This is a genomic window from Acinetobacter sp. YH16032 (assembly GCF_013417345.1).
GTDB lineage: Bacteria > Pseudomonadota > Gammaproteobacteria > Pseudomonadales > Moraxellaceae > Acinetobacter.
This window is the reverse complement of record NZ_VPEE01000024.1, coordinates 1-45,085: the sequence shown is the minus strand read 5'-3', so window position 1 is coordinate 45,085 and position 45,085 is coordinate 1. Positions and strand designations below refer to the sequence as shown.

Annotated in this window: 39 protein-coding genes, 1 other RNA gene and 1 pseudogene; 21 read left to right on the top strand and 20 right to left on the bottom strand. The window is 39.7% G+C overall.

The features are described 5' to 3' along the window. The 3 genes from FTV32_RS11995 to rimI all read left to right on the top strand — a co-directional run. Positions 1 to 872 (top strand): elongation factor Tu (locus FTV32_RS11995; RefSeq protein WP_180028762.1); only part of this gene is annotated, 872 nt, incomplete at its 5' end. Positions 873 to 1,080: 208 nt separating this feature from the next. Next, positions 1,081 to 1,962, top strand: a complete 882-nt coding sequence (locus FTV32_RS11990) for a metal-dependent hydrolase (RefSeq protein WP_035267371.1) — start codon at positions 1,081 to 1,083, stop codon at positions 1,960 to 1,962. A 104-nt stretch (positions 1,963 to 2,066) separates the two neighbouring features. Next, entirely contained in the window at positions 2,067 to 2,525 is a 459-nt protein-coding gene (gene rimI, locus FTV32_RS11985; RefSeq protein WP_180028765.1) for a ribosomal protein S18-alanine N-acetyltransferase, read from the top strand. A gap of 14 nt (positions 2,526 to 2,539) precedes the next feature. Here rimI and FTV32_RS11980 read toward each other — a convergent pair whose 3' ends face one another. The 3 genes from FTV32_RS11980 to trxB form a co-directional block, all read right to left on the bottom strand. Beyond that, on the bottom strand, positions 2,540 to 3,355 hold the full coding sequence (locus FTV32_RS11980) for an arginyltransferase (RefSeq protein WP_180028761.1): 816 nt from the start codon (positions 3,353 to 3,355) through the stop codon (positions 2,540 to 2,542). 17 nt (positions 3,356 to 3,372) lie between these two features. Beyond that, entirely contained in the window at positions 3,373 to 4,104 is a 732-nt protein-coding gene (gene aat, locus FTV32_RS11975; protein ID WP_180028764.1) for a leucyl/phenylalanyl-tRNA--protein transferase, read from the bottom strand. 106 nt (positions 4,105 to 4,210) lie between these two features. After that, entirely contained in the window at positions 4,211 to 5,158 is a 948-nt protein-coding gene (gene trxB, locus FTV32_RS11970; protein WP_035267378.1) for a thioredoxin-disulfide reductase, read from the bottom strand. 261 nt (positions 5,159 to 5,419) lie between these two features. On the opposite strand from trxB, the gene FTV32_RS11965 reads away from it, so the two are divergent. Then, positions 5,420 to 8,572 (top strand): DNA translocase FtsK, encoded by a 3,153-nt coding sequence (locus FTV32_RS11965; RefSeq protein ID WP_180028760.1) that lies wholly within the window; start codon positions 5,420 to 5,422, stop codon positions 8,570 to 8,572. 45 nt (positions 8,573 to 8,617) lie between these two features. Here the strand turns inward: FTV32_RS11965 and FTV32_RS11960 are convergent, their stop codons facing one another. Then, on the bottom strand, positions 8,618 to 9,595 hold the full coding sequence (locus FTV32_RS11960) for a LuxR C-terminal-related transcriptional regulator (RefSeq protein ID WP_180028759.1): 978 nt from the start codon (positions 9,593 to 9,595) through the stop codon (positions 8,618 to 8,620). Between the two features lie 359 nt (positions 9,596 to 9,954). Here FTV32_RS11960 and FTV32_RS11955 point away from each other — a divergent pair, with 359 nt between their 5' ends. Continuing rightward, positions 9,955 to 12,330 (top strand): YadA-like family protein, encoded by a 2,376-nt coding sequence (locus FTV32_RS11955; protein ID WP_180028758.1) that lies wholly within the window; start codon positions 9,955 to 9,957, stop codon positions 12,328 to 12,330. 112 nt (positions 12,331 to 12,442) lie between these two features. Here FTV32_RS11955 and FTV32_RS11950 read toward each other — a convergent pair whose 3' ends face one another. The 6 genes from FTV32_RS11950 to FTV32_RS11925 form a co-directional block, all read right to left on the bottom strand. After that, entirely contained in the window at positions 12,443 to 12,730 is a 288-nt protein-coding gene (locus FTV32_RS11950; RefSeq protein WP_180028757.1) for a PA4642 family protein, read from the bottom strand. Between the two features lie 188 nt (positions 12,731 to 12,918). Beyond that, complete coding sequence (gene minE, locus FTV32_RS11945) at positions 12,919 to 13,191, bottom strand: cell division topological specificity factor MinE (protein WP_035267388.1); 273 nt, start codon at positions 13,189 to 13,191, stop codon at positions 12,919 to 12,921. Positions 13,192 to 13,193: 2 nt separating this feature from the next. Further along, positions 13,194 to 14,006, bottom strand: coding sequence for a septum site-determining protein MinD (minD, locus tag FTV32_RS11940; protein WP_035267390.1), 813 nt, complete (start codon positions 14,004 to 14,006; stop codon positions 13,194 to 13,196). A gap of 61 nt (positions 14,007 to 14,067) precedes the next feature. Next, entirely contained in the window at positions 14,068 to 14,781 is a 714-nt protein-coding gene (gene minC, locus FTV32_RS11935; protein ID WP_092768178.1) for a septum site-determining protein MinC, read from the bottom strand. A gap of 116 nt (positions 14,782 to 14,897) precedes the next feature. Next, a complete protein-coding gene (locus tag FTV32_RS11930; protein ID WP_180028756.1) occupies positions 14,898 to 15,947 on the bottom strand; it encodes a preprotein translocase subunit SecA in 1,050 nt (349 codons plus the stop codon). Positions 15,948 to 15,970: 23 nt separating this feature from the next. Beyond that, positions 15,971 to 16,900: an acyltransferase gene (locus tag FTV32_RS11925; protein WP_180028755.1), complete on the bottom strand. Its 930-nt coding sequence runs from the start codon at positions 16,898 to 16,900 to the stop codon at positions 15,971 to 15,973. 244 nt (positions 16,901 to 17,144) lie between these two features. Between FTV32_RS11925 and FTV32_RS11920 the strand changes: the two genes are divergently transcribed. The 8 genes from FTV32_RS11920 (at position 17,145) to FTV32_RS11885 (ending at position 25,535) form a co-directional block, all read left to right on the top strand. Beyond that, complete coding sequence (locus FTV32_RS11920; RefSeq protein ID WP_092768184.1) at positions 17,145 to 17,798, top strand: OmpA family protein; 654 nt, start codon at positions 17,145 to 17,147, stop codon at positions 17,796 to 17,798. 139 nt (positions 17,799 to 17,937) lie between these two features. Further along, positions 17,938 to 19,977, top strand: a complete 2,040-nt coding sequence (locus FTV32_RS11915; protein WP_035267404.1) for a UvrD-helicase domain-containing protein — start codon at positions 17,938 to 17,940, stop codon at positions 19,975 to 19,977. Between the two features lie 24 nt (positions 19,978 to 20,001). Next, positions 20,002 to 20,454 carry a dUTP diphosphatase gene (gene dut, locus FTV32_RS11910; RefSeq protein ID WP_035267418.1) on the top strand — a complete coding sequence of 151 codons (453 nt, stop codon included), beginning with the start codon at positions 20,002 to 20,004 and terminating at the stop codon, positions 20,452 to 20,454. Positions 20,455 to 20,649: 195 nt separating this feature from the next. Continuing rightward, positions 20,650 to 22,074, top strand: coding sequence for a phosphomannomutase/phosphoglucomutase (locus FTV32_RS11905; RefSeq protein ID WP_180028754.1), 1,425 nt, complete (start codon positions 20,650 to 20,652; stop codon positions 22,072 to 22,074). A gap of 22 nt (positions 22,075 to 22,096) precedes the next feature. Beyond that, positions 22,097 to 23,002, top strand: coding sequence for an acetylglutamate kinase (gene argB, locus FTV32_RS11900; protein WP_035267425.1), 906 nt, complete (start codon positions 22,097 to 22,099; stop codon positions 23,000 to 23,002). Between the two features lie 172 nt (positions 23,003 to 23,174). After that, positions 23,175 to 24,023: a class II glutamine amidotransferase gene (locus FTV32_RS11895; RefSeq protein ID WP_180028753.1), complete on the top strand. Its 849-nt coding sequence runs from the start codon at positions 23,175 to 23,177 to the stop codon at positions 24,021 to 24,023. Between the two features lie 109 nt (positions 24,024 to 24,132). Beyond that, the gene (locus FTV32_RS11890; protein WP_180028752.1) at positions 24,133 to 25,215 is read left to right on the top strand and encodes a hypothetical protein; all 1,083 of its coding nucleotides are present in this window, start codon (positions 24,133 to 24,135) and stop codon (positions 25,213 to 25,215) included. Continuing rightward, positions 25,212 to 25,535, top strand: coding sequence for an RnfH family protein (locus FTV32_RS11885; RefSeq protein WP_035267448.1), 324 nt, complete (start codon positions 25,212 to 25,214; stop codon positions 25,533 to 25,535). The genes FTV32_RS11890 and FTV32_RS11885 overlap by 4 nt, the downstream gene beginning before the upstream one ends. A gap of 45 nt (positions 25,536 to 25,580) precedes the next feature. On the opposite strand, the gene FTV32_RS11880 is transcribed toward FTV32_RS11885, so the two are convergent. After that, positions 25,581 to 25,979 (bottom strand): outer membrane protein assembly factor BamE, encoded by a 399-nt coding sequence (locus tag FTV32_RS11880; RefSeq protein WP_092768200.1) that lies wholly within the window; start codon positions 25,977 to 25,979, stop codon positions 25,581 to 25,583. A gap of 112 nt (positions 25,980 to 26,091) precedes the next feature. Here FTV32_RS11880 and fur point away from each other — a divergent pair, with 112 nt between their 5' ends. Continuing rightward, positions 26,092 to 26,529 carry a ferric iron uptake transcriptional regulator gene (gene fur, locus FTV32_RS11875; RefSeq protein WP_035267453.1) on the top strand — a complete coding sequence of 146 codons (438 nt, stop codon included), beginning with the start codon at positions 26,092 to 26,094 and terminating at the stop codon, positions 26,527 to 26,529. 55 nt (positions 26,530 to 26,584) lie between these two features. Here the strand turns inward: fur and FTV32_RS11870 are convergent, their stop codons facing one another. Continuing rightward, positions 26,585 to 27,709 (bottom strand): PilT/PilU family type 4a pilus ATPase, encoded by a 1,125-nt coding sequence (locus tag FTV32_RS11870; RefSeq protein ID WP_180000250.1) that lies wholly within the window; start codon positions 27,707 to 27,709, stop codon positions 26,585 to 26,587. 32 nt (positions 27,710 to 27,741) lie between these two features. Continuing rightward, positions 27,742 to 28,779 (bottom strand): type IV pilus twitching motility protein PilT, encoded by a 1,038-nt coding sequence (locus FTV32_RS11865; protein ID WP_092768204.1) that lies wholly within the window; start codon positions 28,777 to 28,779, stop codon positions 27,742 to 27,744. Between the two features lie 122 nt (positions 28,780 to 28,901). Here FTV32_RS11865 and FTV32_RS11860 point away from each other — a divergent pair, with 122 nt between their 5' ends. Continuing rightward, positions 28,902 to 29,588 (top strand): YggS family pyridoxal phosphate-dependent enzyme, encoded by a 687-nt coding sequence (locus tag FTV32_RS11860; protein ID WP_180028751.1) that lies wholly within the window; start codon positions 28,902 to 28,904, stop codon positions 29,586 to 29,588. 116 nt (positions 29,589 to 29,704) lie between these two features. Beyond that, on the top strand, positions 29,705 to 30,502 hold the full coding sequence (locus tag FTV32_RS11855; RefSeq protein ID WP_180028750.1) for a thioesterase family protein: 798 nt from the start codon (positions 29,705 to 29,707) through the stop codon (positions 30,500 to 30,502). Between the two features lie 44 nt (positions 30,503 to 30,546). Here the strand turns inward: FTV32_RS11855 and FTV32_RS11850 are convergent, their stop codons facing one another. Continuing rightward, a complete protein-coding gene (locus tag FTV32_RS11850; protein ID WP_180028749.1) occupies positions 30,547 to 34,146 on the bottom strand; it encodes an AAA family ATPase in 3,600 nt (1,199 codons plus the stop codon). Between the two features lie 9 nt (positions 34,147 to 34,155). Next, positions 34,156 to 35,403 carry an exonuclease SbcCD subunit D C-terminal domain-containing protein gene (locus tag FTV32_RS11845; protein ID WP_180028748.1) on the bottom strand — a complete coding sequence of 416 codons (1,248 nt, stop codon included), beginning with the start codon at positions 35,401 to 35,403 and terminating at the stop codon, positions 34,156 to 34,158. Between the two features lie 1,595 nt (positions 35,404 to 36,998). Between FTV32_RS11845 and FTV32_RS11840 the strand changes: the two genes are divergently transcribed. Next, on the top strand, positions 36,999 to 37,451 hold the full coding sequence (locus FTV32_RS11840) for an ABZJ_00895 family protein (protein ID WP_180028763.1): 453 nt from the start codon (positions 36,999 to 37,001) through the stop codon (positions 37,449 to 37,451). Between the two features lie 64 nt (positions 37,452 to 37,515). Continuing rightward, positions 37,516 to 38,427, top strand: coding sequence for a TIGR01777 family oxidoreductase (locus tag FTV32_RS11835; protein ID WP_180028747.1), 912 nt, complete (start codon positions 37,516 to 37,518; stop codon positions 38,425 to 38,427). On the opposite strand, the gene thiO is transcribed toward FTV32_RS11835, so the two are convergent. Both thiO and hemB read right to left on the bottom strand, forming a co-directional pair. Further along, positions 38,424 to 39,530 (bottom strand): glycine oxidase ThiO, encoded by a 1,107-nt coding sequence (thiO, locus tag FTV32_RS11830; RefSeq protein WP_180028746.1) that lies wholly within the window; start codon positions 39,528 to 39,530, stop codon positions 38,424 to 38,426. The genes FTV32_RS11835 and thiO overlap by 4 nt on opposite strands. A 200-nt stretch (positions 39,531 to 39,730) precedes the next feature. Beyond that, positions 39,731 to 40,741: a porphobilinogen synthase gene (gene hemB / locus FTV32_RS11825; protein ID WP_092768220.1), complete on the bottom strand. Its 1,011-nt coding sequence runs from the start codon at positions 40,739 to 40,741 to the stop codon at positions 39,731 to 39,733. Between the two features lie 108 nt (positions 40,742 to 40,849). Here hemB and FTV32_RS11820 point away from each other — a divergent pair, with 108 nt between their 5' ends. Then, entirely contained in the window at positions 40,850 to 41,347 is a 498-nt protein-coding gene (locus FTV32_RS11820; protein ID WP_180028745.1) for a thioesterase family protein, read from the top strand. A gap of 52 nt (positions 41,348 to 41,399) precedes the next feature. Here FTV32_RS11820 and glpK read toward each other — a convergent pair whose 3' ends face one another. After that, positions 41,400 to 42,884: a glycerol kinase GlpK gene (glpK, locus tag FTV32_RS11815; RefSeq protein ID WP_180028744.1), complete on the bottom strand. Its 1,485-nt coding sequence runs from the start codon at positions 42,882 to 42,884 to the stop codon at positions 41,400 to 41,402. 132 nt (positions 42,885 to 43,016) lie between these two features. Between glpK and ssrA the strand changes: the two genes are divergently transcribed. Continuing rightward, positions 43,017 to 43,377: a transfer-messenger RNA gene (ssrA, locus tag FTV32_RS11810) on the top strand. Between the two features lie 183 nt (positions 43,378 to 43,560). Continuing rightward, the gene (locus FTV32_RS11805; RefSeq protein ID WP_180028743.1) at positions 43,561 to 44,703 is read left to right on the top strand and encodes a tyrosine-type recombinase/integrase; all 1,143 of its coding nucleotides are present in this window, start codon (positions 43,561 to 43,563) and stop codon (positions 44,701 to 44,703) included. Here FTV32_RS11805 and FTV32_RS11800 read toward each other — a convergent pair. Both FTV32_RS11800 and FTV32_RS11795 read right to left on the bottom strand, forming a co-directional pair. Next, positions 44,694 to 44,993 carry a hypothetical protein gene (locus tag FTV32_RS11800; RefSeq protein WP_257227627.1) on the bottom strand — a complete coding sequence of 100 codons (300 nt, stop codon included), beginning with the start codon at positions 44,991 to 44,993 and terminating at the stop codon, positions 44,694 to 44,696. The two genes, FTV32_RS11805 and FTV32_RS11800, sit on opposite strands and share 10 nt — an antisense overlap. Further along, positions 44,986 to 45,085 (bottom strand): annotated as a pseudogene (locus FTV32_RS11795) (IS1 family transposase); the annotation flags it as partial. The gene FTV32_RS11800 and the pseudogene FTV32_RS11795, both read right to left, overlap by 8 nt.

Sequence of the window (45,085 nt, the reverse complement as noted above, 5' to 3'; positions counted from 1 at the left end):
CTGCGACTGATGGTCCAATGCCACAAACTCGTGAACACATCCTTCTTTCTCGCCAAGTAGGTGTTCCATACATCGTTGTATTCTTAAACAAATGTGACCTTGTAGACGACGAAGAGCTTCTTGAGCTGGTTGAAATGGAAGTTCGTGAACTTCTTTCTACTTATGACTTCCCAGGTGATGACACTCCAGTTATCCGTGGTTCTGCTCTTGCTGCACTTAACGGTGAAGCTGGTCAGTTCGGTGAAGATGCAGTTGTTGCTCTTGTTGAAGCGCTTGACACTTACATCCCAGAGCCAGAGCGTGCTATTGATAAAGCATTCTTAATGCCAATCGAAGACGTATTCTCGATTTCTGGTCGTGGTACAGTAGTAACTGGCCGTGTAGAAGCTGGTATCGTGAAAGTAGGCGAAGAAGTTGAAATCGTAGGTATCAAAGACACAGTTAAAACTACAGTAACTGGCGTTGAAATGTTCCGTAAACTTCTAGACGAAGGTCGTGCGGGCGAGAACTGTGGTATCTTATTACGTGGTACTAAGCGTGAAGACGTACAACGTGGTCAAGTACTTTCTAAACCAGGTGCGATCAAGCCACACACTAAATTTGATGCAGAAGTATACGTACTTTCTAAAGAAGAAGGTGGTCGTCACACTCCATTCCTTAACGGTTACCGTCCACAGTTCTACTTCCGTACAACTGACGTAACTGGCGCGATTCAATTGCAAGAAGGCGTTGAAATGGTTATGCCTGGTGACAACGTAGAAATGTCAGTAGAATTAATCCACCCAATCGCAATGGACCCAGGTCTACGTTTTGCGATCCGTGAAGGTGGTCGTACAGTTGGTGCTGGTGTTGTTGCTAAAGTAACTGCATAAGTATTGATTGTGTGAAAGAAACGCCCCTTTGGGGCGTTTTTTTTATGGAATCTATAAAATTGTTAGACAATAAGAGTTGTAAGCTGTCCTTAACTGATAATGATGTGACCTATAAGGCATTTATCATAAAAATAATAAATCACTAAGATGAAGTAATGAAAAGAATCATAAAACTAGATTTGGATAGATCCCGAATAGGAGTCCAGCAATGAATGCTAAAGTAAATATTACAAATCGTGCCGGTGCATCATTTCCAGTACGTCGTATGCAATTTGATTTTGATCACGTACCAGAATATTGGATGAATGGTTCAGCAGGATTAACTCATTTCATGACAGCGTTATCTGCATTATTTCCTGCAGGTGAAAAATTCTTTATCGATTCAGTGCGTGCAGTTCGCCAACATCCAGCCATTAAAGATAATGAAGATCTCCAAAAAGAGATTTCAGCATTTATTGGTCAGGAAGCAATGCATACACATGAGCATGCTGGCTTTAATGCATCAGCACAAAAATTTGGTCATGATGTTGCTGCACTTGAAAAAGCCACAGATACGGTCATTCAAACTTTTCGTAAGTCAGCTAGCACCGTTATGAAACCATTTGGTATTTCACAAGAAATGATCGATCTGATGGGAACGACTGCGCTAGAACATTTTACAGCAACCATTGCCTCAGAATTATTGCGTAACGAACATATTCAAGCATTAATGACTGATGAAACAATGGCGACGATGTGGGCTTGGCATGCCATTGAAGAAAATGAGCATAAGGCTGTCGCATATGATGTATTTGAAGGTGTGTTCGGTAAAGGAATCAAATCTTATCTTGCTCGAACATCTTCTTTAGTGGCAGCAATGGTTGTGCTATTCATGGTGCAGACTTATTTTGTAGCGCGTTTATTGAAAGACGATAAACAGTTAAATATTGCATCTTTGAAAGATATCTATACCTATGGATATAGTCCATCTAAAGGCATTATTTCTGGTATGGGTAAGGAAATGTTGGCTTATTTTAAACCAGGCTTCCATCCGAATGATTTGGATACCGTGGGTTTATTGGCAACATGGAAAGCAAAACTCGGTTTTTAAGTATTTACTTTTGTGCATTCGGGCAGCGTAAGCTGCCTTTTTTTATTTCATTTATTTTCGAACTTTCTATAATGTACTAACTTAAAAAATGCAATGTAATGATTATGATTCGACCGATGCTGACATCAGATGTTGAGGTGGTATATGAAATTGAAAGTTTGGGGCAGACGCATCCTTGGACAAAAAAACAATTTTCAGAAGCGGTTGATTCATATCAATCCACAGTGATTGAATACCAGAATCGTGTTGTTGGTTTCTGTATTTTACAGCCTGTATTGGATGAAGCAAATTTGCTGTTGATGGCAGTTCATCCGGAAATGCGTGGAAAAGGGTTGGGATATCAATTGCTTGAAGCTTCAATGGCTCAACTCAATAATGATCCCGTACAAATCTTTTTAGAGGTCCGAGAAAGTAATAAGGCTGCGATTGCACTATATGAGAAATCCGGATTTCATCAAATTGATATGCGTAAAAACTATTATCCAACATTAGATGGTGGAAAAGAGCATGCCATCATTATGGTAAAGGCATGCAGTGATAATTTTGCAGATTTATTCAAGTGACAAAATTCAATACCCTACTTTACAATAAAGTTATTCCATTCAGAGGGAAGTGTCGTCATCAGCATATGACCTAATTGATCGATTTCTTCGTTGCTGAGCATTTTATTAACACGTCGCCATTGACCATCCAGTAATAATTCAAAAGGCGCATATTGGGACTTATAGTTCATTTTGAATGAATGGGGTACCCAATATCCTAAATATACAAACTCTTGATTGTGCTGCTTTACATATTCAATTTGCTTAAGGACTGCAAAAACACCTAAAGAACGTTTGGATTCATCTGGATCAAAAAATGTATAGACGGCGGATACTCCATCATCTAATACATCGCAGGTTGAGACACAAATGAGTCGATCATCTTTCCAAAGTTCTATAAAGAAACTATTGCTACAACTGTGAATCAAAAACTTCTCGAATTGATCATAGCTAGGGGGGAACATATCTCCATCTGAATGACGCTCATTGATGTAACGTTCATAGAGTTGATAGTGTAAATCAGTAGCATCTTGAGTTTGGGTTATTCTAACTTCTAAGTCTTGATTACGTTTCCAAGCTTTCTTTTGTTGACTGTTCATTTTAAAAGCATCAACAGGTACACGACATGAAAGGCATTGTCGACACAAATGACATTCAGGTCGATAGACAAAATCTCCGCTTCTTCGAAATCCTACACGAGACAATTCTGATAAAGTTACAACGTCGATTTTATGAGCAGGATCTAAAAAGACCATCCGTGCTGATTTCTCGGGAAGATAACTGCAGTCATGGGGTGGTGTAATGTAATACTGCAGTTCATTTAATAGGGACTGGGGTTGATAAGAATTCATGTTGTCCCTCCTATTTCTCAATCCATGAGTCGTTGATCAAATGCTATTGTTTTACTTGAAAATACACCGTCTTTATACTTTTGCCAATCAATCTGAGGCTGTTTTATCACATCTTGTAACGAATTAAGGTAGTCTTGGCGAGAAATTGTGCAAGCACCTAAGCTCATGAGATGATCATTCACCAATTGACAGTCAACCCAGGGTGCCTGGTTTTCAAGGCTAATCAACATGAGGGTATAAAAAGCCATTTTTGAAACATCAGTCTCTCGACTAAACATGGATTCACCAAAAATACCCTGACCTATAGAGACACCATAGAGCCCGCCGACAATCGAATTTTCTCTGCGTACTTCGACACTATATGCATAGCCTGACTCAAATAATGCACAGTAACCCTGAATGATATCTTCAGTAATCCATGTTTCATTGGCATAACTTCGTGGTAATGAGCAAGAACGTATCACATGTTCAAAATCACGGTTAATGGTAATCGTATAATCATGTTTTTTCATCTTACGAATGAGTGATTTACTTGGATGGTATGACGAAGGGTAGATAATGCAGCGAGGTACTGGACTCCACCAGCAGATCGGCTCACCTTCGGAAAACCAAGGAAATAAACCATGTGTATAAGCTTCAAATAATGTAGAAGGGGAGAGGTCAGCACCTATACAGATTAGTCCTTGACCTTCGGGATCGGATTCAATTGGATTAGGGAAAATAAACTCAGAAGGAGGGAGCATAGGGATTAAGTTCTAAAAATAATAATGAAAAACCGAAGATAAAAATGTTTAAAATGATTATGCCAAGTTGAAAGAATAAAAAAACCACCCGAAGGTGGTTTTTAAATAAATATTAGTTGTCTAAATATTTCTCAGCGTCTAAAGCAGCCATACAACCTGAACCTGCTGATGTAATTGCTTGGCGGTAGATATTGTCTGCAACATCACCTGCAGCAAATACGCCTTCAACAGAAGTCGCAGTTGCATTACCACGTGTACCACTTTGAACTTGGATATAACCATCACGTAGTTCAAGCTGACCTTCAAACATTGCAGTATTAGGTTTGTGACCTATAGCGACGAACAATCCAGTCACTTCAACGTTTTGTGTTGTAGTATCAGTTGTAGATTTCAAGCGAACACTAGTAACGCCATCTTGAGGGTTACCAAGTACTTCTTCAACTTCATGGTTCCAGATGATGCTGATTTTGCCTTCTTTCTCTTTTGCAAAAAGATGATCTTGAAGGATTTTTTCAGAACGTAATTTATCGCGACGATGTACAAGTGTTACATGTGAAGCAATGTTTGATAAATAAAGCGCTTCTTCAACCGCAGTGTTACCACCACCGACAACCATGACTTTTTGATTTTTATAGAAGAAACCATCACAAGTTGCACACGCACTCACACCTTGACCCATATAAGCAGCTTCGGATTCTAATCCTAAATATTGAGCCGTAGCGCCTGTTGCAATGATCAAAGCATCACACGTGTATTCTTCCATATCACCTTTTAAAACGAATGGACGTACATTTAAGTCAACTTCGTTAATGTGATCGTAAACCAATTCAGTACCAAAACGTTCTGCGTGAGCTTGCATACGCTCCATTAAAGCAGGACCTGTTAAGCCTTCAGGATCACCTGGCCAGTTATCAACTTCTGTAGTTGTGGTGAGCTGACCACCCAATTGCATACCAGCGATCAAAGTTGGTTTTAAATTTGCTCGTGCAGCATATACAGCTGCGCTATAACCTGCAGGACCAGAACCTAAAATAATCAATCTTGAGTGACGAGCGCTCATGTATAAGCATCCTTTTAATTTGATATATCGATTTACTGAAAATTATACGTGAAACTTCACCACAGTTGTGTGGAATGAATGTGGATTATATTGATCAACTAAATCGAATTGAGCTATATAGTTAAAAGTGTTAACAAGGAAACCTTAGAAAGCTGCACCTTTTTTTAATGAACAGGTGCATAATAGTAAGTTTTCTATAATGAAGAAATTGTTCCATTTCAACATTAGAACATTAATGAATAATCGTTTACAGGACAGTATATGACTGCGGTGTCGAGTGTATATGCACAGCGCTTAGTTTTAACATTCTTCTTAATATCATTTGGTATTTATCTGTTTTTAGCAACAGTGACTTATACGCCATTTGATCCGGGTTGGATGCATATTTCGAGTGATACTCAACAAGTTTCAAATGCAAGTGGTGTCGCAGGTGCTTGGATTGCAGATCTCTTATTTGGATTTCTGGGCTGGGCAAGTTTACTGATCCCAATTTATTTATTCATTGAAGCGATTCAAGTGTGGTGGCCAAGAAGTTTTTTGAGTCGTCCATTTCGTTTTGCTGCTCAATTTTTCATTCTACTTACCGTCGCGAGTTTGTTTTATTTACTTTGGTCAGTGCCTGCAGATACGCTTGCTAACGCTTCAGGTGGAATCATTGGTTACGAATTGGGTGAGAGTTTAAAACAGCTTTTGACGATTTATGGCGCCGTTTTTTTTCTGATCGTACTTAGCATCGTTCTAATCACACTGGCTTTTGGTATTCAGTGGAACAAGACATGGTCTACTTTGAAGGCGACACCCGCTTATTTGCAAGATTTATTCTATAAAAATGTACCTGAGACTGAATCAGCTTATGATTTGACGACTCAGCCAAAAGCGAAAAAAGAAATTGAAACTCCTGTAAAAGATTCAGCTCCAGTCCCTCATCAAGCTGAGCTCAATTATGTCGATCATTTAGAAAAGAAAGATCAATTACAAGTGCGTCATGAACGTACTGCTGAAAGACTATTTGAAGATATGCGTTTCCAAGAGTCTCAACAAAATCATCGTTTTGATGAAGATGATGAGGCAGAGCTCGAGCGTACCATCGCGAAAGCGCATGAGTTAGAGCGTGAGAGTCAACGTATTGTTCCAACGGGTGAAGTTTGGAAAGCCTTGCATAGCGATGAAGATCATAAAAGAGAAATTGATGAGCTTTTGCGCGCAGCAGAGGAGGATCAGCTTGATCAACGTACTTCAGAAATTAATGAATTAAGTAAAAACGTTCGAGTAGATCAGCGCTCAACTGTTCAAGATACTGCTTTGGACTGGAATGATGATCAAATCTTTGATGAATTGCTTGAAGTTGTTCCACAAGGACAGCACGCCAAAGATATTCATACTCCTTTTCATCATCAAACAAATCCTTCAGGTCAATCTGCTGATGATCAAAATACAGCATCCCTAATCCAAAATACCTCAGCTATTGGTGCAAGTGCTGTATACGCAAGTCAATCGAGCGCAGCTGCGGAAGCGATCACTAAAGCAGATTTGTTAGCTTCTGAGCTTGATGGTCTTGCATCACTTGCGGATGAAGCAGAAGCTTTGTCTAATTCAGAGGTCAAGCGTCCAAATTTGGTGACGCCAAATATTAAATTTATGACTTCACCTAAGTCAGATACAGTCGCGGAATATGAATCAGAGCAAGACACTATTGCCCCATCACCACAAAACATTGTTGAGCAAGAGGGATCATCAATTCCTGTTACTAAAGTGAGTGATGAGGAAAAACAACGTATATCTTCAGATAAAGATGCTTTTAGAGAAGCTTGGCAAGAAACGGTAGGTAAGCCTGAAGTTGAAGAAGATGAGTTTGATTTCGATGCGCCATTAACAGATGCTGCTGGTCGTCCAATGTCTCGTGCAATGCAAGTTGCGGAGCGCCGTAAAGATTTATCACCACTTCCTGGTTTGGATTTACTTGATGAAGTAGACCCAAACAAAAAAGTAAACTTCACTGCAGAACAATTATCAAGATTATCAGAACTGTTAGAAATTAAATTACAAGAATTTAATGTCAAAGCGAAAGTGATTGAAGCTCAACCGGGTCCAGTCGTGACCAGATTTGAACTGGATCTTGCGCCTGGTGTGAAAGCCTCGAAAGTAACTAATATTTCTCGTGACTTAGCACGATCAATGTCGATGGCATCAGTACGTGTTGTTGAGGTGATCCCTGGAAAACCTTACATTGGAATTGAAGTTCCGAATAGCATACGTGAGATGGTGCGCCTGATTGAATTGGTAAAAATTCCAAAATTTAAGGATCCAGATGGAATCTTATCCATGGCCATGGGTAAAGACATTTCTGGTAACCCAGTCATTACTGAGTTGGGCAAGGCACCACATATGTTGGTTGCGGGTACCACAGGTTCAGGTAAATCTGTTGCTGTAAACTCGATGATTCTATCGATGCTTTTAAAATATACGCCAGATCAATTGCGCCTTATTTTGATTGATCCTAAACAACTTGAATTGGCGAACTATAACGATATTCCGCATTTACTCACGCCTGTTGTGACTGACATGAAAGATGCAGTCAGTGCTTTAAATTGGTGTGTGAATGAGATGGAGCGTCGTTATAAGCTGATGTCGTTCTTAAAAATACGTAAATTGAGTGACTATAACCGTAAAGTTGAAGAAGCAATTGCCAATGGTGAAGATCTATTTGATCCAACTTGGAAAGCCAGTGAGTCAGTTGCTGGAGAACGTGCACCTAGACTTACACCATTGCCTTCGATTGTGATTGTTGCAGATGAATTCGCAGATATGATCATGCAGGTGGGTAAGAAAGCGGAAGAGATGATCACTCGTCTAGCTCAAAAATCACGTGCTGCAGGCATTCATTTATTACTTGCGACACAGCGTCCATCCGTCGATGTAATTACTGGCTTAATTAAGGCGAATATACCGACGCGTGTTGCACTACGTGTAAACTCTAAAATTGACTCGCGTACGATTTTGGATGCGGGTGGTGCAGAAGATTTGCTTGGACATGGTGATATGCTGTTCTTAGGACCAGGTAAAATTGAGCCTGAGCGTGTGCATGGTGCATTTATTGCCGATGACGAAGTGAACCGTATTTGTGATGCATGGCGTGAGCGTGGTGCACCAAACTATGTGGATGAAATTCTCACCCCATTTGATGAAGAGCCAGCATCACGTGGCTTTGAGGATGGTGATGGTGCTTCTGACCGTGACGCACTTTATGATCAATGTGTTGCTTTTGTTTTAGAAACCCGCAAAGCATCCACTTCATCTTTACAGCGTAAGTTTAGTCTTGGTTATAATCGTGCCGCACGTATTATTGACCAAATGGAAGAAAACGGTATCGTGAGTGCAATGGGTGCAAATGGTAAACGTGAAATTTTAGTTTAACGAAGACTGACTCAGAAAAAGTAACCATAGGTTGCTTTTTTTTATTTAACTCAAAAAAGTGTTGTTTTTGGGGGTAGTCCATTGGCTCGCAAATGTGATCAGTTCACTCACAGAGTGAACATTCAAGCTTTGATAAACTGACTTGACACAATCTTTAAATACCGCAGGGCTAATGGATAATTTTTGTAAAATTTCACTTTTATTCATGCCTGTAATTAACGAAAAAGCCACTTGGCATTCTCGGGGGGATAGATCAAGTGCTTCTAGTTTTTTTAAAATAATGAGGGAGCGTGGTAATGAGCGCTTTAAGTATAAGGCGATATTTGTATCGGTTGTATTTTGACTACTTAACCATTCAGCACGAAGGGTTAATATTCCATTAGGAATGGTCAAACTAAGCTTGGGGATTTGTTGCCCATATTTAAGCTCATTGATGACTTGATAGCATGATTTTGGCAACGCTTTATATGGTTCCCAAAATTCATAATGTATCGGGAAGAGATTCAGTAAATCCTTTGCAGCATCAGTCATCATGACTAAATCATTTTGAGAATTCACGATTAACAACGCTTGATCTGATTCAATTACATCGTCGCCATCCTCCATTTGATTGTTAAGCGCATATTCGATATAGACACCAGCTTGTTCTAATAAACGATGATCTTGTAATTGGAAGGGTTGTGACATACGCCTATAGAGGGTAATACCTCCTGCAGGAATATGATTGCGTTCTAATCTTAGATCTAGTGTATGGTGAAGACCGCTTTGGCGCACAATCATCTGGTAGGTTAAGCTATGAAAATACGGATCATCTGGGCGTAAAAGATTTCCGACTTTGGGTAACATAGGGCAGTTGAGCCAGCGGATATGGCTTTCGGTTTTTAAGTTTAAGAATAATTCAGTATTTTCTTGGACATACCTCATCGACTGAGGGTTAAGATTTTTGTAATACAGTATATAAGGTTCACCATTTGGATAGGTCAGTGCCATACCGTAGGCATCATGTGGAATCAAAAAATTCAAATAGTCAAAAATACTGGGCGCAATGGTAAGGAGCGGAAGTTGAGTACAGCAAAGATTTCTCAGGCGATGGAGGGTGCCGAGCCTTGTTCGATCACTTTTACGAAAACTTATTGAATTCATCTTCGATTGAACTGTTTTGATTATAACAAATTCAAATTATAGATTTTTTTAAAAAAATTGAGATAAAAAAGTAAATATTAATCATTTTTTCACAAAAATATTTTTTTCATCCCCCCTTAAAGGGGGGCTTCTAGATTATCAGCTTTATGGTTTGATTTTCCTCATTATAAAAGGTCTTTCTTGCAAACTATGGAAAACCTGCAAGTGACATGACCATGTCAAAAACTAAGGGGAATTACATGAACCATATATACCGAGTTATCCGTAATCGTAATGGAAAATTAGTCGTAACAGGGGAACTTGGACGTACACGTTTTACACAATCTTTAAAAAATATTGGAATGACGACAGGTTATCTGATTTTAATTGGGGCATTAACCGCAATGACGAGTCATGTGCAAGCTGATGAATGTGAGGGTTCAACAGGCACAGCGACGAATTCAGACACTACATCTTTCATCTGTGGTGAAAATAACTCAGTGGTTGCACCGAACAGTGTGGTTATGGGACAAAGCAATAACGTCAATATTGGGATGAATCATACTGTTTTTGGTTTGAATAATACGGTGACACCAAACGCTGTAACGACAACGCAAAATAATGTGGTCATTGGAAATCAAAACACAACGCATCATACAAGTAATATTGCCATTGGTAATAATCAAGTGGTTAAGGGGGAAGGGAGTATTGCGATCGGTAGTTCAAATACTGCTGAAGGGGGTATCTCTATAGGTATTTCAAATTTAAACTCGTCTGTAAAATCTGTTGTTGTTGGTATGAATAATATTCACGACGTCAACACTAATGGCTCGATGATTTTTGGTGGATTTAATGAGGTTGGTGCGACGAGTTCTCATATATTTGCCTCCAACAGTAATGTGCAAGGTCACACTAATGTGGCTGTCGGTGGTTCTATTATTATTCGACCAGGACCAAATTATACATCCGTAAGAGAGTCAGTCGCGATTGGTGAGCTGAGTCAGGTTTATGCGAGCAACTCTGTTGCTTTAGGTAGTGCATCGGTTGCAGATCGAGAGAATGTTATTTCAGTCGGTAGTGATCAATTAAAACGCCGAATCATGAACTTAGCATGGGGATTAGATACTCATGATGCTATTAATGTTGATCAATTGACAGCCAGTTTACAAAGAATTCTGGGTACTGGGGTGACTATGTTTCAGGGGAGTGTGATGCCCCTTTCATTTGAAATGCAAGGCTCTACATACCAAAACGTAAATCAAACAATTAGAGGGATTGATATTGAATTTACAGCGTTAAAAGACCGTGTCTCTGCACTCGAAAATAATGGTGTTGGTGGTGAAACAGGTACAGGTACCACTGGACCAGCTGGACCAAGTGCGTACGAGGTTGCTGTGAGTAATGGATTTGACGGCTCTGAAACAGATTGGCTTACATCATTAAAAGGTGAAAAAGGCGATAAGGGAGATAAAGGTGATCAAGGTCCACAAGGATTGAAAGGTGACAAAGGGGATCAAGGTATACCAGGTACAAGCGGTGGACCTGTTGGCGGTGTAGGACCACAAGGTGATAGTGCTTACCAAGTGGCGGTGAATAATGGATTTGTAGGAACAGAGCAAGATTGGCTGACGTCACTCAAAGGAGATAAAGGTGACCAAGGTCCTCAAGGATTGAAAGGTGATAAGGGAGATCAAGGACTTCAAGGCTTAAAAGGCGACAAGGGCGATAAAGGTGATCAAGGACTTCAAGGCTTAAAAGGTGATCAAGGATTTAGTGCTTTTGAGATTGCTGTACAAAATGGCTTTAATGGCACCGAACAACAGTGGCTAACGTCTTTGGCTAGTGGTGGAACTGTCGCAATATCTGTTGGAACAAATCCTAGTGAAAATGCAATATTACCAAATGCAACAGGTGAAGATGCTCTTGCAATCGGAAGTTCATCAGTAGCATCGGGTCGTGAGAGTATTGTAATTGGGGCTGAATCACAAGTCGCTGGTGAACATGCAACAGCTTTAGGAAATCACAATACGGTTACGGGTGAAAATACGCATTCAGTTGGTAATTTCAACAATATTTCAGGAAATAGTACTGTAGCTCTTGGGAATAATATAACGTCTGACGCAAATAATGCTGTTCTTTTAGGAAATGCTTCGTCTACCGATCGGGACAATACGGTTTCAGTGGGTTCCTCTACGCAACAGCGCCAAATTGTTAATGTGGCAGCAGGTACAGCGGATACCGACGCAGTCAATGTAAAACAAATGCGTCAAGCAGATCAGCAAGTTTTGAGCGATGCACAGGAATATACGAATATACGAACCAATGAAATATTGAATCAGGCCAATGAGTATACTAGTCGACGTGTAAATGCTTTAGAACAGAGTTTTGCCGATGAACGACGTGACACTCGAGCAGCTATTGCAGCATCTTTGGCTGTCGCTTCATTACCCCAGCCAACTTATGCTGGTGCAAGTATGTTCAGTGCAGCTGCTGGTACATGGGATGGTGAGCAAGGTATTGCCATTGGATTTAGTGGGGTTTCTGAAACGAATCGCTTTGTCTATAAAGCATCTGGAACCGCAAGTTCACAAGGTGATGTTGGTGGTGCTATTGCATTGGGTTGGCAATGGAAATAATCTAAGTTTCACCCAAACGTAAAAGTAACCTTAATACGAAACTATTTTTTAACAGGTATAAGATAGATTTAAATCAAAAAAGCCTGCTTGAGCAGGCTTTTTTATCTGTTTTTTAGGCAAATTTTGCTAAAACAGCAAGGAATTCTGCACTTTGGCGTGGGAATTCTGCGATCACATCATGAATACGTTTGCCTTCAGGATTTTGAGCGTTAAGATCACGACCATCTGCTATAAATTTAGTGAGTAAACGCTCATAGTCATTAGCACGCATATGTTTAAAAGCATGATAGAGAACATGAAAATCAGCGCTTACACCTTCAGGAGGTAACTGATTTAAATAGGCAAAAACACGCTCGTCTGACCATTCTTCATTGAACGTGGCTGGCTGTGATAATGCCATCACAATCTCCTTGGTATTTTTAATCAATAAAAAAGGGCAAAATATGAGACTAGATGAGCAAAGCGCTGCTTTGTCTAGTCGCAAGACTTGAAGCTCTGCTTCAAGTGGGCGGAATATAGCTAATAGCCTATTTCTGCCACTCTCATATTTTGCCCTGATTCAATTTGCTTGACTAATCAAAAATCAGATTAACGTTCTTCAGGCAAATTGATATTCATTTCTAGCATTTCGATATTTGCTTCTGAGCGAACCGACATTTGTATATGCTGTTCATCTACACCACGCACATAACGATTCACAACTTGCATGATTTCTTTTTTCATTAAATCAATTTTATCTTGGCTTAAACGCTTACCTAGACCATTTTCAGATGCCACGATAACTTTTAAGCGATCTTTAGCTGTTTGTGCACTTGATGGTTTGTCATCACTACTAAAAAGTTTACTCCAGAATCCTGCCATCTTTATGCTCCAAATAAACGTGCTAACCAGCCTTTCGGCTTCACAGAGATGTGACGATATGGACGTTCTTCACCAAGGAAGCGTGCAACAAGATCGTCATAAGCTTGTCCAGCTGCTTCTTCAGTATAAAGAATAACAGGCTTACCTTCATTCGAAGCTTGTAACACGCTTTTACATTCAGGAATTACACCGAGCGTTGGCACGCGAAGGATATCTTTAGAAATATCATCGACTGTTAACATTTCTTGCTTGTCAGCACGTTCAGGGTTGAAGCGTGTGATACAAAGATGCTTACGAATACGACCTTCGTTATTTTCTACTTTCTTCGTTTTACTGTCCAACATACCAATAATACGATCGGAATCTCGGACAGATGAAATTTCAGGGTTCGTTACAATGATTGCTTCATCAGCATGGTACATTGCTAAAATCGCACCACGTTCAATACCTGCAGGAGAGTCACAAATGATGTAGTCGAACTCTTGAGAAAGTTCGTCCATAACACGTGCAACACCTTCATCGGTCAACGCATCTTTATCACGGGTTTGTGATGCAGGTAAAATATATAGATTTTCGATTTCTTTATCGCGAATAAGTGCTTGTTGTAATCTCGCTTCGTTATTTAATACATTCACAAAATCATAAACAACACGACGCTCACAACCCATGATAAGGTCGAGGTTACGTAAACCTACGTCAAAATCGATTACAACAGTTTTGTGGCCACGAAGGGCTAAACCTGTTGCAAAAGATGCACTGGTAGTTGTTTTACCTACGCCACCTTTACCTGATGTTACGACAACAATTTTCGCCACCGAATCCACTCCTGTTATGTTTATCCCCAATACTATAGGGGTTCTCATGTTTAGTTATACATTAAAATTCGAGTGCTTCAAAGACAAGCTCTTGAGCATCATTTAAATAGATATGTACTGACTTTTTTAGCATATGTGGTGGAATATCATCTGCAACACAATATGTTCCTGCGATAGATACTAATTCAGCTTCTAAAACATGACAGAAAATTCGTGCTGCTGTATTGCCACCGGCGCCGGCGATGACTCTACCACGAGCAGAGCCATAAATATGTATATTTCCTGAAGCGATGATTTCAGAGCCACTATTAATTCCAGCAGTTAAAATAATATCGCCGTGATCTTGTACCAGACATTGTCCTGTTCTAAGCACTTCATCGTGATACGAAGTTTTATGTGTGGTTGCTGGAGCTATGTGTGTTGGAACCTTCTCAGCTTCAGGTGTATTTGCTGGGGCTTCTACCACTTGTTCTTTTGTTGCTTTGATCCGCTGCAAAGGACGATCAGCCGCAAGAACTGGGAATTGGATCGCACGTGCTTCATCACCCATTAAACCATCAACGACAGCCATTGGCTGTAACCCTAAACTGATGACCAATTGAATGAGTCCAATGAGTTCTTGTTCAACGGTTGTGTCTAGAATGACAAGCGCACCTTCATAAGAGGTTTCACTCATCATGGCACTTAATTGTTGGCGGATAACATTATGATCATTGGTGTCAAAGGTAATTCGGGTAAAATTCACCATTCTACCGGTAATCCGAATATCTGCCATATTCATTCCTTGCTTGCTTCGCGCTTTATAATCGAAGTAAAAATTGTTAATTGTGCAAATGCTAGTTCAATTCTCAAGAATTCTCTAGCGGATATATTAAATTAATAGAGAAATGATCATTCCTTGACTTGATTGTTTTTTGATAACTCTATTTGCCATTGTTTTACTGCCACCTGTTTTCTTAAAGACTCAAGACTTTCATAAACGACAGATTCAACGAGTTGTTCTAATGCATGATTATCGATATTGAGTTGGCTAATTTTTTCAGCAATGAGTTGATAATGCGCATTCGGTTTATCAATGGCTCCAGAAATAAAAGGTTCAACTAAACCGTCGGTAATATTTTCACCTAATCGTTGACCAATGTTGTGGATTTGCTGTTCTATACGACCACCCACCAATGGAATCAGCTTTAAGAGCTGTGTTAGCTCTGGTGTGTCTTCAATTGCTTTAATGACAATGTGACCAACGCCTTGCGAGATATTATCTTTTTGAAGTTTTAATTCGGTTGCTAAAGATTCTTGTAAGACTTGCGCTAATGTCGTGGCAAACATGTCTCGATGGTGATTCACCAGATCATGAATGATTTTTTTATGGGTTGAGCTAGTGTCTAACTCTTTTTTTACACTATCAATGACAGTAATCACCACACGATCAGAGAGCTCTTCCATGATCACGTTATAGTAAAAATTAAGACGTCTGAACCATTTATTAGGAATGACTTTATAGCCTAGCTCATGCAGTCTATAGGCAATCACTCCGACGCGAATTAAACGTAAAAAGCGAAGGTAAGGGATAATGGCTAATATTTCATACCAATGAATGAAGGGAAAGAAAAACCAACGCTGATGATGTTTATTGACGATTGCAATCAGCCATCTTACAGCGAGTTCAACAATTAAAAATGTGATAAACCAACTTTCGGTAATCATGACCCATGGGTGAAGCTCGGATTTATAAAACTCCAGAATTTGAGGTAATTGAACCGTGTCAAATACCCATGAGCCAAAATTACTCATTAAAAATGCATTGGCACATAGACAAAACAAATTGACTAAAATAATGAGCATCATAAAGATGTCATAAATCAGGAACATCTTCCAAAATAACGTGTCATGACGCTGTGGACGGAAAGTTTTTCGAGAATTAGTCATGCGTTCTGTCATATGCAATACATTCTGAGGACAGCTTAATTTACAGATTCAGCTTGAAGCTGTTGTTTTAACTGTGTAATTAACTGATCTTTTTCTGTCCAAAGCTCATCAACCCATTTTTGGAAACGTGCGCGATAGTCGGCATCATCCTCATAATTGCCGCCATGCACCCAAGCAGGAATTTCAATTTTTCTTAAATTCACGGCAATTTGAGAAACTTCTCCTAACCAAAAATCTCCATAACCTGGCACACCATCTGGATAGACAATGGTCATATCGACTAGTGCATCAATTTCACTTCCTAGAATATTTAGGGCAAGTGCTAGACCACCCGCTTTAGGCTTGAGTAAATTTTTATACGGAGATTTTTGTTGAGCATGTTTTTCGGGCGTATAGCGCGTACCTTCTAAATAATTTAATAAGGTAAAAGGTTGGCTGAGCAGTTGTTCACACGATTTACGCGCTTCTTCCATATCACGATATTTCAGCGCAGGATTTTTTTCGATTTGCGCTTTGGTATGACGCTTCATCATAGGAAAACCAAGGATCTTGAATGCTTGCCCAACAAAAGGAATAAAAATGAGTTCCCATTTCGTAAAAAAACGTGTGAGCGGCATACGTTTAAGACCAAAATATTGAGTAACAGTTGTATCCACCCAGCTTTGGTGATTACAGGTCATGATGTAACGACCTTGTAGATTGAGATCTAGATCTTCATCAATCGTGATGTGCCATTTAAGCTCAGGGAGAACTTTTTCAATGAGCCAGTTATTCGTACCAATCCAACCATTGGCGATATTGATATTGGTTTCATCGATTTTTGATGATTTTTTTACGAGTTTAGTCAAACCTAATGCAAGAATAGGTGGGCCACGAAAAAATGTATTTCCTGTGATCACAGAACCTACGGTTAAACCCTTAGAAATTTTTTTTAAAATAGGTTGTTTCTGCTTCTCTGCTGCCATTGCACAGTCCTAAAAAGTGATTGCATGTGATTGAAATTTTTAAAACACTATAAATCGAGTCGCTCAAATCACAAAGCCCGTTTTCTTAACTATGTATAAAATATGATGAAGCATTAACGAAAGATGCTACAAAAGATTACATATTGTTAATAAACTGTTTATTATTAACAAAATAGTAATGGTTAAATTGTTTCTAACAAATCATTATTCATCACATACAAAAACATATAAAAGGAGTCATCCCATGCGTGCATTAGCTATTTCAGCTGCAGTGGTTGGGGCAATGGTACTTTCTGGTTGTCAAACAACTGGTAACAATATTGGTGGCGTCGAGTATGACAAAACTGCATTGGGTGCTTTAATTGGTGCAGCAGCTGGTTACGGTGTTTCTAAAGGTAATGCGAACACTAGCCGTCAAAATAACCGTGCAGCAGCGATTGGTGCTGTATTAGGTGGTGCTGCAGGCGTATATCTCGACAATAAAGAGAAAAAATTACGCCAAGCAACTGCTGGTACAGGTATTGATGTAAACCGTAATCCAGATGGCTCTATTAACTTAGTAATGCCAGGTGCTATCACGTTTGATACAAATAAATCAAATATCAAGCCAAACTTCTATGACACTTTAAACCGTGTTGCACAAGTTTTAACTGAAGACAACAAGAGCGGTATCCTTGTAACTGGTTATACTGATAGTTCAGGTAATGATGCGATTAACATCCCATTGTCACAAGCACGTGCTCAATCTGTTGCTAGCTATTTAGCATCTAAGGGTGTTTCTACAGCACGTATTAATGCTCAAGGTTTAGGTTCTTCAAACCCAATTGCTGATAACACAACTGCAGCAGGTAAAGAACAAAACCGTCGTGTAGAGATTGCTGTTTACGCAGTTCAATAATACATGATCTTAAAAAAGCCACCTTCGGGTGGTTTTTTTATGTCTGAAATTTATTCAAATATACCTTCATTAAATTTAACGTTAGTCATATTCGAAGCAGATGACTATAATCGAGCGCTGAAGGAAAAGAGGAAAGAATATGTCATCAGCCAGTCATTTGAACGACAAGCAACTTGAAGCCATGAAATACACTCAAGGACCCTTGTTAGTACTTGCTGGGGCAGGCTCAGGTAAGACCTCTGTAATCACACAGAAAATTGCATATTTAGTCAAAAAATGCGGTATACCAGCACATCGTATTACTGCGATGACTTTTACCAACAAAGCTGCACGAGAGATGAAAGAGCGTGTCGGTAAATTGCTTGGTAAAGAGGATGGAAAGGGTTTATCTGTTTCTACCTTTCACACCTTTGGTTTGAATTTATTAAGACTAGAATTAAAACATACGCCACTTAAAGCAAACTTTTCCATTTTAGATGCTGATGACTGTAAGCGTATTTTAATGGATTTAATGCACCGAGATAATTTGTCTGGTGCAGAAAGTAAAGAGCTGATCGCAAAAGCGATGAAGATGATCTCAGATTGGAAAAACGATCTAATTTTGCCTGAGCAAGCACATACGACTTGTGAAACGGCTGAAGATGTTCAATTTGCGCATCTCTATCAACTTTATGAGCGTAATTTACGTGCCTATAATGCGGTCGATTTTGACGATTTAATCGTAATGCCGACACGCCTTCTTCAAGAAAATGCTGAAGTCCGTGATAAATGGCAAAACCGTGTACGTTATTTATTGGTTGATGAATATCAAGATACCAATACCGCCCAATATATCTTGGTCAAACTGCTTGTTGGTGTCATGGGGCAATTTACGGCTGTAGGGGATGATGACCAATCAATTTATGCTTGGCGGGGGGCAAAGCCAGAAAACATGGCCTTATTGAAGGAAGATTTCCCCAATTTAAAAGTCATTAAGCTTGAGCAAAACTATCGTTCAACCAGTCGTATTTTAAAAGCTGCAAACCATGTGATTGAGAATAACCCACATATTTTTGATAAAAAATTGTGGAGTGATAAAGGACATGGTGAGGTGATCCGTATTATTACTTGTCGTAATGATGATGATGAAGCGGAACGTGTTGTTAAAGATTTGCTGACTCATAAATTGATGAATGGCAAAAATTGGAAAGATTACGCCGTGTTATACCGTGGAAACTTCCAAGCACGTGTTTTAGAAACACAACTTCGTCAGATGCAGATTCCTTACAAACTTTCTGGTGGTCAGTCGTTCTTTGGTCGTGCTGAAATCAAGGATATTATGAGCTATCTACGTCTCATTATTAATCCTGAAGATGACAGTGCTTTCTTACGGATTATCAACACACCTAAACGCGCCATAGGACCTGTGACTTTAGAAAAACTAGGTTTATTTGCGCAAGAGAATAATCTTTCTCTACTAGGTGCCGCGAATGATCAGCGCCTAAGTATGGTATTACCGAAGAAGGCGACATCTCAATTGGCTGAGTTTGCTGATTTTATCGAAGGTTTTACGCGTGAACTGTTAGATGATGATGAACCTGTGCCTAAAGTCCGCCAAATGATGGTTGAGGCAGGATATATCGACTACATCAAAGAAACGGCAGCGACGCCAGCACAAGAAAAAACTAAAATTGACAATATTGAAGTGCTTTATAGCAGTATTCAAAGTTTGATCAATCGTGCTGAAGATGTCGATGAAAAAAATATCGAAAGTGTCATTCGTAAGATGGTGTTGCTGGATATGTTGGAGCAACAGCAAGAAGATGAAGATATCGATAAAGTAAACTTACTGACTTTGCATGCTTCTAAAGGCCTGGAATTCCCATTTGTTTATATTATGGGGCTTGAGGAAGAGTTGCTTCCGCACAAGAATTCAATTGTGGCTGATACCATCGAAGAAGAACGTCGACTGATGTACGTTGGTATTACCCGTGCCAAACAAGGTCTGACTTTGACGCTTGCAGAACAGCGTAAAAATGGCGGTCAGATGAAACAAATGACACCAAGTCGCTTCTTGGATGAATTGCCACAAGATGAAGTCGATTGGCTAGGTCGAAAAAAGAAATTGGCTGAAAATATCGATCCAAAATTACAGGCACAGCATTATCTGCAAAATCTGAAAGCTTTACTCAAACGTTAATTACATTTTAAAACAGGATTGAATATGAAAGTTCAAGTGAAAGTACTCGACCAACGACTTGGTCAAGAATGGCCATTACCTACTTATGCAACAACAGGATCGGCAGGTTTAGATTTACGTGCATGTGTAGATGAAGCGATCACTATTGAGCCTGGTCAGACTGTTTTAGTTAAAACAGGTATGGCAATTTATATCGAAGACCCAAGTTATGCGGGTTTGATTTTGCCTCGTTCTGGCTTAGGTCATAAACACGGGATTGTATTAGGAAATCTCGTCGGTCTAATTGATTCAGATTATCAAGGTGAATTAATGGTTTCAGTTTGGAACCGCAGTCAAAATGCATTTACATTAGAGCCGGGTGAGCGATTGGCTCAATACGTATTGGTTCCTGTTTTACAAGCTGAATTTGATTTAGTTGACGAATTCAAGGCAAGTGAGCGAGGAGCTGGTGGATTCGGACACACTGGAAAACAATAGTATTTTGGATAAAAGCCTGTAAAATCAGGCTTTTATTTATATGTTGCAAAATATTAACAAAGATTATATAAATTGAAATTGGTACACGTTATATAAAGAATAACGATATTTTTTATTACTCAATATATTCAAAATTTATTTGGATCAACTCTCATCACGCTGTTCTGACTCAGCAGTCAACGGTGTTAATTAAGAATGAATACCCAACCACTTATTTTTCCAAGACAAATTTTCCGCGCTTATGATATTCGCGGAAAAGTCAGTCAATTGGATACAAGAACAATTTATGCGATTGCGCATGGGCTTGCTGCTCAGTATCAATCACGTGGCCAGAAAAGTATTGTGCTAGGTTACGATGCTCGATTGACTGGGCCTACTTTTGCTTGGATTATTGAATCAGTCTTCAAAAACCAAGGGATGAATGTCGAGAACATTGGATGTTGTTCAACCCCACAAATGTATTTTGCTGCTCGACATAAAAATGGCAATGGCATCATGGTGACCGCGAGTCATAACCCTAAACATGATAATGGGATTAAATGGATTATTGAATACGAACCACCTTGTCCAGACATGATTCAAAATGTTGGGGAGTATGCAGAAGGTTTCTATTTTCAACATGATCACTTTCCAACGCCACCTCAACTGACACATCAGATTAAATCAGAGTATTGCTTGGCTTATCAGCATGCTTTGCTCAAGGATATTCAATTAAAGCGTCCACTCAAGGTTGTATTAGATGGTATGCATGGTGCCGCTGGGCGTTGTGCTGATTTAGTACTACAAAAAATGGGATGTGAAGTCATTTCAATACGTTGTCGTGAAAATGGAGAGTTTCCTGATCATCCTCCAGACCCTTCACAAGCGAAGCATTTGACGCAGCTAAAAGAAAAAATTTTGTTGCATCAGGCGGATTTGGGGATTGCTCTTGATGGTGATGGTGATCGTGCCGTCATTTTGGATGAGAATGCTCACATTGTGTCTGCTGATCGCTTGTTAGCATTATTCGCATCATTGTGTTTAACTCAGCATCCGCATCATGAAATTGTTTATGACGTAAAATGTTCAACGATGGTGTCAAAAACCATTGAACAATTACAAGGCATCGCAAAAATGATTCGTACTGGCAGCAGTTTCATGCGCCGTTATATTTCCCAATCCAAAGGTCGAGCTATTTTTGGGGGAGAATATGCGGGTCATTATGTCTTCAATGATGGTCGTGGTTTTGGTTACGATGATGGTATCTATGCAGCATTACGGGTCATGGAGGCATTGAGTCAACTTAATATCACGCTATCTGAATATCTCGCTCAATTCCCAGATCGCTTTGGTACTGAAGATACCTATATTGAAACGCAAGATGCAAATCCGCAAGACGTCCTAGCCTTGATAGAGCAGAATTGTAAAAGTACTGGGGCTAAAATGAGTAAAATCGATGGTATTCGCCTTGATTTTGACTACGGATTTGGCATTATGCGAGCATCAAATACTGGTGAATACTTCACGGTACGGTTTGATGCAGATAGCCCATCGAAACTTTATGAAATTCGCCAGCATTTTGTAAAAATTTTAAATGAAAAATATCCTGTGCTTGCTCAAAGTATTTTGAATGCACACTAATGTAGGAATGAAGGAGAGGCGAATGCCACACCAACAAACTGGCATCGACAAAGCTCAAATTTTGACAGAAGCTTTGCCATACATCCAAAGATTTACAGGTAAAACACTTGTAGTGAAATATGGCGGCAATGCAATGACTGATCCTGCATTAGAAAGTTCGTTTGCCCGTGATATCGTGCTATTGAAAACAGTTGGTCTTAATCCGATTGTGGTTCATGGTGGTGGTCCTCAAGTCGATTCATTTTTGAAACAACTTGGGCGTGAATCAGACCGTATTGATGGAATGCGTGTAACTGATCCTGCAACTATGGAAGTTGTAGAAATGGTGTTGGGCGGAAGTGTAAATAAGTCTATTGTGAATTTGATCAATCAACATGGTGGTCGTGCAATTGGATTAACGGGTAAAGACGGTAACTTAATTCGTGCTCAAAAGTTGTTGATGGAAAAAACCCAAGAGGATGGATCTGTTCAACAAATTGATCTTGGGCTAGTGGGTGAAGTGGTCGGTGTAAAAACTGACGTTCTGGAAATGTTCACTCAAAGTGATTTTATTCCAGTGATTGCTCCACTTGGTGTTGATGAGGAAGGTAATACTTACAATATCAATGCAGATTTAGTTGCTGGTAAAGTTGCTGAAGCTTTGGGTGCAGAAAAGTTAATTCTTCTTACGAATATCAGTGGTGTATTGGATGAGAATAAAAACCTACTCACTGGACTAACAACACAAGAAGTCGATCGCTTGATCGATACAGGTGTGATCTACGGCGGTATGATTCCGAAAGTGGGATGTGCGCTTGATGCGGTGAAAGGTGGTGTAGTGAGCGCGCATATTGTGGATGGTCGTGTTCCACATGCGACTTTGTTGGAAATTTTTACGGATCACGGTGTTGGAACATTGATTACCAATCGTTCTAAGTCGGCGCACTAATTCATAATCACATAATAAAAAGTCACTTCGGTGGCTTTTTTTGTTTGATAAGAATAATCGTTTTATGTCCCATATATCCAGCATAAAACATATTCAATTGCCATATTCATATTTGCAACATCTATAAGGCTGATGCACAATAAAACTGATAACTAAAGAAAAATGAAAGATTATGTGCCAACTACTTGGAATGAACTGTGCCACCCCTACGGATATAACGTTTTCTTTTCGTGGTTTTTCTCAGCGCGCTGGAATAACGTCAGATCACTCAGATGGTTTTGGCATCGCTTTTTTTGAGGATAAGGCATGTCGCTTATTTGTTGATAACCAATCTGCAGTCGAGTCTCCAATTGCAGAATTCGTTCGTAATTATCCGATTAAATCGCGTAATGTCATTGCCCATATTCGTAAAGCAACACAGGGAAAAATTACTTTAGAAAATTCTCATCCGTTTATTCGTGAATTGTGGGGGAGACAATGGATTTTCGCGCATAATGGTGATTTGCATGATTTTCATCCAAGGTTGTCGGGACAGTTCACACCAGTAGGTAATACAGATAGTGAGCTTGCATTTTGCTATTTATTAGAACATCTCGTACAAAAGTTTAGTTATGTAGAGCCAAGTGTCCAAGATGTATTTCATGCCTTAGAAGAAATTTCACCAACAATAGCAGAACATGGGACATTCAATTTTTGTTTATCAAATGGACAGGCTTTGTATAGTTATGCGACCACAAAATTACACTGGATTGTTCGCGAATATCCATTTCAACCTGCACGATTAATTGATATTGATGTTGAGGTCGATTTTAGTCAGGTCACGACACCTGAGGATCGTGTGGCTGTGATCACGACAGAACCATTAACAGATAATGAAGCTTGGTTTGCATATACGCCCGGCGAAATGATTTTATTTCAGGATGGTAAGCCAACACTACGTACCATAACTCACGTTGAGCGATTGGTCAGAGAAGCTCGTGACCCAAGCTTGAAGCGTGTTACTCGCGCGGATCAGTATTAAAAATTTAATTTGAAGTGGCTAAGATCTACACTTATTTTTTTTACGCTAGACTTTGATTTTAATGATTGAGCTAGGCAAAATAGCGTAAAACTTTTTAATGGAATACCTCATGCAGGACACCGCTATGTCACGATGGTTATCGCCGCTGATGGCATTTTGTTTGTCATTTATCATTATTGTGGGTCTAGCACCAAGCTTAGGCTTGCAAATTGATCGACAACTCGATTTTTGGTTACTTTGGTTTGCAACGATGTTGTTTTTAGCGTTGCCAATTATTTATTTAGAAATTGGATTGGCGAAACGAGCTCAAACTTCAGCGCTGAACGCATTATCAAAATTGACCCGTGAAGCCGATGCAAACCAACGTTGGAGAGTAGTGGGCTGGCTTGCTGTTATTTTTATTCCATTCTTAGCAGGCGGTATATTACTTAATACTTCTAATGCTGTAGCACAACAAAATGATTTTGGTATTGGTTCAAATATTTTGATGGGTATCGTAGCATTCATTGCATTTGGTTTATCATTTCTTCAACGTTCTGTATTGGTTGTACTTACTGCGATTGCAACGATTGCAAGTTTAATCGCGGCTCAAGTTTTTGGTGTCCAAGTCAATGATTGGCAGCTGACTCCTGTTGAGTTTAAAGAGTGGGGCAATGCAACTATTCTCGCTTTAGTGGCTTCTGGTCTCGGGCTTGGATTATATTGGCAGACAAATCTCAATCAAGAGAAACAAGATGCTGCAACGCCAAAAACTTTACCGATTTGGCTAGCGCAACTGGTGGCTGTGGCTGGATTTGGATATTTTGCAATTAGTGCTGCAATTCCAGCATATATCGTTTTAATCGCGACAATATTTGCAGTAGCTTTACTCCTGCAACTTGGCAAGGAACAACTCGTACATCGTGGATTAGCTCAAGCGGTGCAATATATTTTATTGCTTGCACCACTTTTAATTTGGGTATTCCCTGCAGCCGATCTATTTTTAACTCCGATTTTAATGCTTTGGGGATTAAGCATTTGTTTAATCTATGCAATTTTCGTGGGTTGGATCATGAAAATTAGTCATTTACGTAAAGCGCTGAATTTTAGTAATGAAGCTTTTTATAATATCTGGCGTGTGGCTGTGCGTATTGTGACACCTTTAGCAATTGTGGTTGCTATGATTTCTTACTTAGGTCAATTGTTACCATGATCCAAAATGCAAAAGTTTGGGTTGCTTATGCTGCTGTAGACCAGCAGTTTCACATTGAACTTGAATTTGTGGAAGGCATGTCTGTTGCGGATGCTATTACACAAAGTGGTATTGCGTCGTGTACGCAGTTGCCAGATGAGTATGCTGTTGGAATTTTTGGGATGAAAGTACAAGATCAATCGCATGTTCTGCAAGCAGGTGATCGGGTGGAAATCTATCGGGCATTAACGATTAATCCAAAAGATATTCGCCGTAAGCGAGCGGCAGCGAATCCAGTTGGGCGCTATTGTCGTGGCAATCGCTTTAAACAATTGAAATGATATGAAAAACCCCTCTTTGAGGGGTTTTCTTTTATGTCTAATTCTTTATAGTGGTGGCGCGTTCAAAATCGCATCTTTCGAACCTGGTAAACCAGGTTGAGTTTCTGGGATAGTTTCTAAACCTTCGATTTTATTCACGACGCCAGAACCATCGAAATATACTTTTAGATGCTGACCTTGAGTTGCAGGAATATTTGCTTTTTTAGCATATGTACCTGGGGTATAATTGTAGATGTAATCCCAACGTAAAGGATTCAAAGGATCTGAAATGGTTGGGCTACCAAGTAAAAAACGAACTTGTTGGTAAGTCATCCCGACTTGAATTTTTGAAGCTTGCGCTTGGGTTAATGGTGTTCCTTGAGGAATATCAACTTTGTATACACCAAAGACAGAACAACCACCCAGTAAAGAAGCGACGAATAACGTCAGCATGATTTTTTGCATTTTGCTACACTATCCCAAATTAATTATGATGCAATTGATCCAAGGATAGATCATACTGCATCTCAACTCTGTTGCATATTCCAACTTAAAATTTGTTGAGAGACCTTTTTATATGCCTATTTCAAATCAAGATTTACGCAAAGCTGGACTTAAAGTTACCCTTCCACGAATCAAGATTTTGGAATTATTAGAAAATTCAAGACAGCATCATTTGAGCGCGGAAGATATCTATAAGACCTTACTTGAGCAGGGCGAAGATGTCGGTCTAGCAACTGTATATCGTGTGTTAACTCAGTTTGAAGCTGCTGGTATTATCCAACGTCATCATTTCGAGAATAATCACTCTGTATTCGAAATCATGCAAGATGATCACCACGATCATATGGTCTGCCAGAACTGCAACAAAGTTGTTGAATTCCACAATGATTTGATTGAACAAGAACAACATAACGTTGCTGAACAACTTGGTTTTGTTTTAACAGGTCACTCTTTGAATTTATATGGTTATTGCGATGCGCCTGAATGCCAAGAAGCATACCGTAAAAAATAAATCTTGATTGCATTAAAGAAGGAGCAATGATTGCTCCTTTTTTATTCACTATTGATTAATCATCTTGACCATCAAAAGTGAGGCGGGGGCCAGAATTCAACAGATAGTTTGGATCTTCTTCAGAGAGTTTGATTTGTAAGCGTAAATCGTTGGCAGAGTCAGCATGACGTAATGCTTCGTCATAAGTGATTTTCTCAGCTTTATATAAGTCAAATAGCGCTTGATCAAACGTCTGCATTCCAATTTCACGGGAACGCTTCATGACTTCCTTAATTTCATGAACTTCGCCTTTACGCACTAAGTCTGAAATCAGTGGAGAATTGATTAAGATTTCGATTGCAGGATGACGTGATTTTTTATCAGGAGTCGCAATTAACTGTTGTGCAATGATCGCCTTCAAATTAAGTGAGAGGTCCATAAACAGTTGGCTGTGACGATCCGTCTCAAAGAAATGAATAATACGATCTAAGGCTTGGTTGGCATTATTTGCATGTAAAGTCGCAAATACTAAATGACCTGTTTCAGCAAAACTAATCGCATAGTTCATGGTTTCACGAGAGCGGATCTCACCAATAAGAATAACATCAGGTGCCTGACGGAGTGTGTTTTTCAGTGCAATTTCAAAGGAGTCTGTATCAATGCCAACTTCACGTTGAGTAATGATACAGCCTTGATGTTGATGAATAAATTCGATTGGGTCTTCAATGGTAATGATATGACCTTTAGAATTTTGATTACGATGACCGATCATTGCTGCAAGCGAAGTTGATTTACCTGTACCAGTAGCACCTACAAATAAGATGATCCCGCGCTTAGTCATTGCCAGATCTTTAAGTACGGGCGGTAGTTTCAGCTCTTCAATACTTGGAATGACAGTTTCAATCCGACGTAAGACCATGCCAGGTTGATCACGTTGCTGAAAAGCACTCACACGAAAACGTGCAGTTTTATCGCGATTGGCAATAGCAAAATTACATTCGTGTGTTGCAGCAAATTCGATTCGTTGTCTTTCACTCATAATCGAGTGAATCAATTGACCTATGATTTCACCAGTGAGCTTTGTTTTAACTACAGGCACAATTTCACCATTAATTTTCATTGATGGTTCAATATCTGCACTGATAAATAAATCTGAAGCCTTGCGCGCAATCATCATGTCGAGCAGGTCATTAAAATCCATTTTGATTCCCCTAAATCAAATGACGTCCATTTTTATAAAAATGATTCTGGTTGTTTAGCCGCAGTACGTGCAACTTGCGGGGTAATAATGCCTTTCGCGACAAGATTTTTGAGACTTTGATCGAGAGTGGTCATGCCATAATTTGCACCGGTTTGTATTGCAGAATACATTTGTGCAACTTTGTTCTCACGGATGAGATTTCGAATCGCTGGAATTCCAATCATAATTTCGTGAGCAGCTACCCGACCGCCACCTGTTTTCTTTAAAAGTGTTTGAGAGATGACGGCTTGAAGCGATTCAGAAAGCATGGCACGAACCATGTCTTTCTCATCGGCAGGAAACACGTCGATAATACGGTCAATTGTTTTTGCGGCAGATGTGGTATGCAGTGTTCCAAACACCAAGTGACCAGTTTCCGCAGCAGTAAGTGCAAGTCGAATGGTTTCGAGGTCACGCATTTCACCGACGAGAATAATATCTGGATCTTCACGCAGTGCAGAGCGTAGCGCCTCATTAAAACCGTGTGTGTCACGATGCACTTCACGCTGGTTAATCAAACACTTTTTGGATTGGTGCACGAATTCAATTGGATCTTCGACGGTTAAAATATGGTCGTAACGGTTGTCGTTAATGTAATCCATCATCGCCGCAAGCGTAGTCGATTTACCTGAACCCGTTGGTCCTGTGACCAAAACAATTCCTCGTGGATAGGCGCAAATGTCTTTGAAAATTTGCCCCATGCCCAAGTCTTCCATAGAAATCACTTGAGAAGGAATGGTACGGAATACCGCGCCAGCGCCACGATTTTGGTTGAATGCGTTGACACGGAAGCGTGCTACACCGGGTACTTCAAATGAGAAATCGGTTTCTAATTTTTCTTCATAATCGCGACGTTGTTTATCATTCATGATGTCGTAGATTAAGCGGTGTACTTCTTTGTGTTCTAAGGCTGGTAAGTTAATACGACGAACTTCACCATCAACACGAATCATCGGTGGCATTCCTGCAGAAAGGTGCAAGTCAGACGCCCCGTTTTTCACTGAAAATGCCAGTAATTCTGTAATATCCATAAATTCCCCGAACGCATTAAAATCGTAATTATTTTGATAGAATAATAAGGCTTTCCTACAGCTTAACCAACAGTTAGCGTGCAAGAAAGTAAAAAAAGATAAATTAACTGAGATAGCTATACATGATGAGTCTAGAGCAAGCGAGAAATAGTGTTATTCGACAAATTGAACAAGCCTGTGAAGTTGCTCAACGACAATCTAACGAGGTTAAACTCCTTGCTGTTTCCAAAACGCATCCAGCAGATATTTTGAGAGAAATGTATCAGACTGGTCAACGAGCATTTGGTGAGAATTACCTGCAAGAAGCATTAGATAAAATCAAAGCGCTGAATGATTTAGACATCGAATGGCATTTTATTGGTCATGTACAACGCAATAAAACCAAACAGTTGGCTGAACAATTTGCATGGGTGCATGGGGTTGATCGCTTTATTATCGCAGAGCGACTCTCTAATCAACGCACAATCGAACAGGAGCCTATCAATATTTGTCTTCAAGTGAATATTGATGCTCAAGAAAGCAAAGATGGTTGTGCAGTTTCAGAGGTCGAAGATCTGGTTGCTCAAATGAGCATATTACCTCGACTTCGATTACGAGGATTAATGGTCATTCCAGCGCCTGGCAATGTAGATGCACTCTATGATGCCAAGACACTTTTTGATCAGATGAAAGAGCATCATGCACATCCTTCTGATTGGGATACCTTGAGTATGGGAATGTCGGGTGATTTACAAGATGCGATTAGCGCTGGATCGACTATGGTTCGCATAGGGACGGCCTTATTTGGGGCGCGAGATTACTCAAAATGATTGGATTCAGTCTGCACTGAACTTTCGGGTTCAGTCACTGTTATTGTAAATACAACTTTTTATGTATAAAAATAAACCAATATATTTCACATAATCATAAAACAGGGAAGAATTGGATGAGTTCGTATTATCAGCTTTTAGAACGAAAAGTGTGTGATGATGGATCAGTACTGGCTAAGTATAAGTCGACTATACATGCTCAAGGTGCATGGAATGCGCACGAACAGCATATGGCGCCCGCAACAGGGATTATTTGTGCAGAGTTGGATCACTTTTCTGCTCGGTCTGACCTACGGATTGGACGTATAAGTTTAGATATTTTGGGCCTGATACCCGCTGGGGAGTTTCAAATTGAAACTCGAATTATTCGACCTGGAAAAACCATTGAATTGATCGAGTCGACCATGTCTGCACATGGTAAAAGCTGCATTCAGGCACGTACTTGGCGAATGATGATGAGTGATACTCAGGCAGTCGCAGGATTAGAAGATCAAAAAGTTGCTGATCCTGACGAGGGGATCTTATGGGAAGAAATTAGAAACTGGCCTGGAGGCTATATTCAATCACTTGAGGCACGTCGTTTAGATCGACGGGCAGGCAAGGGAATTGTATGGCTAACCAATCCTTATGACATGGTTGAAGGACAAATACATTCAGACTTTGTGAAGTTGATGGGAATGGTCGATACAGCGAATGGAATTGTCACACGACAAGGTTGGCCGTTTAACTATACTTTCCCGAATTTAGATTTACAGATACATCTCTATCGTATGCCAATAGGTAAGTGGCTAGGTCTGGAAACAGTGCAACAATATGGTGATGACGGTATCGGGTTAACTTCATCTATTCTTCATGATCTGAACGGACCTTTTGGACGAGCTGAGCAAATTTTAACTTTAAGAAAACTGGCTTAGATTAAAGCCATCATTTGACGGCTTCAACTTATTATCATTAACCATTAACCGACAATATTAATGGTACTCGCACCTGCACCTACAGGTTTGACTTGAATCTGTACAGGAATACGTTCATGCATTTCTTGTACATGAGAGATGAGCACGACCTTACGACCTTGGCTTTGTAAATGATCGAGGGCATTCATGACCATATGTAAGGATGCCGGGTCGAGCGTACCAAAGCCTTCATCAATAAACAGTGATTCAAGTTTCATTGAACCTGATGCCATGTTAGCAATCGCTAAAGCAAGGGCTAAAGACACTAAGAAAGTTTCACCACCTGATAACGACAACACAGGTCGAACTTCGCTGTTCATATCTAAGTCAATAATGGCCAAACTTAAACTGTCATGAATACGATGCAACTGATAACGTGGCGCAAGCGGCTGTAATTGCTGATTGGCATATTCCACCAAAATATCTAAATGATGCTCTTGAGCAATCTTTTTAAACTTGGTGCCTTCCTTATGCCCAATCAAATCGTAGATACGTCCCCAACGATATTCTTCTGCTTTAATTTGCTCAATTTGGCTTTGATACTTAGCATAGTTGGTTTGATTAGCAGCATTCATGCGTAACTGAGTTTCTGTATCGGTGAGCGCTTCTTGTTGAGCGAGCTTTTCCGTTTGCAAGTTCTCAAGTTGCTGCTCGAGCATGCTGAGATCATGTTCAGGCTGATGTTTTAAATGTGCCTGATAACGTTCTTCTAAAACTTGCCAAGCGGTTTTGGCATTCTCTAAAAGTTGTCGCTGCGTATTTAACTCATGGCGTATTTGTTGATGTTGGGCTAAATCAATGCTTAACCATGTTGTGATTTGATCTGTGGTCACGGTCGGATGGCTCAGTTGCCATTGCTGAATAGCCTGTTGTACTTGCTGTAATGCCTGTTCAATATGATGTAAATCACTGAGCAACTGCTGCTGTTGTAAATTGGCTGCATTCAGCTGTTGTTCAGCATGTGCAGTTTTACTGCGTTGTGCATGAACCTCATTGGCATGGGCGACAGCAGTTTCCTCTAAATGTTTTTGCCAATCCGCAGCATAACGGTAGCTTTGACCGGCATAGTCTTGGGTCAGTTCCGCAAGTTTCGAGCGTAACATTTTGCCTTGCTCAATCAGTTGTTCAATCTGGTGAGTCAGGTGTTGTTCGTGCTTTTGCGCTGCTTCAAAGCGCAGCGTCATTTTTTCAAGTTCCTGCTGTGCTTGCAGCAGTGATGTCTCTACCTGTTTTTGCATGGTGAGCAATGCAACACGTTGCTGTAGCTGCTGTTGTAATTCAGCAACCCAATGTATTGGCATGTCTTGCTGATAGCGAGCAGGCAGTAACTGCACAATAGGTTGAATACCTTGTTCAAGCTGTACACGACGTTGAATATTCAATAGTAATTGCTGTTGTTGCTGCTGATCTTTACGCCATTGCTCAAGCAATTGACTAAGTTCTTGTTCTTGCACCTGTTGTTGTTCAATGTGCGATTGCAGTGTTTCGATCTGCTGCATTATGCGCTGCTGCAACTGAATCGGGTCTGCCGTGTCGAGATTTGAACCCAGTTGTTGTAATGCTGCTTGAATGTGCTCGAGCTGTTGCTGAGTGAATTGCGTGAGCTGTTCCATACGCTGTTGTTGCTGTTCAAGTAAGGTCTGTACTTTGGATTGCTCAATCTGTGCTTGCTGTACCTCATGATTGACCTGTTCCAATTGTTGACGAGCCTCTTGCAATTGGTGCTCGTGTAGTTGCAATAAACCTTGTTCTAAGCGTTGATGATGGTCTAAAAACGGATGTTCATGGCTACCACAGACCATACAAGGTTGATTGGCTTTTAGCTGTTCACGTAAATGCTGCACGTTTTCGCTATGTAATAGACGCTGTGCCTCCAAGATGCGTTGTAGTTGAGTATAAGCAGCTTCTTGTGTGGCTTTTTCGCTCAGGCGTTTTTCAAGGGTCTGTTGAATAATCTGCAGTTGCTTTTGTTGTTCAGCGATTGAGCCTGTCAGGTCGTGTATTTCGCTGATATGGGTAATGACTTGATCAAGCTGCTGCTGTTGATGTTGCAGTCGTAATACCGTACTTTGCTGATGTTCACGCTGTTGTTGGATGTTTTTTAGCGATTGTGTCAAAGCGCCAAGACTTTCATGTTGAGCCACATAGCTTTGCAGACGTTGTACAATGGTTTGCTGTTGCTGTTCTAACGTTGCAAAGGATTGTTGTAATAGTTCTGGCTCTTGTTGATGAAGCAACTGATATTGCTCGACATAATGTTGTAGCGCCTGCAAAGTACTTTGTGGTTCTTGGTCAAAGCATTGTAAAAATTGGCTTTGGGTTAACTCAAAGTTGATTTGTTGCTGTTTGTTTTGCCAAGCCAATACGCTGGTCTGTTGTTGTTCAACAGCATGTTTTGACGGTTCTAATTCATTGCGTACAAGCTGATCTTTATCTACACTGAGTTTTTTATACTGTTCAGAAATACTGTGAATGTCATGATCCAACTTTAAGCCTTGTTCAAGATGAGGCTTAATATCCAAACGTTGCTGCTCAAATTGCGCTTGGGCATGTTCATAGGCTTTTAAGCGCTGTTGTTCAGTAGTAGCTTGTTGTTGTAAAGAGACAAACTCAGCTTGAAAGGCCAGTTGTTTTTGTTGCACCTCAAGTTTTTGTGGTTCTAAACGTGCACGCTGTACATATTGTTCACGAATGGCTTGAAATGCATCAAGCTGTTGTAGCAATTGTTGTTGTGCTGCGGATTTATTTACGGCATCAAGCTGAACTTCATAAATCTCTTTTTTGCCATGGACTTCAGCATACAATTGATCACGCTCAAGATACCATTTACGTTCATTTTCAAGCAGCTTTTCTGATTGTGCCAAATGCACGAGTTGTTGTTTTAGCTGCTGATGTTGTTGATTTAAAGCCGCAAGTTGTTCTTCACTGAGAATATCCATGCGTCCAATATCTTTTTCTAATTCATTACGTTGCTGTTTAATCTCACTATATTTATCTGCTGCTTTTTTACTGACTTCACTAAAAATTTGTGAGTTGGTTAAGTATTCCAGTAGATCAGCACGTTCATGGTCTTTGGCTTTTAAAAATGCCCCCACTTCAGACTGTGCTAACAGGACTGCACGGGTAAATTGCTCAAAACTGAGACCAATCAGCTTTTCAATCAGTGGTGTCACTTCCGAGATTTTTTGCGTTAAGGTCGCGCCATCATCTAAACATTGAACAAAGCGCTCGACTTTTAAATTGCCATCAACTTTTTTACGCGCACGGCTAATGTCCCACCGCGCCAAATAGCGTTTACCATCAAGGGCAAGAAATTCAAGTTCAGCAAAACCAGCGGTGGTACCACGACGCAAAATATTCTTCGAATCTTTAATTGAAATGTCTTTACCGCCTACATCTTTCATGCTGCCAGCTGCGCCACGTAAACGTGGGATTTCATCGTACAAAGCTAAACACATGGCATCGAGCAGCGTCGATTTTCCTGCACCTGTTTTACCAGTAATGGCAATCAGACCTGCCTGAGCCAATGGCGCTTGTTCAAAATGGATATGTTGTTCACCGGCTAAAGAGGCCAAGTTGTTTAAACTGAGTCGAATAATTTTCATGACCTGTCCTTAGTGCGCTTTTTGATCCAAATCGTGTTGTGCCGCTTCAAGCAAAGTTAAGAAATCACGCTTCACCGATTCATCCTGCTCATAGCCCATTTTTTCCCAAAGGCTTAAAAATAATTTTTCAGGGGTGGGGGGCGCTAAATCGACTTTGTGACTTTCATCGTTTTGCTCCGTTGCTTTTTGATAAATTCGAGCTATACGCAGTAAACGATAACGATTTGGTGGCAGTGCCAGTTCAATCTGCTGACGTAAGTCTACAGGCGGTGGGGCATCTGTCGTATATTCAATCTCTAGAAAATGTCGTGCATTGAGATTGTCAATTTCGCCTTTTGGCAGGGCATGTACCGTAGTGATTAATTCAGACAAGGGTTCACGAATTCGAATCAAATCCACGGTACGTGGAATAATGTGCGCTTGATATTGAAAATGATTTTGTTCATCAGCTTCGGGGTCAATGGTGACTTCAACCACTTGATGTTTATAGTTGCGTTCACTAAAAGACAGTGGAATAGGTGAGCCACTGTAGCGAATATGTTCCTGTCCAACTTTTTGCGGTTTATGCAAATGACCGAGTGCCACATAATCAATCACATCATCAAATAATGCAGTGGATAAAGCCTCTTCGTTACCAATCACAATTGGACGTTCGGAATCTGAGGTTTCACCGCCTTGCATATGGGCATGTGACATCAAAATTAAGGCTTGATTGGGTTGTTTACGCGCTTTAGCTTCCGCAATAATTTGTTGGTGTAAATAGGCAATCGCATTTTGGCTGTTGGTGGTGTTTTCATTTAAGCCTGTAATTTCGGCACTGCGTAAATAAGGCAGGGTTAAGCACCAAGCAACGATATTTTTATCAGCATCATAAATAGGTACCAACAAACGATCGAGATCAAATTCACCATCCTGTTTGCCAATAATACCGACCGCTTTGGCATTGAATTTCGCTAGAAAAGGTTCAACCTGTTCAATGCGGTAACCGGAATCATGATTACCTGCGATCATTAAGGTTTGCATATGCGGGGCAATGGCATGGGCATCGGTGAGAAACTGGTATAACTGTTTTTGTGCAGATGATGCAGGATTGACCACATCAAAAATATCACCGGCAATCAGCAGGGCATTCGGTTGTTTTTGTTGAATTTGTGCAAGTAGCCAGTTTAAAAACTGCGTGTGTTCATAGTCACGATCATGATTGTGAAAAAATTGCCCCAAATGCCAATCTGAAGTATGAAAAAAACGCACTGCCATTACCGAACCCCAAAACATCTCAATTGTCATCTTATCCAATATCGGACTTTAAAACATCGAAATTTTTAACATCTCTATAAGACAGCTTTTAATCGCTATTTTTTATTCGATTTACTCTTTTTTCGTCTTTTTCTCTTGTTTCTATTTTTGATTCTCGAGTTGATCGAGATTTGCTTATGAGAAGAGGATGCATGCAGTTTAGCTGCTGTTAACGATTGATCTATTTTATGATGAAAAAAAAGATTGGATGACTAAGGGTACCAATAGAATGCTTAGCCAAATACTCATATTGATGGGAATTATTTGCTAGATATAATTTAAAGAATAGACTGAAACCGTAAAAATGAGTGCAAACCAAGCTTCTGTTTTAGAAATTTGATCTTCTGAAAAACGTTTGATATGGATCAGCGTATTTTGTTTGACATCTGAAAAATAAGAACGCGTGTATTTATTGGGAAAATAGCTGAGAAGCAGCATTCAGTTTTGAAAAAGATATAAAGACGATAAACCGAGTAAAAAATATCGAAATAATAAAATTAAACGCTCAACCCAACGATGCTCAGATGTAATATCGCCCTGTGAATAAAGTTCTATAATTTGATCAATAGACAAAATTAAAATTGAACAACAAGTAAAGAAACTCAGTAGAAAACGGCTTAAATGATGATGCTTAATTTCAAAAAAGGCATGTAAAATCGAATAGAGTAAAAATATTAACAAGATTATTGTGATAAATGTCGATAATACTGTATCAACACCAAGCATCTGTTTTTCGAAAAACCAATAGCAAATTCCAAGTGCGAATAAAAAACTAAGACCTTCACCAAAAGGTGTGGTTAAACTCTGATGATGGTCTACAGAAAAAACTATTAAGTAAGCACCAAGATAGAAATAGACCCAAATTATTAATGGATTCGAGCTATTACTCTGTATAGAAATAAATGAAAGTGCACTCAAAAATAGGCTTAAAATTGAATAAATTAAGATTTTTTCTTTGTTTCTAATGATTTGATGACTTTGATAAAAAACACCACAGAGTAAACTGATGATTGTAAGCGGTATGTGAAATTGATGATTAATAAATGCTTTAATAAAAACAAATCAATAGCAAACTAATACGATACTGATAAGAAAGCGAGTGAATGGATAATTCAATACATCCCAAAAGTCTGATTTAAAATTTAGACGTTTTTTTAGACTAATTTTATGTTTAATTTTTTCTTTATACATTGCGACTAGGATTTATTCTGATTGTTATCTCATCTTTATGGATAAAAGTATATTTAGAAAATTTATTAAGTTCAAAAATAAAGCCGACGATTCGAGTGATGTGAAATCGTCGGCCAAAATACTTCAGTCATTCAAATTTAGGCTGCTAAACTAAATTTTTCTGCAAGAAGCATGATTTATAGGTCTCATTGGGGTATAAGGTCACCGTGTATCATTGTGGATGCCGGTGCAATGACTACGCGGTTGCTACTGACCTTGTACCTTATATAACGCATAAGGTTGTGATTCGGTTGACAAGAAAATTAAAAATATTTGATTTATTTTCGGTTATGCTTTGTGACAGGAATTTATTGCGTCAGAGAGTTATGGTTTCTTTAAGAAAATATTTTTTATGGTTCTTTTTACTTTGCTTAGGATTAACGCTGGTTGCAGGTATATTGGCAGCGTTATTGCCTTCGGCAATTGCAGGAATAGTCACTGCACTTCCATATTTAATAGCGATGATTGTTGTTTTATATAAATTTATTGATCAACAACAACGTGCACCTTCGGATCAAGAACGTAAAAAATTCACATTAGGTTTTACCTTGATCTTTTGGGGCTATAACTTTCTTGGTGTTTTTTTAAGTATTTTATTTTTTTCGAGAAAAGACCCTGAAATTTGGCAGAACTTTTTACTCTATGTTCAAAATTCCAGTTTCTTAAGTCTCAGTGTAATTATGATTTTGATGCTGGCGATACCATTATATTTAATTACCTTTTGGTTTTATGGTCCACAAGCGAAGCGCATGGCGAATAAATTGGTGGTAAATAAGTAATCATGAATTGAGCTCAAAGGCATCTTTCACCATGATAGAGAGATCAGATCATAAGAGTATTTCTATGTATCATCCTTGCGTTTTGGTTACTGGTGCAACAGGTTTTATTGGATCTTATTTGGTTGCATATTTGCTAGATCAAGATTATCAAGTGATTGGTTTAAGCCGACAGTCCAATCCAAAAATGAAGCATCCACGTTTGACATGGGTTCAATCTTTCGATGATATCCAACACGCTCAAATTGACTATGTTATTAACTTAGCGGGTGAAAGTATTGGTGATGGTCGCTGGACGCAAAGGCGAAAACAAAAACTCATCGACAGCCGAGTGAATACGACCGATGCATTATTTCATTATCTGCTGACCCATCAGCAACATCCCAAGCGAATTATTTCTGGTTCTGCTGTAGGATATTATGGTATTGATCCTGATCAAGAATGGTCAGAAAAAAACAATGAGCAGGGATCATCTCAACCGATCTTTATGTCCGAACTTTGCCAAGAGTGGGAGAGGTCGGCGCTCCAATACAAAAATCAGTTTGATATTAAGGTCATTCGTTTAGGCGTGGTGTTTGGGCATGGCGGAGGAATTTTACAACAATTACTCTTACCGATTCGATTTAATCTGGTGGGTAAAATTGGTTCAGGTCAGCAGCCCTTAGCATGGATTCATATTCAGGACCTGATTCAGGCGATTGAATTTCTGATGTTGAATGACACTCCAAACGAAGTTTTTAATTTCGTTGCTCCTGAACAAACGAATCAGGTGTATTTTGTTCGCACCGCAGCAAAAATTTTAAACAAGAAACCGCTTTTAAGTCTGCCTGATTCATTGTTTAAAATCATGTTAGGTGAGCAGTCTCAATTGGTTTTAAATGGACAATACGTTATACCAGAAGCACTTATTCAAGCAGGTTATACATTTCAGTATCCAGAACTCAAAATGGCGTTGGAGCAACTACTTCCATCACATTAAACTTGAAACTTCAAAGATGGGTCATAGGGTCTAGGATCAACGAGGGTGGTCTGATTCAGCATGAGTTGTCGTAGTAACTGCGCTGCAGCTGGCCCCATGCATAAACCATTTCTAAAATGACCAAAATTCGCCCATAAGTTTTTCATTTCAGGCATTAAACCAATATATGGAATTCCATCAGGTGAACTAGGTCTCAAGCCTGCCCATTGTTGCACAATCGGGAAATTTTTAAGTTCAGGTATGAGTTGAATGCATGCTTGGTAAATGGATTGTTGTGTTTTCAAATTTGGGCGATGTTCAAAACCTAATTCCGCCATACTGGAACCACAGACGATATGGCCATCTCGACGTGGAATCATATACATGACCTTATACATACACATTGTGGGTAGCCAGTTTTCAGGGGTTTTGAATAGGATCATCTGCCCCTGAACAGGTTGAACAGGAATATTGAAATCAAGTTGTGATGCCCAATGTGCCGACCAAGCGCCTGTAGCGATAACATACTGATCAGCTTTAATCTGATGTTGATCGTGCAGAACAATGGATTGCACTTGTTGATTTTGAATCAGTAATTTTTCTACCCACTTATGTTCAATAATCTTTACTTTTGAATGTGCTTTGAGATAAGTCAGAATAGACTTTAAAAGACGAGGATTACGAACATTAGACAATTGTGGAAAATGCAAAGCCTGCTTGAAAGTATTAGAAACTCGTGGATTCAGATTTCTTAATTGAGTCTCGTCGAGTAAATCGCAATGCTGCATCGGCTCGTTAAATTGCGCCTTATAACTGAGTCCAATCTCAAAATCATCTTCATCAAAAATTAACATGCCTGAATCGTGAATTTCGAAATCAATGCCACTCAATGGTTGAATTTTTTGATTCCAAGATTGATATAACGATTTACCATGTTGTGCCAATTGATTGACTGCTTTGGGATAACGCCAAGGATACATAGGTGACAAAATACCACCACCTGCCCAAGATGCAGCTTTAGCTGCTTGTTTTTGATCAATGAGGGTAATTTCACAACCTTGTTCGAGTAATTCAAGCGCTGTTAGTAAGCCGCTAATTCCACATCCAATGATGGCAACGTGCATTTTTATCCACCTTCAAAATGACGGTGTGTATTAGACCATATTCAAGCTCTAATCGTGCAAATAATCTCAATGATGTAAAGAGATCGATGAGATGTAAGATGTTAAATGAGTAAGTTAAAAGTTGGGTCTTGAATACAATGATGATGATTTTAGTAGAAAAAAAGCGCTTTATGGAAAAGCGCTTTTGATTCAATAGTGTATTATATATCTTTAAGCATTTTTGCAGCATCTTCAGCAAAATAGGTCCAAATTCCATCTGCACCAGCACGACGACAGCTCATCAGTGATTCTAAAATTACACTTTCAGAAAGCCAGCCGTTTTGGATTGCTGCTGCCAACATGGCATATTCACCACTCACTTGATAAACAAATGTTGGAATGCCAAATGTGTCTTTAACTTCACGTACAATATCTAGATATGGCATCCCTGGTTTTACGATCACCATGTCTGCACCTTCTTGAATATCTAGTGCAATTTCGTGAAGAGCTTCAGCTCGGTTTCCTACATCCATTTGGTAGTTATACTTATTACCACCTTTTAAATTAGATGCTGAACCCACGGCATCACGGAAAGGACCATAGAAGCTTGATGCATATTTGGCAGAGTAAGCCATGATATTGGTATAAATATGACCATTTGCTTCAAATGCTTGACGAATCGCAGCAATACGACCATCCATCATATCACTCGGTGCGAAAACATCGGCTCCTGCTTCTGCATGGCTTAAACCTTGTTTAATCAGACACTCAACAGTTTCATCATTCAGGACATAACCTGTTTCATCGATGATGCCATCCTGACCGTGTGTTGTATAAGGGTCTAAAGCGCCATCAGTGATGAGTACCATTTCTGGTAATTCTTTTTTTAGAAGACGGACAGTGCTTTGAACTAAACCATCATCTCTCCATGCTGCTTCAGCAGTTAAACTTTTGTCTTCTTGTGGGGTAACTGGGAATAAAGCTAATTTAGATACACCTAATTCTAAAAGTTTTTCAGCTTTGTTTAACAACAAATCAGCTGAAAGACGGTGAATATTTGGCATACTAGGTATTTCTTGGGTTTGATTTTGACCTGGTAGAACAAATACCGGATAAATGAGATGTTCAGCAGAAAGATGTGTTTCTCTCACCATCGCTCTGAGTTTGTCATTTTTTCGAATACGGCGCATGCGTGTTGCAGGAAAAGCAGGGCGATTAAACGTATAAGTCATCACAATCTCGATGTTTGGTATTTTACTTGGGTCTAATTGTAGCCCCCTTAAGGCGGTTTTTGGGAAAATGCTGATGGTTTTTTCTCATGATGTTAATTTGAGTTTTGTATGAACGATTCCCAAAAAAAATGGATGGGTAACCTCCATTTAGGTGCTAAACCAGATCTTGAAGTGGTATTAAATCAACTCACTCAAGTATTTAATACCTCTCCTTATTTCGCTTACAACGAAATGAAAATGCGTGTCGTAGAAGGTGAAATCCAAGGTTATATTGAGATGAAACCTAATCTCATTGGTAATATTTCTTTCCAAATTTTGCATGGCGGTGTAGCGGCAACATTACTCGATAGTATTGGCGGGATTGTTGCAATGGGCGAGCTTTACAAGCGTGCAGAGCCTGATATGTTGCCTGAAACTTTAAAGAAAGTTTCACGTTTAGCAACAGTGGATATGCGAGTGGATTATTTATCACCAGGGCGCGGAAAGTATTTTATTGCCACTGCTGAAGTCCTACGCATGGGGCGCAAAGGTTGTACGATGCGCATGAATATGGTGAATGATGAAGGTAAAGCAATTGCAACAGGTATTGCTTCATACGCATATTGAAAAATCTATGTATCTCTTATAAAAAAACCGCCCTTGTAGGCGGTTTTTTATACTAAACATCTGATCTTGAACGTTTTAACGCACGATTCCATTGATGTAAATGAAATTGACGTTGATCTTCAGACATTGTTGGCTCAAAGGCTTTTTCCAATTTCCATGATGCCGCAATATCAGACGGATTTTTAAATACACCTGCAGTTAAACCTGCCATTGCCGCAGCTCCCCAAGCCGTTGACTCCAAAAGTTGCGGTCTTAATACAGGAACATTCAGTAAGTCGGCTTGAAACTGCATCAACATATCATTTTGACTCGCACCACCATCTACACGTAATTCTTTTAAAGGGTTTCGAATATCAGATTGCATGGCATTCAAAACGTCAGCGACTTGAAATGCGATTGATTCGAGAGCTGCTCGCGCAATATGTGCTTTATTTGTCCCTCTAGACATACCGCATAATAATGCGCGGGCATCCGTATCCCAATGAGGTGCTCCTAAGCCTGTAAAGGCAGGAACAAGTACGACACCATCGGTATTGTTAACTTGACACGCCAATTGTTCAACTTCTTGGCTACTTTGAATAATTCCTAGTCCATCACGTAACCATTGCACAATCGCACCAGCCATAAAAACACTACCTTCAAGCGCATACGAGGTGTGTTCTTTGCATTGCCAAGCTAAAGTGGAGAGAAGCTGATTCTGACTCAGTTGAATTTGATCACCTGTATTGAATAACATAAAGCAGCCAGTACCATAGGTATTTTTAGCTGAGCCTACGTCAAAACATGATTGACCAAATAACGCTGATTGTTGATCACCTAAAATCCCTGTAATTGGAATTTCTGCACCTAAGAGACCTTTTGCTGTATTGGCAATATGGCAATCAGAAGCCACGATTTTGGGTAGTATTGCTTTTGGGATATTAAATAGTGCGAGTAATTCGTCATCCCATTGCTGGGTATGCAGATTCATTAACATGGTTCTTGAAGCATTCGAGACTTCAATCACGTGTTCAGCACCTTGAGTGAGATTCCAAACTAGCCAGCTATCAATGGTGCCAAAAGCCACTTCGCCTTGTTCCGTACGAGCTCTTAAACCATTAATATTTTCAAGTAACCACACTAATTTTCCAGCACTGAAATAAGGATCAATGCGGAGTCCTGTGGTGAAATTTATCTTGGTTTGTAAGTCTTGTTGAATGAGGGAATTACACCAATCACTCGCTCTGCGATCTTGCCAAATAATCGCAGGGGCTAGAGGTTCACCAGTTTTTTTATCCCAAATCACTGTCGTTTCGCGTTGATTGGTTAGGCCTAAAGCTTTGATATCTTTAGGCAGTAATCGCGCATCAGCAATTGCTTGCTGTACCACTGCGATTTGTGAGCTCCAAATCTCTTGTGCATTTTGCTCTACCCAGCCTGACTTTGGGGTTCGTATTTTAGTTTCTCTTTGAGCTGTTGCATGAACGTTTCCATGTTCATCAAAAATGATCGCACGACTTGACGTCGTCCCTTGATCCAGTGCAAGTAAATAACTCATAAAATATGCAATTTTGAACTTGAAAAAAGGGATTTTATCTCAATTATTCAACTAAGCGCATGTGTATGTGTAATTGTTGTGAAATTAGAGGTCGTATTTTCAAACTTTTATGCTATGATTGCGTTGTACTTTGGGGATGTTCCTGGCTTCGACGCTGGTGATGAAACTCATAGATGCATGCCGAGAGCGCATTTTCTCTCGTAAATAAAATTTGCATTTTAAATAGTCGCAAACGACGAATCTTACGCTCTAGCTGCCTAAGGGCAGCTTGTCCGCATCTCTGAATACTTGTGGTTAGAGATCCCGACTGAAGCGCACGCACACAAGTCCGTATAACATCAAGCCTTGGGGTGTTGTACTAAACTTAAAGGATCGCTCTCTTAACCCTGTTCGTCGGGTCTTTGAGGGTTAAAACAATAGACGATATCTAAGCATGTAGTAATCTCGAGTGTAGTGCTTGCGGACGCGGGTTCAACTCCCGCCATCTCCACCAAAATTCTTTCCGAAGTAATCCATCGGAATCTAAAAAAGCCTTTAAACTCAATGTTTAAGGGCTTTTTTATTGGCTGTATTGTCCGACCCGATCCTAAGCTGTTTGACCCTATTTTTGCTTTCTGGGGGTCAAAATTGGGACAATTTGACCCACTAAATAAGTTTAATTATGTGGGACAAAGATATGTCGCTTACTGATGTGCTGTGTAAAAAAGCATTACCGAAGGAAAAACAGTACCGCCTTTCTGATGTTAATGGTCTTTCTTTACGAATAGATCCGAATGGGAAAAAATATTGGTCTATCCGGTATACGGAAAATGGACAAAGGAAGTCCAAAGCGTTAGGTCTATATCCTGAGCTGAGTTTAAAGCGTGCAAGAGAGATAGCGCTTGATCTGAGATATAAGCTCAAGAATACAGTTGAGGTCGAAGAGGAGCAGCCCTATTTCAAAGAAGTTGCAGAAGATTGGTTTAATAATCAAAAAGAAACCTGGTCATCCAAACATATCAGTAATGTACGAGCTTCATTGGATGAGCTTTATCTTGCTCTTGCTAAAAAGCGTATCAACCAGATTCAGGCTCCTGAGATTCTACAAATCATTAAGAAAATTGAGGCAAGAGGCTCGCTTGAAATTGCAAAACGTACCTTATCTCGTTGCGGCATGGTCATGAAGTATGCCATTGCGCATGGCTATCGTTATGATAATCCGGCAGGTGATCTGGTTTATGCTCTCAAGAATAAAAGAGTCAAAAATTTGGCTTCGCTTACTGCCTCTGAAATGCCTGAATTTTTAAGAAAGGTAAGAGCTTACCCAAGTGATGCTCAAACACATCATGCCATTATTCTGATCATGCTGACAGGTGTTCGGGTTAGTGAATTGCTGCAAGCACGCTGGGAAGAATTTGACCTGGAAGGGCGTAAGTGGGATATCCCTGAAGAGCGGATGAAGAACCGTCTTCCACATCGTGTACCGTTGACGGACATGATGATTGCCGAGCTTCAGGCTTTGAGACTTACCCATAATCAGGAACTGTTATTTCCACATCGTTTAAATAACAAAGAACCTATGCGTAGCGAATCTATTTTGGCCGTGATCAAGCGTTCGGGCTATGCAGGTCGGATGACCACACATGGTTTTAGATCGCTATTCAGTACAGTCGTAAACGAATCAAATCTGTTTAATCCAGATGCCATTGAGCGCCAGCTTGCTCATGTGCCTCAAAATAGAATTCGCTCGGCCTATAACCGAGCACAATACTGGGATGAGCGGGTAAGGTTGATGGCGTGGTATGGGGAGCAAGTGAAAGAGTGGATGGCTCAGTATTGAGCCTTTCCTTTTTCATTACACATTTCATTTTTATACGCCTCCTTAATCAATATTTCTAAAACTTCACTTTCAGAAATATTTTTGAAAAGTGCTAATTCTTCTAAGAATTTTTTTGCATCTTTTCTTAATGGTAAGTGATATTTTTTTTTAGGGTTTTCTTTATTTTTTTCTCTAAAAATATTTTGCTGCCATGATTTTTTAAGTTTATTTATTTCAATACAATATTTTTGTAGGTCATTAATATAGAGAAAGTCCGGTGGTGTTTCAAAAAGTATGCTGGCGTTAAACAAATCCGTTATTAAGGTAAAAGAAAGTCAAATCAAAGGCTTTAAAATGATTTTCGAGCTTTTTAGAAAAGTTGCAACTTCTCCTAAATCCACGC

Coding starts and splice junctions, on each gene's coding strand:
- FTV32_RS11850 (WP_180028749.1), bottom strand. CDS start 34,146: ATGAAAATTATTCGACTCAGTTTAAACAACTTGGCCTCTTTAGCCGGT.
- FTV32_RS11855 (WP_180028750.1), top strand. CDS start 29,705: ATGAGTTCGTATTATCAGCTTTTAGAACGAAAAGTGTGTGATGATGGA.
- FTV32_RS11840 (WP_180028763.1), top strand. CDS start 36,999: ATGGTTTCTTTAAGAAAATATTTTTTATGGTTCTTTTTACTTTGCTTA.
- FTV32_RS11845 (WP_180028748.1), bottom strand. CDS start 35,403: ATGGCAGTGCGTTTTTTTCATACTTCAGATTGGCATTTGGGGCAATTT.
- FTV32_RS11860 (WP_180028751.1), top strand. CDS start 28,902: ATGATGAGTCTAGAGCAAGCGAGAAATAGTGTTATTCGACAAATTGAA.
- FTV32_RS11965 (WP_180028760.1), top strand. CDS start 5,420: ATGACTGCGGTGTCGAGTGTATATGCACAGCGCTTAGTTTTAACATTC.
- FTV32_RS11865 (WP_092768204.1), bottom strand. CDS start 28,779: ATGGATATTACAGAATTACTGGCATTTTCAGTGAAAAACGGGGCGTCT.
- FTV32_RS11990 (WP_035267371.1), top strand. CDS start 1,081: ATGAATGCTAAAGTAAATATTACAAATCGTGCCGGTGCATCATTTCCA.
- dut (WP_035267418.1), top strand. CDS start 20,002: ATGAAAGTTCAAGTGAAAGTACTCGACCAACGACTTGGTCAAGAATGG.
- fur (WP_035267453.1), top strand. CDS start 26,092: ATGCCTATTTCAAATCAAGATTTACGCAAAGCTGGACTTAAAGTTACC.
- FTV32_RS11915 (WP_035267404.1), top strand. CDS start 17,938: ATGTCATCAGCCAGTCATTTGAACGACAAGCAACTTGAAGCCATGAAA.
- FTV32_RS11920 (WP_092768184.1), top strand. CDS start 17,145: ATGCGTGCATTAGCTATTTCAGCTGCAGTGGTTGGGGCAATGGTACTT.
- thiO (WP_180028746.1), bottom strand. CDS start 39,530: ATGCACGTTGCCATCATTGGATGTGGAATTAGCGGCTTACTAACAGCG.
- FTV32_RS11925 (WP_180028755.1), bottom strand. CDS start 16,900: ATGGCAGCAGAGAAGCAGAAACAACCTATTTTAAAAAAAATTTCTAAG.
- FTV32_RS11805 (WP_180028743.1), top strand. CDS start 43,561: ATGTCGCTTACTGATGTGCTGTGTAAAAAAGCATTACCGAAGGAAAAA.
- minC (WP_092768178.1), bottom strand. CDS start 14,781: ATGGCAGATATTCGGATTACCGGTAGAATGGTGAATTTTACCCGAATT.
- rimI (WP_180028765.1), top strand. CDS start 2,067: ATGATTCGACCGATGCTGACATCAGATGTTGAGGTGGTATATGAAATT.
- FTV32_RS11950 (WP_180028757.1), bottom strand. CDS start 12,730: ATGGCATTATCACAGCCAGCCACGTTCAATGAAGAATGGTCAGACGAG.
- FTV32_RS11870 (WP_180000250.1), bottom strand. CDS start 27,709: ATGGATTTTAATGACCTGCTCGACATGATGATTGCGCGCAAGGCTTCA.
- FTV32_RS11905 (WP_180028754.1), top strand. CDS start 20,650: ATGAATACCCAACCACTTATTTTTCCAAGACAAATTTTCCGCGCTTAT.
- hemB (WP_092768220.1), bottom strand. CDS start 40,741: ATGACTTATACGTTTAATCGCCCTGCTTTTCCTGCAACACGCATGCGC.
- FTV32_RS11930 (WP_180028756.1), bottom strand. CDS start 15,947: ATGACAGAACGCATGACTAATTCTCGAAAAACTTTCCGTCCACAGCGT.
- FTV32_RS11820 (WP_180028745.1), top strand. CDS start 40,850: ATGAACGATTCCCAAAAAAAATGGATGGGTAACCTCCATTTAGGTGCT.
- minE (WP_035267388.1), bottom strand. CDS start 13,191: ATGGCAGGATTCTGGAGTAAACTTTTTAGTAGTGATGACAAACCATCA.
- FTV32_RS11980 (WP_180028761.1), bottom strand. CDS start 3,355: ATGAATTCTTATCAACCCCAGTCCCTATTAAATGAACTGCAGTATTAC.
- trxB (WP_035267378.1), bottom strand. CDS start 5,158: ATGAGCGCTCGTCACTCAAGATTGATTATTTTAGGTTCTGGTCCTGCA.
- argB (WP_035267425.1), top strand. CDS start 22,097: ATGCCACACCAACAAACTGGCATCGACAAAGCTCAAATTTTGACAGAA.
- FTV32_RS11835 (WP_180028747.1), top strand. CDS start 37,516: ATGTATCATCCTTGCGTTTTGGTTACTGGTGCAACAGGTTTTATTGGA.
- glpK (WP_180028744.1), bottom strand. CDS start 42,884: ATGAGTTATTTACTTGCACTGGATCAAGGGACGACGTCAAGTCGTGCG.
- FTV32_RS11895 (WP_180028753.1), top strand. CDS start 23,175: ATGTGCCAACTACTTGGAATGAACTGTGCCACCCCTACGGATATAACG.
- FTV32_RS11880 (WP_092768200.1), bottom strand. CDS start 25,979: ATGCAAAAAATCATGCTGACGTTATTCGTCGCTTCTTTACTGGGTGGT.
- FTV32_RS11890 (WP_180028752.1), top strand. CDS start 24,133: ATGCAGGACACCGCTATGTCACGATGGTTATCGCCGCTGATGGCATTT.
- FTV32_RS11955 (WP_180028758.1), top strand. CDS start 9,955: ATGAACCATATATACCGAGTTATCCGTAATCGTAATGGAAAATTAGTC.
- FTV32_RS11885 (WP_035267448.1), top strand. CDS start 25,212: ATGATCCAAAATGCAAAAGTTTGGGTTGCTTATGCTGCTGTAGACCAG.